This is a genomic window from Stecheria intestinalis (genome assembly GCF_009696165.1).
Lineage (GTDB): Bacteria > Bacillota_I > Bacilli_A > Erysipelotrichales > Erysipelotrichaceae > Bulleidia > Bulleidia intestinalis.
The window spans coordinates 57672-114745 of the sequence record NZ_VUMN01000001.1 but is presented as its reverse complement, the minus strand read 5'-3'; the positions used below and the strand labels follow the sequence as shown (position 1 = coordinate 114745).

At 52.5% G+C, this 57074-nt stretch carries 57 protein-coding genes and 1 other annotated feature (2 of these 58 cut by a window edge); of the genes, 7 read left to right on the top strand and 50 right to left on the bottom strand.

What is annotated here, in order from left to right:
* From pnp to fmt, 8 genes are all read right to left on the bottom strand, one after another.
* Window positions 1–18 carry the 5' end (the start) of a polyribonucleotide nucleotidyltransferase gene (gene pnp / locus FYJ51_RS00550; protein ID WP_154502339.1) on the bottom strand. The gene continues 2214 nt to the left of window position 1, outside the view, so only the first 18 of its 2232 coding nucleotides appear in the window; its start codon is at window positions 16–18; its stop codon lies off the left edge, out of view.
* Window positions 19–634: 616 nt separating this feature from the next.
* Window positions 635–1012 carry a desulfoferrodoxin family protein gene (locus FYJ51_RS00545; RefSeq protein WP_105303665.1) on the bottom strand — a complete coding sequence of 126 codons (378 nt, stop codon included), beginning with the start codon at window positions 1010–1012 and terminating at the stop codon, window positions 635–637.
* A 58-nt stretch (window positions 1013–1070) separates the two neighbouring features.
* The gene (locus FYJ51_RS00540; RefSeq protein ID WP_205946082.1) at window positions 1071–4727 is read right to left on the bottom strand and encodes an FtsX-like permease family protein; all 3657 of its coding nucleotides are present in this window, start codon (window positions 4725–4727) and stop codon (window positions 1071–1073) included.
* A 2-nt stretch (window positions 4728–4729) separates the two neighbouring features.
* The gene (locus tag FYJ51_RS00535) at window positions 4730–5431 is read right to left on the bottom strand and encodes an ABC transporter ATP-binding protein (protein WP_105303663.1); all 702 of its coding nucleotides are present in this window, start codon (window positions 5429–5431) and stop codon (window positions 4730–4732) included.
* Window positions 5432–5512: 81 nt separating this feature from the next.
* On the bottom strand, window positions 5513–5779 hold the full coding sequence (gene rpsO / locus FYJ51_RS00530; protein ID WP_105303662.1) for a 30S ribosomal protein S15: 267 nt from the start codon (window positions 5777–5779) through the stop codon (window positions 5513–5515).
* Window positions 5780–5900: 121 nt separating this feature from the next.
* The gene (gene hemW, locus FYJ51_RS00525; protein ID WP_154502094.1) at window positions 5901–7010 is read right to left on the bottom strand and encodes a radical SAM family heme chaperone HemW; all 1110 of its coding nucleotides are present in this window, start codon (window positions 7008–7010) and stop codon (window positions 5901–5903) included.
* A complete protein-coding gene (lepA, locus tag FYJ51_RS00520; RefSeq protein ID WP_328597259.1) occupies window positions 6997–8805 on the bottom strand; it encodes a translation elongation factor 4 in 1809 nt (602 codons plus the stop codon). Before lepA ends, hemW begins: the two co-directional genes overlap by 14 nt.
* 11 nt (window positions 8806–8816) lie before the next feature.
* A complete protein-coding gene (fmt, locus tag FYJ51_RS00515) occupies window positions 8817–9755 on the bottom strand; it encodes a methionyl-tRNA formyltransferase (RefSeq protein ID WP_154502088.1) in 939 nt (312 codons plus the stop codon).
* 121 nt (window positions 9756–9876) lie between these two features.
* Between fmt and rpsT the strand changes: the two genes are divergently transcribed.
* Window positions 9877–10143, top strand: a complete 267-nt coding sequence (gene rpsT, locus FYJ51_RS00510) for a 30S ribosomal protein S20 (protein ID WP_105303659.1) — start codon at window positions 9877–9879, stop codon at window positions 10141–10143.
* 52 nt (window positions 10144–10195) lie between these two features.
* Here the strand turns inward: rpsT and FYJ51_RS00505 are convergent, their stop codons facing one another.
* The 9 genes from FYJ51_RS00505 to ybeY form a co-directional block, all read right to left on the bottom strand.
* Window positions 10196–10852, bottom strand: coding sequence for a tRNA (adenine(22)-N(1))-methyltransferase (locus tag FYJ51_RS00505; RefSeq protein ID WP_154502085.1), 657 nt, complete (start codon window positions 10850–10852; stop codon window positions 10196–10198).
* Window positions 10849–12000, bottom strand: coding sequence for an RNA polymerase sigma factor RpoD (gene rpoD / locus FYJ51_RS00500; protein ID WP_154502336.1), 1152 nt, complete (start codon window positions 11998–12000; stop codon window positions 10849–10851). Before rpoD ends, FYJ51_RS00505 begins: the two co-directional genes overlap by 4 nt.
* 370 nt (window positions 12001–12370) lie before the next feature.
* Entirely contained in the window at window positions 12371–14128 is a 1758-nt protein-coding gene (dnaG, locus tag FYJ51_RS00495; RefSeq protein WP_154502082.1) for a DNA primase, read from the bottom strand.
* A gap of 11 nt (window positions 14129–14139) precedes the next feature.
* On the bottom strand, window positions 14140–15516 hold the full coding sequence (locus tag FYJ51_RS00490; protein WP_154502333.1) for a glycine--tRNA ligase: 1377 nt from the start codon (window positions 15514–15516) through the stop codon (window positions 14140–14142).
* A 54-nt stretch (window positions 15517–15570) separates the two neighbouring features.
* Complete coding sequence (gene recO, locus FYJ51_RS00485; RefSeq protein WP_154502079.1) at window positions 15571–16332, bottom strand: DNA repair protein RecO; 762 nt, start codon at window positions 16330–16332, stop codon at window positions 15571–15573.
* The gene (gene era / locus FYJ51_RS00480; protein ID WP_154502076.1) at window positions 16325–17212 is read right to left on the bottom strand and encodes a GTPase Era; all 888 of its coding nucleotides are present in this window, start codon (window positions 17210–17212) and stop codon (window positions 16325–16327) included. Before era ends, recO begins: the two co-directional genes overlap by 8 nt.
* Window positions 17209–17613, bottom strand: a complete 405-nt coding sequence (cdd, locus tag FYJ51_RS00475; protein ID WP_105303653.1) for a cytidine deaminase — start codon at window positions 17611–17613, stop codon at window positions 17209–17211. The genes era and cdd overlap by 4 nt, the downstream gene beginning before the upstream one ends.
* A gap of 11 nt (window positions 17614–17624) precedes the next feature.
* Complete coding sequence (locus FYJ51_RS00470) at window positions 17625–17963, bottom strand: diacylglycerol kinase family protein (RefSeq protein ID WP_154502073.1); 339 nt, start codon at window positions 17961–17963, stop codon at window positions 17625–17627.
* Complete coding sequence (ybeY, locus tag FYJ51_RS00465; RefSeq protein ID WP_105303651.1) at window positions 17957–18421, bottom strand: rRNA maturation RNase YbeY; 465 nt, start codon at window positions 18419–18421, stop codon at window positions 17957–17959. The genes FYJ51_RS00470 and ybeY overlap by 7 nt, the downstream gene beginning before the upstream one ends.
* A gap of 141 nt (window positions 18422–18562) precedes the next feature.
* Between ybeY and FYJ51_RS00460 the strand changes: the two genes are divergently transcribed.
* The gene (locus FYJ51_RS00460) at window positions 18563–20221 is read left to right on the top strand and encodes a Na/Pi cotransporter family protein (RefSeq protein WP_154502070.1); all 1659 of its coding nucleotides are present in this window, start codon (window positions 18563–18565) and stop codon (window positions 20219–20221) included.
* Between the two features lie 97 nt (window positions 20222–20318).
* On the opposite strand, the gene FYJ51_RS00455 is transcribed toward FYJ51_RS00460, so the two are convergent.
* The 8 genes from FYJ51_RS00455 to FYJ51_RS00420 form a co-directional block, all read right to left on the bottom strand.
* On the bottom strand, window positions 20319–21236 hold the full coding sequence (locus FYJ51_RS00455) for a PhoH family protein (RefSeq protein WP_105304892.1): 918 nt from the start codon (window positions 21234–21236) through the stop codon (window positions 20319–20321).
* 127 nt (window positions 21237–21363) lie between these two features.
* Complete coding sequence (gene rpsU / locus FYJ51_RS00450; protein ID WP_105303649.1) at window positions 21364–21546, bottom strand: 30S ribosomal protein S21; 183 nt, start codon at window positions 21544–21546, stop codon at window positions 21364–21366.
* Between the two features lie 73 nt (window positions 21547–21619).
* Entirely contained in the window at window positions 21620–22261 is a 642-nt protein-coding gene (deoC, locus tag FYJ51_RS00445) for a deoxyribose-phosphate aldolase (protein WP_154502067.1), read from the bottom strand.
* A 7-nt stretch (window positions 22262–22268) separates the two neighbouring features.
* On the bottom strand, window positions 22269–23723 hold the full coding sequence (locus FYJ51_RS00440) for a UDP-N-acetylmuramoyl-L-alanyl-D-glutamate--2,6-diaminopimelate ligase (protein WP_154502064.1): 1455 nt from the start codon (window positions 23721–23723) through the stop codon (window positions 22269–22271).
* The gene (mtaB, locus tag FYJ51_RS00435) at window positions 23720–25006 is read right to left on the bottom strand and encodes a tRNA (N(6)-L-threonylcarbamoyladenosine(37)-C(2))-methylthiotransferase MtaB (RefSeq protein ID WP_205946081.1); all 1287 of its coding nucleotides are present in this window, start codon (window positions 25004–25006) and stop codon (window positions 23720–23722) included. The genes FYJ51_RS00440 and mtaB overlap by 4 nt, the downstream gene beginning before the upstream one ends.
* A gap of 19 nt (window positions 25007–25025) precedes the next feature.
* Window positions 25026–25757, bottom strand: coding sequence for an RsmE family RNA methyltransferase (locus FYJ51_RS00430; protein ID WP_154502058.1), 732 nt, complete (start codon window positions 25755–25757; stop codon window positions 25026–25028).
* A gap of 20 nt (window positions 25758–25777) precedes the next feature.
* On the bottom strand, window positions 25778–27100 hold the full coding sequence (locus tag FYJ51_RS00425; RefSeq protein ID WP_154502055.1) for an HlyC/CorC family transporter: 1323 nt from the start codon (window positions 27098–27100) through the stop codon (window positions 25778–25780).
* A 122-nt stretch (window positions 27101–27222) separates the two neighbouring features.
* Window positions 27223–27981: an HAD hydrolase-like protein gene (locus FYJ51_RS00420; RefSeq protein WP_154502052.1), complete on the bottom strand. Its 759-nt coding sequence runs from the start codon at window positions 27979–27981 to the stop codon at window positions 27223–27225.
* A gap of 72 nt (window positions 27982–28053) precedes the next feature.
* On the opposite strand from FYJ51_RS00420, the gene FYJ51_RS00415 reads away from it, so the two are divergent.
* Window positions 28054–28923 (top strand): metallophosphoesterase, encoded by an 870-nt coding sequence (locus tag FYJ51_RS00415; protein ID WP_154502049.1) that lies wholly within the window; start codon window positions 28054–28056, stop codon window positions 28921–28923.
* Between the two features lie 236 nt (window positions 28924–29159).
* Entirely contained in the window at window positions 29160–29747 is a 588-nt protein-coding gene (locus FYJ51_RS00410; RefSeq protein ID WP_205946080.1) for a TetR/AcrR family transcriptional regulator, read from the top strand.
* A gap of 27 nt (window positions 29748–29774) precedes the next feature.
* Here FYJ51_RS00410 and FYJ51_RS00405 read toward each other — a convergent pair whose 3' ends face one another.
* Genes FYJ51_RS00405 through FYJ51_RS00390 form a run of 4 tightly spaced genes read right to left on the bottom strand, consistent with a single transcriptional unit; the run spans window position 29775 to window position 34071 of the window.
* Window positions 29775–30026: a hypothetical protein gene (locus FYJ51_RS00405; RefSeq protein ID WP_105303640.1), complete on the bottom strand. Its 252-nt coding sequence runs from the start codon at window positions 30024–30026 to the stop codon at window positions 29775–29777.
* A gap of 14 nt (window positions 30027–30040) precedes the next feature.
* Window positions 30041–31228: a tRNA uracil 4-sulfurtransferase ThiI gene (thiI, locus tag FYJ51_RS00400; RefSeq protein ID WP_105303639.1), complete on the bottom strand. Its 1188-nt coding sequence runs from the start codon at window positions 31226–31228 to the stop codon at window positions 30041–30043.
* Complete coding sequence (locus tag FYJ51_RS00395; protein ID WP_154502043.1) at window positions 31215–32360, bottom strand: cysteine desulfurase family protein; 1146 nt, start codon at window positions 32358–32360, stop codon at window positions 31215–31217. The genes thiI and FYJ51_RS00395 overlap by 14 nt, the downstream gene beginning before the upstream one ends.
* Window positions 32341–34071 (bottom strand): septation ring formation regulator EzrA, encoded by a 1731-nt coding sequence (locus FYJ51_RS00390; protein ID WP_154502040.1) that lies wholly within the window; start codon window positions 34069–34071, stop codon window positions 32341–32343. The genes FYJ51_RS00395 and FYJ51_RS00390 overlap by 20 nt, the downstream gene beginning before the upstream one ends.
* A gap of 263 nt (window positions 34072–34334) precedes the next feature.
* On the opposite strand from FYJ51_RS00390, the gene rpsD reads away from it, so the two are divergent.
* Window positions 34335–34937, top strand: a complete 603-nt coding sequence (gene rpsD, locus FYJ51_RS00385) for a 30S ribosomal protein S4 (protein ID WP_105303636.1) — start codon at window positions 34335–34337, stop codon at window positions 34935–34937.
* Window positions 34938–35472: 535 nt separating this feature from the next.
* Here the strand turns inward: rpsD and gmk are convergent.
* Window positions 35473–36048 carry a guanylate kinase gene (gene gmk, locus FYJ51_RS00380; RefSeq protein WP_105303634.1) on the bottom strand — a complete coding sequence of 192 codons (576 nt, stop codon included), beginning with the start codon at window positions 36046–36048 and terminating at the stop codon, window positions 35473–35475.
* A gap of 90 nt (window positions 36049–36138) precedes the next feature.
* Between gmk and FYJ51_RS00375 the strand changes: the two genes are divergently transcribed.
* Entirely contained in the window at window positions 36139–37788 is a 1650-nt protein-coding gene (locus FYJ51_RS00375; RefSeq protein ID WP_105303633.1) for an Rqc2 family fibronectin-binding protein, read from the top strand.
* On the opposite strand, the gene FYJ51_RS00370 is transcribed toward FYJ51_RS00375, so the two are convergent.
* From FYJ51_RS00370 to FYJ51_RS00310, 13 genes are all read right to left on the bottom strand, one after another.
* Window positions 37734–38501, bottom strand: coding sequence for a pseudouridine synthase (locus FYJ51_RS00370; protein ID WP_105303632.1), 768 nt, complete (start codon window positions 38499–38501; stop codon window positions 37734–37736). The genes FYJ51_RS00375 and FYJ51_RS00370 overlap by 55 nt on opposite strands.
* A 2-nt stretch (window positions 38502–38503) precedes the next feature.
* Entirely contained in the window at window positions 38504–38782 is a 279-nt protein-coding gene (locus FYJ51_RS00365) for a ParB/RepB/Spo0J family partition protein (RefSeq protein ID WP_105303631.1), read from the bottom strand.
* The gene (locus FYJ51_RS00360) at window positions 38779–41772 is read right to left on the bottom strand and encodes a glucosaminidase domain-containing protein (RefSeq protein WP_205946079.1); all 2994 of its coding nucleotides are present in this window, start codon (window positions 41770–41772) and stop codon (window positions 38779–38781) included. Before FYJ51_RS00360 ends, FYJ51_RS00365 begins: the two co-directional genes overlap by 4 nt.
* 42 nt (window positions 41773–41814) lie before the next feature.
* The gene (locus FYJ51_RS00355; RefSeq protein ID WP_154502034.1) at window positions 41815–42615 is read right to left on the bottom strand and encodes a hypothetical protein; all 801 of its coding nucleotides are present in this window, start codon (window positions 42613–42615) and stop codon (window positions 41815–41817) included.
* Between the two features lie 77 nt (window positions 42616–42692).
* Window positions 42693–43133 carry a bis(5'-nucleosyl)-tetraphosphatase gene (locus FYJ51_RS00350; RefSeq protein ID WP_105303628.1) on the bottom strand — a complete coding sequence of 147 codons (441 nt, stop codon included), beginning with the start codon at window positions 43131–43133 and terminating at the stop codon, window positions 42693–42695.
* Between the two features lie 56 nt (window positions 43134–43189).
* Window positions 43190–43609: a flavodoxin domain-containing protein gene (locus tag FYJ51_RS00345; RefSeq protein ID WP_167836509.1), complete on the bottom strand. Its 420-nt coding sequence runs from the start codon at window positions 43607–43609 to the stop codon at window positions 43190–43192.
* 2 nt (window positions 43610–43611) lie between these two features.
* On the bottom strand, window positions 43612–44025 hold the full coding sequence (locus FYJ51_RS00340) for a C-GCAxxG-C-C family protein (RefSeq protein WP_105303626.1): 414 nt from the start codon (window positions 44023–44025) through the stop codon (window positions 43612–43614).
* 138 nt (window positions 44026–44163) lie between these two features.
* Window positions 44164–45360 carry a M20 metallopeptidase family protein gene (locus FYJ51_RS00335; protein WP_154502031.1) on the bottom strand — a complete coding sequence of 399 codons (1197 nt, stop codon included), beginning with the start codon at window positions 45358–45360 and terminating at the stop codon, window positions 44164–44166.
* Between the two features lie 48 nt (window positions 45361–45408).
* Window positions 45409–46395 carry a MetQ/NlpA family ABC transporter substrate-binding protein gene (locus tag FYJ51_RS00330; protein ID WP_154502028.1) on the bottom strand — a complete coding sequence of 329 codons (987 nt, stop codon included), beginning with the start codon at window positions 46393–46395 and terminating at the stop codon, window positions 45409–45411.
* 19 nt (window positions 46396–46414) lie between these two features.
* Entirely contained in the window at window positions 46415–47122 is a 708-nt protein-coding gene (locus tag FYJ51_RS00325; RefSeq protein WP_105303623.1) for a methionine ABC transporter permease, read from the bottom strand.
* On the bottom strand, window positions 47106–48215 hold the full coding sequence (locus FYJ51_RS00320; protein WP_105303622.1) for a methionine ABC transporter ATP-binding protein: 1110 nt from the start codon (window positions 48213–48215) through the stop codon (window positions 47106–47108). The genes FYJ51_RS00325 and FYJ51_RS00320 overlap by 17 nt, the downstream gene beginning before the upstream one ends.
* A gap of 41 nt (window positions 48216–48256) precedes the next feature.
* Window positions 48257–48493, bottom strand: a binding site (T-box leader).
* 341 nt (window positions 48494–48834) lie between these two features.
* Window positions 48835–49938 (bottom strand): cell division protein FtsZ, encoded by a 1104-nt coding sequence (gene ftsZ / locus FYJ51_RS00315; RefSeq protein ID WP_105303620.1) that lies wholly within the window; start codon window positions 49936–49938, stop codon window positions 48835–48837.
* Between the two features lie 13 nt (window positions 49939–49951).
* Entirely contained in the window at window positions 49952–51214 is a 1263-nt protein-coding gene (locus tag FYJ51_RS00310; RefSeq protein WP_105303619.1) for a cell division protein FtsA, read from the bottom strand.
* A 187-nt stretch (window positions 51215–51401) separates the two neighbouring features.
* Here FYJ51_RS00310 and rpmB point away from each other — a divergent pair, with 187 nt between their 5' ends.
* Window positions 51402–51629, top strand: coding sequence for a 50S ribosomal protein L28 (gene rpmB, locus FYJ51_RS00305; protein ID WP_105303618.1), 228 nt, complete (start codon window positions 51402–51404; stop codon window positions 51627–51629).
* 29 nt (window positions 51630–51658) lie between these two features.
* Here rpmB and FYJ51_RS00300 read toward each other — a convergent pair whose 3' ends face one another.
* The 7 genes from FYJ51_RS00300 to rlmN form a co-directional block, all read right to left on the bottom strand.
* Window positions 51659–51961 carry a hypothetical protein gene (locus FYJ51_RS00300; RefSeq protein WP_105303617.1) on the bottom strand — a complete coding sequence of 101 codons (303 nt, stop codon included), beginning with the start codon at window positions 51959–51961 and terminating at the stop codon, window positions 51659–51661.
* Window positions 51962–51974: 13 nt separating this feature from the next.
* Window positions 51975–52586: a thiamine diphosphokinase gene (locus tag FYJ51_RS00295; protein ID WP_154502025.1), complete on the bottom strand. Its 612-nt coding sequence runs from the start codon at window positions 52584–52586 to the stop codon at window positions 51975–51977.
* The gene (gene rpe, locus FYJ51_RS00290) at window positions 52579–53232 is read right to left on the bottom strand and encodes a ribulose-phosphate 3-epimerase (protein ID WP_105303615.1); all 654 of its coding nucleotides are present in this window, start codon (window positions 53230–53232) and stop codon (window positions 52579–52581) included. The genes FYJ51_RS00295 and rpe overlap by 8 nt, the downstream gene beginning before the upstream one ends.
* On the bottom strand, window positions 53232–54092 hold the full coding sequence (gene rsgA / locus FYJ51_RS00285; protein WP_154502022.1) for a ribosome small subunit-dependent GTPase A: 861 nt from the start codon (window positions 54090–54092) through the stop codon (window positions 53232–53234). Before rsgA ends, rpe begins: the two co-directional genes overlap by 1 nt.
* A 15-nt stretch (window positions 54093–54107) precedes the next feature.
* On the bottom strand, window positions 54108–55856 hold the full coding sequence (gene pknB, locus FYJ51_RS00280) for a Stk1 family PASTA domain-containing Ser/Thr kinase (RefSeq protein WP_154502019.1): 1749 nt from the start codon (window positions 55854–55856) through the stop codon (window positions 54108–54110).
* Window positions 55843–56601, bottom strand: coding sequence for a Stp1/IreP family PP2C-type Ser/Thr phosphatase (locus FYJ51_RS00275; protein ID WP_277084479.1), 759 nt, complete (start codon window positions 56599–56601; stop codon window positions 55843–55845). Before FYJ51_RS00275 ends, pknB begins: the two co-directional genes overlap by 14 nt.
* Window positions 56598–57074: the end of a 23S rRNA (adenine(2503)-C(2))-methyltransferase RlmN gene (gene rlmN, locus FYJ51_RS00270; RefSeq protein WP_154502016.1), read on the bottom strand. The gene runs 567 nt beyond the window's last position; only the last 477 of its 1044 coding nucleotides appear in the window; the start codon falls outside the window, past its right edge — the gene reads right to left on this strand; it ends in the stop codon at window positions 56598–56600. Before rlmN ends, FYJ51_RS00275 begins: the two co-directional genes overlap by 4 nt.

Sequence of the window (57074 nt, the reverse complement as noted above, 5' to 3'; positions counted from 1 at the left end):
CTTCTTGTACTTCTCCATCTTTTCAGTTACCAATATTTCCTTTTCATCTATTTATAACGGGTTCATTGTACCACAGCAGAACAGCAACCGGAACGGCCAATCTCTGCATAAAACGGTCCCCTTCAGCGGTGCTGGTTCTGGCTTTTATTATTCGTATTTTCCTTTATGCGGTGATATCCGAAGAGATTTTGATTGGAACATGAAGAATCAACGGAAACTTATGCGACGATCTGCACTATGGCTTCTGCTGACTTCTCATGATTCGCTGTTACTACGCTTCCGCTGCGCGGCATTCTCCGACTCACGTGTGCGCTCATGAGACCTCCCGGGGCAGATCCGCATCCTTCCCTCCATACATCTGCGGTATTTGCATTCCTCAGTTTCTTCCTGCCAAGCTATTGGGTTTGTGCTGTTCAGCACACTTGCCCTGCTTCAGACTGCTTCATGCGATTCGTATGCCTCAGGCCAGAGGTTTGCCTGCACTTTCTTTCAGATTCCACCTCACGATGGACACCCTTGGCGTCCGGCTGGTGGCTGGCGTTGGCAGACTTCGCACCCACAGTGGACTTTCATCGCCAAGATACGTGCCATGCCCGGCACACGAAAAAAGCTTCCCGAAGGAAGCTTGCTGGATTCAGACGGAGGTTTTCCAGAGTCCGTGCAGGTTGCAGTATTCATAGACTGCAATCACTTTCTCGTTCTCGAAGAACTTCACTTCCGGCTTGTCGCCCGGTTTAAGCTCCGCAACGCGGAAGCCGTTTTCCGTCTCGAGCACGATCCACTGGATATAATGCTCCGGCAGCATCGGGTGTTCCACGGACCCGACCGTGACGGTGATGACATTGCCTTCTCTGGTCACGACCGGTACATGTTTCTCCTGAGCAGCATCGACGGTATTCGGCTCCAGCACCTTCATTTCCTGGCCGCAGCACATGGTCGGGCACGGGCTGTCCTGAAGCAGAACAGCAATCTTGCCGCATTTCTCGCAGCGAACGAATTTCAATGATTTCATGATGATGTCCTCCTGTGTTCAATATAGCCGGGTTCAGATTTTCTGTACAGTCATCTGCTCACTCGACGCTCTTGAGGGATTCGACCATGCTGATGTCATGGAGACGTTTCCGCATGAAGCGGTTCACGAGAATGCCGAAGCCGATCGTCAGAAGCACTGACCATAGGATGCTGTCAGGGTCCACTGTCCTGCCGAACATCATCGCATCCATCTCCACTTCCCGCATGATCGTATGATGAAGCAGAACGCCAAGCGGAATGCCGCACAATGCTCCGATCACCGTCAGCACCATATTCTCCTTGTAGATATAGCTCTCCACTTCTCTTTTCCTGAAGCCCAGCACTTTCAGCGTGGCAATTTCGCGCGTGCGCTCGCTGATATTCACGTTGGTCAGATTGCCGAGCACGACAAACGCAAGCGCCATCGAGCTGATGATCAGGACATACACCACCAGATTCAGCGAATGCACGGTATTCTTCCATGTATTCAGAGTGCTGTAGCAGAAGTCAAGGCTTGAGACTTCTGAATATGCGGAAATGGCCTGTTCGCAGGATGCCGGATCCGTTCCATCTTTCAGCTTCAGGAATACGCTGTTCTGTGCAGGAACCGTTCCGAATACGCTCTGATAACAGGCTTCGCTCATCCAGACGAAATGAGACATATACATCTCGGCAATCCCGGCTACTTTCACTTCCTTCACCAGGCCTGCCTTTCCTTCCAGCAGGAACGTATCGCCGATCGCAAGATGCATGTTCTCGCTCATCTTCTCGCTGATGATAACGCCGTCATCACTCAGTGAAATCGGGTCATGGCCGACCCGGGTGCGCAGATCATATGCCTGGCTCAGATCTTCCTCATTCCGGAAAATCATCGCATTCACCGTCTCTTCGACCGAACGGTCCTCCGTATCTGCCTTGGCATTGTAGAACGCGCCACGCACAGTACCTGACACATCCTCCCGGTCCGCGATCTGATCAGCTGCCTTTGAAAGCTCAGAAGCAGACAGATCATCTTTCAGCGTGATGACTGCATCAATCTGATAGATCTCCTCATACTGGATGCTGACCATGTTATCGATGCTGTCCTGGACTCCGAAGCCTGTGATCAGCAATGCACAGCATCCGGCTACGCCGATCACGGTCATGAAGAACCGCTTCTTGTAGCGGAACAGATTTCGAATGGTCACCTTCCACGTGAAGCTCAGCGAATTCCATACTGCAGGAATCTTCTCAAGGAACGTATTCTTTCCGAGTCTCGGTGCCTTCGGCCGCATGAGCTGAGCAGGCACTTCCTTCATATCCGCTCGCAGTACCTTCCATGACGTCAGCTCCATGACCGCAAGGAACAGAAGATCCGCAATTGCCATCACGCTCCACGAAATCTTCAGCTTCATCGGCGGGAGCACATATTCTATTTTCCAAAGGTAATAGATGATCGGCGGGAAAATAGCGAGACCGAGAACCGTCCCGGCCGCTTCACCGATCAGCGCCGCCATGCCTGCATAGATCAGATAGCTCGATGCACATTCTTTCGGAGTATAGCCCAGTGCCCGCATGATGCCGATCTGGCCGCGCTGCTCTTCGATGAGCCGGGTCATCGTCGTCATGCAAACCAGAGCTGCCACCGCTAAGAAGAAGACCGGAAAGATCCCAGCAATGGCCTTCATCTGATTCACCGACTGCCTATAGCTTTCCGAAGCATAATGACCCGAGCGCGTCAGCACGGTCCAGCTGCCCGCTTCCAGATCCTGGATTTTCTGTTCTCCGGCATCGATCTCTGCTCTGGCATCTTCCAGCTTCTGAGCGCCATCTGCTTTCTGTGTTTCCAGTTCAGCTTCACCATCCTGCAGTTTCTGCTTGCCTTCAGCAAGTTCTGCTTCGGCATCCGCAATCTTCTGCCTGTTTGCTTCAAGCTCCGCCCAGCCATCATCAATCTTCTGCTGGCCTTCATCTATTGCCGCATACAGCTCCGTCGCCGCATTGACCGTCTCCGCATACGCACGATCCAGCTGAGCCTGGGCATCATCAATCTGCTTCTGGCCGTCTGCCAGCTGATTCTGAATCGAAGTCTTCTGATCCTGAAGCGCCTGGATCTGAACCGGAATCGCAGCTTTCAGTTCGGCAGCCGTCGAGGTCTCCGTGAGTCCCATCTGATCCGTCAGCGTCTTCAGATCCGGCTGGCCTGCAAGAAGAATTGAGATCGGCAGCTGATCCGGGATCGCTTCCAGCTGCGCGGCAAGCTGATCGAGATTGTTCTTTCTCGTGCGAAGATCCCCCAGCGTCTGATCTTCATAAGGGGACAAGACAGCAGCGCTTTCTTCATCCCCTGCTGCCTGCACCTGGGCAATGATTGTGCTCACTGGAGTCTCATCCGGCAGGTCTGCCAGAGGTTCCAGGAGAGCTGAAAGTCCTGAGGAAGCAGTCTTGCATGCATTGATCAGATCCTGCACTGTATTTGTCTCTGAAAGGCCAAGCGACTCTGCCGCGGCAGAAATCGGCTGGCTCTGTTCTTCTGTAAGAGACTGATACAGCATCGCAAGCTGGATGGATTCATTGAGATGCGTCAGCTGTTCCTGCAGGGTATTGAGCTGTTCAATACCTGTATCGATCTGCTGGATGCCTGCTTCGGCCTGACTCTTCTGTTCTGCGAATTCCTGCTTGCCCTGATCAAGTTTTGTCTGGCCGGCAGAAATCTCAGCCCGGGCATCAAGGATCTTATTCTCGTTCGTATACTTCTGGCTCAGCAGTTCTTCCTGGGACTGCTTCAGTTTCGCTTCTCCGTCGGAAATCTGCGTTTTGCCATCTGCGATCTGCCGTTCTGCGTCCTGGATCTGCTTTCTGGAATCTTCCAGCTGCTGCTCGGCCTCCGCAATCGAAGTATCGTAATCGTTCTTTCCGTCTTCGTATTCCTGCTTCGCATCATCCAGTTTCTTTTCTGCTTCAGCGACGACTGCATCCCGGCGGTGTTCCGCCTGGGTAACGCCGAGGTCTTCGATCTCTTTCTGAACGCTTTCCGTATAGGCGTAATACGCATCTGAGAATTCATCATAGTTTTTCCCATGCACGGTCACGACATTGAGCTCCGTGTCATAGTCCATGGAAAAACAGGATTCCAGCACATACAGATACGTGCTGATCGCCTGGTTGCTGAGGGTGCTGCTCTCCTTGGTCTCATTGAGATACAGCGGCGTATCGATCGTACCGACGATCGTGACCTCATCGATATTCAGATAATCGGAAAGATCATCAGATGGTCTGGACAGCGTTACGGTACTGCCGATCGCAAAACCAGACGTCCCATCAGTTCCTGCTTCGGCCAGAGCTTCATGTTCATTTTCCGGAAGTCTTCCCTCTCTCAGCTGAAACTGATTGATCGTATCATCAGGGTTATAGGCATGGACGCGGGTGACCCGGATCGAAGACCCGGAAGCTGCATAAACATCCGCAAACTTCGTTCCCTCGGCATCCGCGACTTCATCGAGCACTTTCACTGCGTCAATATCATCTTCATCAAAGCCGTAATTGGAATAGACCGTGATGTCCTTCAGATTCAGTTCATCATCATAGACCTGCACCGAATACGACATCACCGTCCCCGAAGAAACAAGGCCCAGGAAAAACGCAACGCCGATTGCCACAATCGCGGTCAGCGAAAAAAAACGGCTTCGCGTCGTATGGATCATGCGCTTCAGATTTTTCTTCCTGGTCTTGTTCATCCTTACCATTCAATCTCCGAAATGTCTTCCGGATGCGGATTTACCTCATCCGAAACCACCCTGCCGGAGCGCAGTGAAATCACCCGATCGCCCATCGGGCAGATCGCAAGATTATGCGTGATGATCACCACCGTCATGCCAGTCATTCTGGCAGTATTCTGCAATAGCTTCAGAATCTGCTTGCCGGTCACATAATCGAGAGCACCGGTCGGCTCATCGCATAAGAGCAGCTTCGGATTCTTGGCAAGGGCTCTTGCGATGGCAACCCGCTGCTGTTCGCCGCCGGAAAGCTGGCTCGGAAAATTGTTCATGCGGTCTTTCAGGCCGACCTGCTCCAGCGTCCTGGCCGGGTCGAGCGGGTTGCGGCAGATTTCCGAAGCAAGCTCCACATTCTCCAGAGCGGTCAGATTCTGCACGAGATTATAGAACTGGAATACGAAGCCGATATCATAGCGGCGGTAGTCGGTCAGCTGTCGCTCATTCATCTGATCAACGCGGACACCGTCTGCTTCGACGATGCCGGAGGTTGCCGTATCCATGCCGCCTAGAATATTCAGAACCGTGGACTTTCCGGCTCCGGAAGCACCGGCAATGATCGTGATCGAGCCCTTGACGATGGAAAACGAAATGCCGTCCAGGGCATGGATTTCGACTTCGCCCTGCTGATAGATCTTCGTGACATCTTCAAACCGGATAAAACTCATGGAGGCCTCCTGATGTGTAAATCATTATAAAGAAAAACAGACATTTCTGTCTGCTTTTCCATGAAATCTCATGAGGTACGATTACTTGCGGAGACCGAGCTTGGAAACCAGATCACGGTAGCGGTTGACATCCGTGCGCTTCAGGTATTCCAGCAGGTTCTTGCGGCGTCCTACCATTGTAGCAAGTCCGCGGTTGGAAGAATAATCCTTGTGGTTATTCTGCATGTGGACCGTCAGACGGTTGATCTGCTCTGTCAGCATTGCGACCTGTACTTCGACAGAACCGGTATCGCCTTCCTTGCGGCCGTATTCGCGGATGATTTCAGCTTTCTTTTCTTTCTCTAACATGTATTTTTCCTCTTCTTTCTTCTAAGTCCTTCTAGTCCGAGCTGACGTTCAGAGGTACGTGCATCCCAGGCTGAAAGCACTAACTAATTTATCAGAACTGACTGCTTCCTGCAAGATTATTTCATTCCTCAGGCAGGAATTCCTCCAGAACCGTATTCAGAATCTCATAGCTCTTCTTCGTGCATGCCAGATACCGTTCCTCTTCTTTCAGCCAGCCCTTCTGAAGAAGGCGGCTGATGACGCTGCCGTAGACTTCATTGACATCGATGCCGAAGGTCTCCTGAAACAGCTTCCGGTCAAGACCTCTCACTAAGCGCAGCGACATCATGACCATTTCAAAGCGGGCATCTGCTTCGGAAAGCAGAATCTTCTTCACCGCCAGGGGATCTTCCAGGTATTCCTTCAGCGTGCCATGATCATAGCGCAGCAGCCCTTCCTTGCCGGACGCTCCTGCTGAAATGCCATAGAAGTCCCGGTAATTCCAGTACATCAGATTATGGCGCGATTCATAGCCGCGAAGTGCGAAATTGGAGATCTCATACTGCTGATAGCCATGTTCCGGAAGCGTCCTGCAGATCCATTCATACATGTCTGCCTCCGCATCATCATCGAGATGATTCAGCTTCCTGGCGGCAAATGCAGTTCCTTGTTCGATCGTCAGCGAATACAGCGAGAGATGCGCAGGCTTCAGATCCATGGCATGATATACCGCCTGCTGCAGCTGGGCCATGGTCTGACCAGGCAGCGAATACATGAGGTCCAGCGAGAGATTCGCGATCCCATGCCTCCTCAATAATTCCATGCAGGCAGCCGTATCTTCATAAGAATGATGGCGGTTCATCAGCGCAAGCAGCTTCGGATTATCACTCTGATAGCCGATCGATGCCCGATTGATGCGATGTCGTGCCAGGCATTCTGCCTTGGCTTCATCGAGGGTTTCCGGGTTGACTTCAATCGTGTATTCTTCTGCTTCTTCCGCATACGGATCCAGCATGGAAAGCAGCACTTCCAGCTGGGTGAGAGAAAGCGCAGTCGGCGTGCCGCCGCCCAGATAGATCGTCTTCAGAGAAGCGGACCGGACCCTTGCCGACAGCTCCTGTTTCAGGGCTTTCAGCCAGGCATCTGCCCGCTCTATGCAATATGGCTCGTGCGTGAAATCGCAGTAGGCACAGATTGAGCGGCAGAACGGGACATGCACATAGAGTGCTTCCGGATGATCAGTGCGAATCATCGTCCATGGACAGAACCGACATAAAGGCTTCCTGCGGAATCACGACGGAACCGACTGCCTTCATGCGCTTCTTGCCTTCTTTCTGCTTCTCGAGCAGCTTCTTCTTCCGGCTGATATCTCCGCCATAGCACTTGGCAAGCACGTTCTTGCGCACCGCCTTGATATTCGTGCGGGCAATCACCTTGCCGCCGATCGCAGCCTGAACCGGAATCTCAAACTGCTGCTTCGGGATCAGCTCCTTCAGCTTCACGGTGATCGCCGATCCTCTGGCATACGCTTCCGAGCGATGGATGATGACCGAAAGCGCATCGACCACCTCTCCATTGAGCAGGATATCCATGCGGACCAGGTCATCCGTGCGATAGCCAATCGGTTCATACTCAAGGCTTGCATAGCCCTTCGTGCAGCTTTTCAGCTTGTCAAAGAAGTCAAAGATGATCTCAGAAAGCGGCATCTCATACGTCAGCGTATTTCTGCCGGTATCGATGACTTCCATGCCTTTGTAGATGCCGCGCTTTTTCTGGCAGAGCTCCATGACCGGGCCGATGAAGGTATCAGGCACCATGATCTCTGCTTTGACATACGGTTCTTCGACATGGTCGACTTTGGACGCATCCGGCATCTTGGCCGGGTTGTCGATCTCCAGCATCGTGCCATCAGAAAGAAAGACATGATAGATCACCGAAGGAGCTGTCGCGATCAGATCGAGATTGTATTCCCGCTCAAGCCGTTCCTGGACGACATCCATATGCAGCAAGCCCAGGAAGCCGCAGCGGAATCCGAAGCCGAGGGCTTGCGAGGTTTCCGGTTCATACTGCAGGCTGGCATCGTTGAGCTGAAGCTTGTNGAGCGCATCATGAAGGTCCTGGAACTTGGCCGCATCGCTCGGATACAGGCCGCAGTAGACCATCGGATTCAGTTTCTTGTAGCCGGGAAGAGGCTTGTCTGCAGGATTGTCTGCGGAAGTGACGGTATCGCCGACCCGGACATCATGGATGTCCTTGATCGAAGCCGCAAACCATCCGACATCCCCGCATACCAGCGTATGGACCGGGACTTCTTTCGGGTTGCGGATGCCGGCTTCAAGCACTTCATATTCCGCACCGGTTGCCATGAAGCGGATATGATCGCCGACATGGATCTCGCCCTGCCGGATGCGGACAAGCGCAATGACACCGCGGTAGCTGTCATAGATGCTGTCGAAGACAAGCGCCTGCAGCGGTGCTTTCGGATCTCCGGACGGAGCCGGGATCTTGTGCACGATCTGCTCGAGCACCTGATCGACATTGAGACCGGTGCGGGCGCTGATCTTAGGAGCTTCTGAGCAGTCTAATCCGATGATGTTCTCGATCTCATGGCGGACCCGTTCCGGCTGGGCATTGTTCATGTCCACCTTGTTGATGACTGGCAGGATCTCGAGATTGTTATCCAGGGCAAGATACGTGTTGGCAAGCGTCTGCGCCTGGACGCCCTGAGTCGCATCGACGACGAGGATCGCTCCTTCGCAGGCCGCAAGCGACCTGGATACTTCATAGGAAAAGTCAACATGCCCTGGCGTATCGATCAGGTTGAACAGATATTCCTGTCCATCCTTTGCATGATAGGAAAGCTGCACGGCATTCAGCTTGATCGTGATGCCGCGTTCCCGTTCCAGATCCATGTCATCGAGGATCTGAGCTTTCATATCGCGTTCCTTGACGGTATCCGTCATCTCGAGGATGCGGTCTGCCAGGGTGCTCTTGCCATGGTCGATATGAGCGATGATGCAGAAATTGCGGATATGGTTCTGGTCAATCATGGATTACCTCATTCAAACTGCCTGCCGATCAGATTCCGGCCGGCGCCATTCATAAATGCGTCCGCATCCATGGCATTCTTGCCCTGCATCTGCAGGCGGATTACCTTCAGGATACCGCCCCTGCAGGCGATGCGCATCGCATGGTTCTGGATATCAAGAATTGTTCCCGGGACAGCCGGTTCTTCGGTCTGCTCCATGCGCACTTCCAGGAACTTGATGCGCTTATGGTCAATCATTCCGTAAGGACCTGGTTCTTCCAGCAATGCCCGGCAGTGGTTGTAAAGCTCCGGCATCTGTTCTTTTTCAAAGAAGATCTGCTCTTCTTCCCGGCTGATGTTGCGAGCGATCGTCTTCTGCCTTTCGTCCTGCGGTTCGCCAGCCAGTTCGCCATTCAGATACTTCGGAAGATTCTCTGACAATAGATCTGCCGCTAACGGAGCAAGTTTCCGGAACAGGTGTCCGGAGGTCTCATCCGGATCAACCGGCACAGAAGTGCGGGCAAAGATCCGGCCGGCATCCATCGCATGAACCATCTCCATCAGGCAGATATCAATCGAGGAATCCCCATTCCAGATCGTCCGCTGGATCGGAGCACCGCCCCGGTATTTCGGCAGGGCACTAGGATGGATGTTCAGACAGCCGAAGCGCGGTGCTTCGAGAATCACATCCGGAACAAACTGCCCGTAAGCACAGGTGATGATGAGATCCGGCTTCATTGCAAGGACCCCTTCCGGTTCCTCTTTCAGATTTCTCGGGGCGATGCATGACGTCCCATGTGCTTCTGCCAGCGCATGAACCGGAGTCGGTTCAATGAGATGTTTCCGGCCGATGGGACGGTCCGGCTGCGAAACGACACCGACGACCTGATGGCCATCTTCATAGAGACGATTCAGAATTGCTGCCGCAAATTCTGCGGTTCCGAAGAAAACGATACGGATGGAATCCATGAGCGGGTACCTCCTTGGAAAATTCTCCGTCATTATACCGTATTCCTGCTCGTTCCGGACGTTGCAATTTGAAAGGCCGTAGGTTATAATTCTCTCGTTTGAAACGAAGGAGGTGTGTTCCATGGCAAATATCAAGTCCCAGAAGAAGCGTGCAATCACCAATGCTAAGCGCCAGGCTGCCAATACTGCTAAGCGGACTGAAGTCAAGAATGCGATCAAGGGTGTTCTGACTGCGGTTGAAGCAAAAGATGCAGACGCTGCCAAGAAGGCATATGATCATGCAAACTCGGTTCTGGATAAGGCAGTTGCTGCTCATATCAAGAAGGGCAACTATGCTGCACGCCAGAAGTCCCGTCTTGCCAAGGCTGTTAATTCCATTAACGGCTGAGACGATCAGAAGCGTTGAAAAATATACCCTGTCGGCTGACAGGGTGTTTTTTTTATGGATTGACAGATTCGTAAATTGCAAGCCGCCGGGACAGTCTGGCAGCTGTCTCATCTTCAGGGCGCTTCGAGAGGATCATGCTCAGAAGTTCTGCCTGCTTCTGACAGTCGTCGAGAAACAGCGGACTTCTTTCGTTCAGAAGACATGGTCCGAGCAGAATCTCACGGTCTGCATAAGGCGCATGTTCCTGCATGCTGAACGAGACAGCGGTATAGACCTTGCCCCGGTCATTGACCATGCATTCCTCGTGAATGGTCTTCCTGCGATCGCTGATCCACTTTCTCAATAGATCCGTATCACCGTTTACCTGGACGATGATGCGGCGAAACGAAGGAAGCCGTTCCTCTGCCCGCTCGAGAATTGCCTGCGCGGTATACCAGCCCATGCCGGCAATCACTGCGCAATCTGCATCTTCGGGGACCTGAATGAATCCATCGGATAGAATCGCGAAGACTTTTCCTTCCAGATGCTCTGAAGCGATGTTGGTCTTTGCTGCGGATAACGGTCCTTCCGCAACGTCGCAGGCATAAGCTTTCGGGCAGATTCCCCTCTTCACAAGATCAATCGGCAGATAGCCATGGTCGGTGCCGATATCTGCCAGGATCGTTCCTGAGGGAACAAGGGCAGAGATTGCTTTCAGACGCTGGTTCATTTATCGAAGAAATCCTTGAGGCGCTTGGAGCGGGTCGGATGCTTCAGCTTGCGCAGTGCCTTCGCCTCAATCTGACGGATGCGCTCGCGGGTCACATTGAATTCCTTGCCGACTTCTTCCAGGGTTCTGGTTCTGCCGTCATATAATCCGAACCGCAGGCGGAGAACCTTCTCCTCGCGGTCGGTCAGCCCGGACAGGACGGTGTTGATCTCATCCTTGAGCAGCTGATTATTGGCATACTCATCCGGGGACATCGCATCTTTATCTTCGATGAAGTCGCCGAGATGCGAATCATCTTCCTCGCCGATCGGGGTTTCCAGAGACACCGGTTCCAGCGCGATCTTCTGGATCTCCCGGACTTTTTCCGGAGAGATGCCGTCCATGCGTGCACTGATTTCCTCCGCCGTCGGATCTCTGCCGAGTTCCTGCACGAGCTGGCGCTGAACTCTCGTCAGCTTGTTGATGGTTTCGACCATGTGGACCGGAATGCGGATGGTTCTTGCCTGGTCGGCAATGGCTCTCGTGATGGCCTGGCGGATCCACCAGGTCGCATAGGTGCTGAACTTGAAGCCTTTGCGGTAGTCGAATTTCTCGACCGCCTTGACGAGGCCCATGTTTCCTTCCTGGATCAGATCCAGAAACAGCATGCCTCTGCCGACGTATTTCTTGGCAATCGAAACGACGAGACGGAGGTTCGAGGAGATCAGGATGTTCTTGGCTTCCTCATCCCCTGCTTCGATGCGCTTGGCAATCTCCGGTTCATCTTCAGGCTTCAGCAGCGGAACCCGGCCGATCTCTTTCAGATACATCTTGACCGGATCATTCAGCGAGACGCTCGTTCCCCGGCTGGCGCTGGAATACGCACTGCTGATCGCCCGGGACATGCTGCCGACGGTTTCGACGGAGCTGTCTTTCTCATCTTCTTCCTCATCGCCGGTATCTTCGGGACGATCGTCTTCTTCCTCTTCTTCTTCGTCCTCGAGGTCCATGTCTTCTTCCGAGCTCAGCGCTTCGATGTCTTCTTCTTCCGAGACGGTCATGCCCTCTTCGCTGAACCAGTTCCAGAGAGCTTCCATATCGTCATCGGTCATATCAAGACGAGACAGAGAGGCCAGAATATCCTTCTGATAGATCTCCCCGTCTTTCATATAGACTCTGCGGAATTCTTCCTTCAGCTCATCCAGGGTCTTTAGTTCCTTGTGCTTGTCAGCCGTCCGGTAGATCTCGATCTGGGTATGAGCATCTTCTCTTACCGGCTTTTCAGAAGGAACCGGTGCCTGGTAAGTCCAGGCGGTCTCGTTGTCTGCTTCCGGCAGCGGACCAGGAATATAAGCAGGAAGCTTTCCTGCTTCAAAAGCAGCAGTATTCTCTTTCAGGATTTCCTCATCCTGAAAGATCTCTCTGCGGATTGCAGCAGCTTCCATCATGGAGGCACGCTGTTTCCGAAGTGCAGCCTGGTGGCTGCGGGCATTACCGGAGTATGCAGGCTTCTTCAATGCAGATCCTGCCGGCTTTGTTTCAGCTGTTTCTGTTTTCTTCATCTAGGTACCTCCGTAATTCTTTCAGGCATTCCTGATATTCATTCAGGATGACTTCACGTGTTTCACTGTTCATCGGGGCGGATAGCTGTTCCCGGAAGGCATCAGCCTGCAGGGAACGCACGCTGATCAGCACTTTGCGGATCGCCCCATCGAGGATGCTTTCGTCATACTCTGCCGAATACGCCCAGGAATCTGCAAGCTTGGAGATCAGGTTCTTCTGTTCCTGGCTGTCCGCTTCATCAATCAGAGAAGCGGGTTCAATCTGATCATGCGTGCGGTAGGCATCCACGATCATCATGGCAACCGCATTCCGATCCGGATCAGTCAGATATCCGAGCTTCTCTTCAAATCTTGCCGATGCACTTCTGCTTGCCAGCATCATCGCCAGGATCTGCTCTTCTGCTTCGCTCGTGCCATCCGGCGTCTTTGCGGGAATACTCTGTTTCGGCACATAGGCTGCCGTCCGGTTCTTCGGCGTGTAATCCAGCCGGAATCCGGAAAGCCTGGAAAGTTCTTCCGTAAAATGGCGGCGGTCAAATTCATCATCGAGCTGATCGATCTCGGCCTGGGCTTTGCGGACAAAGTCTTTCTTATCCTGATAGCTGTCGAAGTTCGTATGCTTCGAGAGATAGTTCAGGACAAATTCCATCCAGGTGATCTCGGACTTGGCCAGCTGCTGCAGTGCTTCCGCACCGCGCTGGCGGATGATTTCATCCGGATCAAGACCGGTCTTGTTGTCGATCACGGAGACGACGCAGCCCTGAGCTCTGGCCATGCGGGCAGCCCGCCAGGTTGCGGCCTGGCCCGGATCGTCGCCGTCATAGCAGAATACGATCTTTGCGGCAAGGTTCTTCAGGATGCCGATCTGATGCTCAGTGCAGCTCGTGCCCAGGGTGCAGACAGCATTGTCCATGCCGGCTCTGGCAAAGGCAATGACATCGGTCACGCCTTCGCAGACGTAGATCTTTCCTTCTCTGCGGGAGGCAGTTCTTGCCCGGTGGGCATTGTAGACCAGATCGCTCTTATGGAACAGTTCGGTGTCTGTGGTATTGATGTATTTGGAAGGATTCTCCGGATCGATCGTTCTCGCGGAGAAGCCGATCGGGTTTCCTTCGGCGTCATGAATCGGAAATGTGATGCGGCCGCTGAAAACGTCATGAAGACCAGAGGCAGATGTACGGACCACATTGCATGCGGTCATGTCGCTGTCTTCAAAGCCTTTGGCTTCGAGGAATGCATGCAGCGCATCGCCAGGCGGATTGTAGCCGATTGAGAATTTCTCTCGGACGGCCTCATTGAGACCGCGTTTCTCAAGATATGCTTTCTCGGCTTCTGCCTGGGCGGTATTCATCTGATACATCGTCCAGCGGATCGTCTCGTTGAGAATCCGGTGCAGGACTTCGATATGCGGGTCTTCCTGCTTCTTCGGTGCACTGACATGCACGGAAAGCGGGTAGCCGACCAGGTCTGCCACATGCTCCACCGCTTCCGGAAACGAGATGTTCTCGTAGTTCTGGACGAAGGTGAAGACATTGCCTCCGGCTCCGCATACGAAGCATTTGTAGATCTGCCGGTCCGGCGAGATCGTCATGGAAGGAGAATGATCATCATGAAACGGGCATAGTGCGACATAGCCGCTTCCCTTCCGGGTTACCTGCAGATATTTTCCGATGACCTGGACAATATCGGCCTTCTTCCGGATCGCATCGATTTCTTCTTCTGGTATTCTCGCCATTCAGGTCCTTTCTAGAAACGGATCTCCTTGCAGATGCGGCTGCGGACTTCTTCGACGCTCAGTCTCTCCTGCTGCATCGTATCGCGGCTGCGGATGGTTACGGTTCCATCTGCCAGGGTCTGATCATCGACTGTGATGCAGTATGGCGTGCCGATCTCATCCTGACGGCGGTAGCGCTTGCCGATGGAGCCGGCTTCATCGTATTCCGTCTCGAAATCATAGCTCAGTTCCTTGCGGATCTTCAGAGCGGTCTCACTGTGTGCCTTCTTCTTCAGCGGGAGCACAGCTGCTTTGACCGGTGCGAGCACCGGGCTGAAATGCATGACGATGCGGGTATCGCCGTTCTCCAGCTGCTCCTCATCATACGCATCCGTGAAAAACATGAAGAACAGACGTTCGACACCGACAGCCGGTTCGACAACATACGGAAGATACTTCTCATTGGTGACCGGATCCAGATACGTCAGATCCTTGCCGGAATGATTCTGGTGCTGGGTCAGGTCATAATCGGTACGATCTGCAATGCCCCAGAGTTCGCCCCAGCCCCACGGGAACTTGTATTCGATATCCGTGGTAGCCTTGGAATAAAAGCTCAGTTCTTCCTTGGCGTGATCACGGAAGCGGAGATTCTCCTTGTTTCCGCCGAGACTCAGGATCCAGTCCATGCAGAACTGGCGCCAGTAAGGGAACCAGTCATCATCGGTTCCCGGCTTGCAGAAGAATTCCATTTCCATCTGCTCGAATTCACGCGTGCGGAAGATGAAGTTGCCCGGCGTGATCTCATTGCGGAAGCTCTTGCCGATCTGGCCGATGCCGAACGGAAGCTTCTTGCGGTAAGCACGCTGCACATTCTTGAAATCGACGAACATGCCCTGGGCAGTCTCCGGACGGAGATAGATCGTACTCTTGGCATCTTCCAGCGTTCCCTGGAACGTCTTGAACATCAGGTTGAACTGACGGATCGGTGTAAAGTCATGGCTGCCGCAATCCGGGCACGGGATGTTGTTTTCCTTGATGTACTGCTCCATCTGCTCGTTCGTCCAGCCTTCGCAGCTGACTTTTCCGCCCGACCAGTTCTCGATCAGCTGGTCTGCGCGATGACGGGTCTTGCACTGCTTGCAGTCCATCAGCGGATCGCTGAATCCCTTCAGGTGTCCGGAAGCTTCCCAGACTTTCGGATTCATCAGAATCGCTGCCTGGATCTCCACATTATTCGGATCTTCCTGAATGAACTTCTTCTGCCATGCTTTCTTGATATGATCCTTTAAAAGGACTCCGTAAGGTCCGAAGTCCCAGGTATTGCTAAGTCCGCCGTAAATTTCAGAACCCTGGAACACGAATCCGGTGTTCTTGGCATGCTGAACAATAGTATCGAATGTCTTTTCCATAAATGGCACGCAGTCTCTCCTTACTATATAGAAAACATTAGGAGTATAGCACTTTCACATAACTGCTTCAATGCCGAAAAACCGCTGAAACAGGCCAAAAGAGCGCAGATGAATACCTGCGTGAAGTTCCAGGAAAGAAACGAGAATCCCGGTCATGGAGCTCCAGTCACGGAAATACGGAGAAACCAGGTCTATCTGCTCCGGACCTGCCTTGGCAAGCACCCGGAATGCCCGCAGCTGTTCAATCGTCCAGGGCTTCAGATTTCTCGCGGCTGCATCCTCTGCGCAGAGGAATCCGCCTTCTTTCAGAGAGAATGCAGAAGCTTCCGGTTTTCCGCAGAGTACGCATGCATCGACTTCCGGGCTGATTCCATGAGTTCTCAGCATGGAAGAAAGAAACAGCGCGGCAGTGAGATCCGCAGGTTTCTTCTCATTCAGATGCTGAAAGGAAAGATCGAGCAGCCGGTACGTTTCTGCAGCCGACTCCTCATCCGGCCCTTCCAGCGTCATCGCATCCGCACATTCGGCCATCAGGGAAGCAGCACAGCCAGCCAGCAGATCTTCGTGCAGAAAGCGGTACAGAGAAACGGTGCGGGCTGTCTTCATGCGGAACATCGTCCGATCCGGACGGTAGTCCAGCGAGAACTCTGCCTTCGTATACGGAAGCACGGAACCGGCATTCTTCGAATTCATCTTTCTGACTCCGGCAGCGACCAGGGAAAGCTTTCCATAGTCTTCTGTCAGCACCGTCAGGATCACAGCATTTTCCCGGTAGTCTGTCTGTTTCAGAATCAGTCCGGTGATCTGCTCATTCATCGATATTTCCGTAGCCGTACTGGGAGATGCGGGAATCCCGGTCGCGCCATTCTTCCTCGACCCGGACGAACAATTCCAGTTTTACTGGACATCCGACAAGTTCTGAGATATCCGGAATCGCAGCCGTGCGGATGCGCTGCAGCATCGATCCTCCCTTGCCGATCAGGATGGCTTTCTGCCCTTCCTTCTCGACTAAGATCATGGCCTGCACATAGCACGTTCCTTCCTCAAAAGTCTTCGACTCGACGACTACAGCGGAAGCGTGCGGGACTTCCTGTTCCGTGCAGAGAAGGATCTTCTCCCGGATGATTTCGGCAATCCGGAAGTTCTCCGGTTCATCGCTTACGATATCTCTCGGAAACATCGGATCTCCTTCCGGCAGATACCTGATGGTCGTATCCAGCAGTTCCCGGAAGTTTTCCTGCTTCAGTGCGGAGATCGGGAAGTATTCTGCAAAGGAGAACTGCTTCTGATAGCTCAGCAGCGTGTTCAGAATATCATCTTTCTTCATCCGGTCGATCTTGTTCAGAAGCAGGAAGACCGGAAGACCGGTATTCTTCACCATCTCCAGCACGTATTTATCACCTGGCCCGTACGGAACGCTGCCATCGATAACCAGGTAGATCAGGTCCACCCCCTGGATCACATTGGCAGCCTCTTTGTTCATTCTGGTTTCCAGGCGGTGTCTTGCTTTATGAATGCCCGGCGTATCCGTGAAGACGATCTGGGCATCTTCGGTATTGACGATGCCGCGGATTTCCGAGCGAGTGGTCTGCGGCTTAGCCGAGACGATCGCGATCTTCTCTTTCACCAGGGCATTGATCAGCGTAGATTTGCCTGCATTCGGCCGTCCGGCAATTGCAACGAATCCGGACCTCATCGAATGACGTCCTCCGTCGTAAACTGCAACGGCAGAAGTTCATCGATGTCCGTATCCTGGGATTCTCTGCCATTGGAGAGATAGATCGGGGTATGGTGATCCAGCAGCTCTGAAAGCACCTGGCGGCAGATGCCGCATGGTCCGGCGATCCGGTCGCCGTCGGAGACGATGGCAAGCGCTGCAATTGAATCTTTGCGGTAGCCTCTGCTGTATGCCGCAAAGACCGCGGAACGCTCCGCGCAGTTGGTAGCGCCGAAGCTGGCGTTCTCGATGTTGGTTCCCCAGAATACCGTTCCGTCCTTGCACAGGACAGCGGCCCCGACATGGTATTTCGAATATGGTGCGTAGCTGTTCTTCATTGCCTTGAATGCTTCGGCAATCAGTTCTTCTTTCGTAAGCATGTTTCTTCCTCCTAGTTCAGATGCTCCAGCAGGATCATGACCGCAATCACCAGCGCGGTCAGCGCAGCAATCAGCACGCCTCCTGCCGACATATCCTTGATCACTTCAATCCGGTGATCATATTCCGTGCTGTGCAGATCGCACAGCTTCTCAATGCACGTATTGAATACTTCAGCGCCGATGACAAGGCCGATCGCAAAGACCACAAAAGCCCATTCCAGGATCGTAAGCTTCAGAACGAAACCGGCGATGACGGCAAGGATGCCGAGGATGATCTGAATCCGTACGGCCGGATGCCCCCAGGCGTCTCTCAGACCATGAAAGGCAGGCAGGAATTTCTTTTTCAGCATGACGAGTTCCGCGGCAGAATCGGGTCCAGAATCTCATCCTGCAAAGCGAACATGACCTTCTCGTCTTCGGGTTTCATATGATCGTAGCCAAGACAATGCAGAAGGCCATGGCAGAACAGAAAGCCGACTTCCCGCTTCAGGGAATGTCCGTATTCCTTCGCCTGCCTGGCGGCATAGTCGATGTTCAGAAACAAGTCGCCGAGATCGGCATGTTCTTCCGGCGTCTCGCCGGGATACGAGAAATCATTGGCAGCGAAGCTGATGATATCCGTAGGCCGGTCGATATTCCGGTATTCCCGGTTGATGACATGAATCGTGCGGGAACGCACGAAGGTGACTGAAATTTCCAGATCGTCCGAAAGGCCGAGCTTTTTCTCTGCAGCACTGCTGATCTTCCTGAAAAGCGGAAGATAGGCTTCCGCAGGCTGGTTCGTGCGGTTGATGAGCGTTATTTCCATGAACAGAATCCTGCCTTCTTCTTCCGGTATTATAGCACGTGGGGATTGTTTTCATGCGGTTGACCGAAGACTCTGATCACTTTACAATAACTTCTGAATTACGAATCTAACAAACTCACAAGGAAAGTCTAGAGGGAAGATATGACATTGTCATCCATCAGCTGGGATATGATACTGGGCGGCTTCGGCCTGTTCATGTTCGGTATCAGCTTCATGGGCAGCGGCCTGAAATCCGTGGCGGGAGATCAGATGCGCGATTATATCAATAAGTACACCGCCAGTCCCTTCAGCGCCATGCTGATCGGAATTGTAATGACCATTCTGATGCAGTCATCTTCTGCCTGCACCGCCATCACGATCGGTTTCGTGCGGGCAGGTCTCATGAACCTCGAACAGGCAGCCGGCATCGTCATGGGTGCCAACATCGGCACGACGGTCACCAGCTTCCTGATCTCGATGAATATCGATGAATACGCCATGTACATCGTCTTCGCCGGCTGCATGCTGATTGTCTTCGGCAAGAAAAGAAAGACGCAGTACTACGGCGATGTGATCCTGGGATTCGGCTTGATCTTCTATGGTCTGCGCTGCATGGGCGATTCGCTTTCTGCCCTCAAGGATCTTCCGGAGTTCAGCGATTTTGCCCTGCAGATGAGCAATAACTCCTGGCTGTCGATGATCACCGGTGCCATCATGACTGCTGTCGTCCAGGCCTCTGCCGCAACGATCGGCATGGTGCAGAAACTCTATCAGGCAAATGCCCTGACCCTGCAGGCTTCCCTGCCGTTTATGTTCGGTGCCAATATCGGCACGACGATCACCGGTATCCTGGCGGCGATGGGAGGGAGTCTGGGAGCCAGGAGAACTGCATGCCTGCATACCGTATTCAATATCTTCGGAACGCTGCTGGGAATGCTGCTGTTAACGGCGTATACGAACCTGATCACGTCGTTAGCGAATCTATGGCATCTGAATCCGATGATGCAGATCGCCATTGCAAACATGATCTTCAACATCACGACGACCATCATCTTCATGCCGTTCCTCAAACAGATTGTCGGAATGATCTCAAAGATCATTCCTGGTTCCGAACCGACAAGACCTGAAGTCAGCATCGATAATCTCGATGCGAATATCGGTACGCTCCTTCCGGCAGCCGTCATTGAAGAAGCAGAGCAGGCAATCGGCAAGATGGCTGATGTCGTCCGCCAGGATATCGCGGAAACCCGCGACTTCCTGAATAAGCCCGGTACTGCGGATGACCGCGAGCTGCTGGATCAGAATGAAGCGCTGATCAACCGATGCGACAAGAAGATCACGGAGTTCCTCGTCAGTGCCAGCGTCAAAGCTTCGTTCCCGCCGCAGGATAAAGAGAATATGCGCATGGATCTGGAAGTCATCAAGAACCTGGAACGCATCGGCGACCTGGCCATGAATCTGACGGAATTCTTCCAGATGGTATTCGATGACGACGGCATGTTCACTCCGGATGCGATTGAAGACATCAATACGATGTTTGATATCCTGCTTCATATGTACAGCCGGGCAATTGAAATCTACCGCACGAAAGACAGAAGCCTGTTCGCTTCTCTGGAAGAAGATGAGAACGCGATGGATGCGATGGAATACCGTTCCCGCCAGGCTCATTTCGACCGTATGAGCCGCAATGAATGCTCGTCTGCAGTTGCTGCTTCCGTCTACTGCGACATTCTCGGAAACCTCGAGCGTATGGGCGATCACTGCTGCAATATCGCAAGGATTTCCCTGTCGGTTACAGCGGAAGCTGCCGCAGAAGCATAATCAGGGTTCTCAGGGTGATGGAGTTCATGCTCATCGCCCTTTTTCATGCATGCATAAAAAGATCAGCCTCCCATAAGGAAGCTGGTCGGAAAATGATTCAGTTCTTCTTTTCGTACTTCTCGTAGCGTTCCAGGATCTTCTGAACGAGCGGATGGCGCACGACATCGTCGCTCGTCAGATGCATGATTGCGATCTCATCCATGTCTTTCAGAACCAGCGAAGCATCAATGAGCCCGGATGTCATTCCCGGCTTCAGGTCAATCTGCGTGATATCGCCGGTGATGACCATCTTCGAATGGAAGCCGAGTCTGGTCAGGAACATCTTGAGCTGGGAAGGCGTCGTATTCTGTGCTTCATCCAGGATGACAAACGCATCATCCAGCGTTCTGCCGCGCATGTAGGCTAATGGCGCAATCTCGATGATCCCTTTCTCCATCAGCGTTTCCGTCTTCTCGTTTCCGAGCATCTCATGCAAAGCATCATAGAGCGGCGTCAGATACGGATCGACTTTCTCCTTCAGATCGCCTGGCAGAAAGCCGAGCGATTCGCCTGCTTCCACGGCCGGACGGGTCAGGATGATACGATGCACATCGCCTTTCTTCAGGGCAGTCACCGCTTCAGTCACCGCCAGGAAGGTCTTGCCAGTCCCTGCCGGTCCGATCGCAAAGACGATGTCATAGCGTTCCATCGCTTTGACGAATGCATTCTGGCCTTTCGTCTTGGGAACGATGGGCTTGCCGGAATAGGTTCTTCCGACCAGCACCCGATTCCAGTCTTCAAAATCGATCGGCTGCCCGCTGACTGCCAGCCGGCAGGCATAGATGACATCCTGCTCGCTGATGGCATGTCCTTTCTTCACGGCAGCTACCAGTGCCTGCAGCACTTCTCTGAGCTGTTCTTCTTTCTGATCGGAATCTTCATGCATAGTGAAGACGCCGTCCCGGAAGGAAAGTTCCGTCTGAAGGCATTCTGATAGGATCGTCAGATTGCGGTCGCCGGAACCTACCAGGTCCATTTCCTGGCTGGTGCTCAGATCTTCCAGTCTGATTGTTCTGGTTTTCTCCAAGGAATATCCCCCTTTGTATACGGTGTCATTTTATCGCAAACCACCGGCAAGAAAAAGAGAAGCATCTCTGCCTCTCTTACTTGCCACGTCTTCTTGCTTTGCGGGCAGCTTCGCTCTTCAGCTTCCGCTTGACACCCGGCTTCACGTAATATTCTCTCTTACGAGCCTCAGCAAGGGTTCCGTTGCGAGATACCTGACGCTTGAAACGGCGCAGTGCATCATCAAGACTTTCGTTCTCTTTCACTACAACTCTCGGCATTCTGTATCCCCCCTTCCTGGTTTAGACAGCACGGATATCATACCAGAGCATGACTCTGAAATCAATGGATTTTTCACTCTGAAACAAGTTCGCAGCCATGGCTGGTGCCGATGCGCTCTGCACCTGCATCAATCATCGCCTGGAATTCTTCCGGAGTCCTGACGCCGCCGGCAGCCTTGACCTTCAGCTTGTCTCCGACGGTTTCTTTCATGAGCTTCACATCATGAACAGTAGCTCCGCCAGCTGAGAAGCCGGTCGAAGTCTTGACGAAATCTGCTCCGGCAGCCATCGCATCACGGCATGCCCGGACTTTCTCTTCATCCGTAAGCAGGCATGCTTCAATGATGACTTTCAGCACATGCGCTCCGACAGCTTCCTTGATCTTCCTGATCTCATCTGTCACATAGGCATCATCCCCGTCTTTGAGCTTGCCGACGTTCAGAACCATGTCGACTTCATCAGCGCCTTTCTTCACAGCATCAGATGCTTCGAACACCTTGGCTTCCGTGGTCATGGCGCCAAGCGGGAAACCGATGACGACGCAGACATTGACATCAGAGCCGGCCAGTTCTTTCTTTGCGACATCAATCCAGCATGGATTGACGCACACGCTTGCGAAGTCATATTCTTTCGCTTCCCGGCAGAGTTTTTCAATGGCAGCCTTCTGTGCTTCCGGCTTGAGCAGAGTGTGATCGATATACTTGGATGGTTTCATGAAACAATTAGTCCTCCCTGTTTCCGAAATAGTATTTGCGGACCGCTTCCCGGGCGATCGCATCATCGCCTTCATACGGTTCTCTGCCGAATTCGCGGTAGATGAACTTCTCATCGCCTTTGCCCATGATGATGATCGTATCGCCTTTATCAGCGATCTCGACGGCCTGGCGTATCGCATCATAGCGGTCTTCGATGATGACATATGGCTTCTCATGAATGCCGGAAGCGATCTCCTTGCAGATATCGAGAGGCTTCTCATTGCGCGGATCATCTTCCGTCAGGATGATCATGTCGGCATACTTATCAAGCAGCTGGCCGAAGATCGGACGCTTGGCCGTATCACGCTTGCCGGCAGAGCCGGTGATCGCGATGATGCGGTTTCCTTTCGGCGTGATCGCACTGGCATACTGGCATAGCTTCTCAATGCCGTCCGGCGTATGCGCGAAATCGACGAGGATATTGAACGGCTGACCTTCATCAATCCGCTCCATGCGGCCGGCAATCTGCGGAATATGCTTGAGCAGCGGCAGCATCTGCGTGATCGAGATGCCCTTCTGGTTCATCGCCGCGATCGCAGCGACGAGGTTGTAGATATTGAAGCGGGCAACGAGATTCGTCTCAAGCTCGTATTCCATGTTATTGCAGCGAAGCGTGAAAATCGTGCGGTCTTTCAGCAGCTGATAGCGGGTGACCTGGTAATCTGCAGGGTGATCGATGCCGTACGTGACGACCGGGCATTTGCAGTCGGCCACGATTTTCATGCCATACGGATCATCCACATTCGTGATTGCCACGCAGGATTCTTTCAGATGATCAAACAGCTTCTTCTTGGCCTGAAAGTAATTCTCCATCGTGCCGTGATAGTCCAGATGATCATGCGTCAGATTCGTGAAGATTGCCGCATCAAAATCAATCGCATCGACTCTGCCTTGTTCGATGCCGATGCTGGAAGCTTCCAGTGCACAGCAGCGGATGCCGGCCGAGACCATATCGGCAAGGATGCCATGCAGGTCATCAATGTCCGGTGTCGTCAGCAGCGGCGGCAGCTTGACATTGCCGTATTCAATCGCAATCGTGCCGATATAGCCGGTCGGCATGAACTGGTTCATGACATCGCGGATGATGCAGGCGATGCTGGATTTGCCGTTGGTACCGGTGACGCCGAACATCAGGAGATTGTGGCTCGGATAGCCGTAGAAAGCATCTGCAACCTTGTTCAGCACTGCATTGACGTCTTTGACTTTGATATAGGTGATATCCGGATGCTTGTTTTCCAGAGGCTCGGAATGCACGATGACCTTGGCACCATTCTGGATTGCCTGCTCCACGAAGCGGTGGCCGTCAAACATCATGCCCTTCTCGCAGAAGAAGATGGAATCCGGCCGCTTCTTGCGGCTGTCCACCATCAGACTGCGGATTTCAATATCCGGTACGTTTTCAAATAATTCACTCAGTTTCATCTTATTTCTCTGCCTTTCAGCACTCCGCAGAGCTGATGATCCCGAAGCTCAGCAATCGTGATGGTGCAAAGTTCGCCGCGCGGATGCAGCCCTTCGACACTCACCGGCAGATATTCGCTCGTGTGGCCCTGGGTTTCTGTTTCCGTATGTTCCTCGAACAGGATTTCTGCATCCTTTCCGATCCAGGATGCTTTATACGAGTCATACAGCTGCTCGGACAGCGCAATGCATGCGGCAGCTCTCTTTCTVCGGACTTCCATCGGAACCTGGTCCTTCATCGCGGCGGCTTTCGTTCCTTCTCTTGCTGAGAACGGGAATACATGCAGGAATGAAAAGCGGCACTTCTTCAGAAACTGCATGGTTTCTTCTGCTTCTTCATCCGTTTCGCCAGGAAACCCCGTCATCAGGTCGCATGAAATCGAGATATCCGGAATCCTTCTGCGGATCTCTTCTATTTTAGCATAATAGAATGCCGTATCATACGGGCGGTTCATGCGCTTCAGCACCGTGTCTGAACCAGACTGCAGCGGGATATGGAGATGGCGGGCAATGCGCGGATTCTCTTCCAGAAGATCCAGGAACGGATCATCAAGTTCCGTCACTTCGATCGAGGAAATACGCAATCTGGACAGTTCCGGCACTTCCCTGAGAATCCTCCGGATCAGATCCGCAAGCGTCATGTGATACTCTCTGCCGTATCTGCCGGTATGGATGCCAGCCAGCACGATTTCGTGATGGCTCTTTGCGATGCGCTTTGCTTCAAGGATCACGTGATCCGGATCCATGGAGCGTTCTCTGCCTCGGGCATACGGAATCACGCAGTAGCTGCAGAACTGATTGCAGCCATCCTGGACCTTCAGATACGCTCTGGTCTGGTGTTCGAAACGGTCAATCGGCATCTCATCGAAAGATGCATGTTCCAGATTATCCACGCGCACGATGCGCATGCCATCGCGGAAATACTCATCCAGGGCATCCGGGATTTCTTTCTTATGAGCACTGCCGATCACAAGTTCTGCATCCGGCAGCTTGTCCCCAGCAATCTGCGCATAGCAGCCGGCTGCTACGATCACGCAGTCCGGGTTCAGCTTCCTTGCCCGATGGGCCATCTGCCTGCTTTTGGCAGCAGCGGTATTCGTGACCGCACACGTGAAGATCAGCGAAGCATCGGCAGGCTCTTCAAAAGGAACGCGCTCATATCCGCGTTCTTCCAGCTGTCTGGCAATGCTTTCTGCTTCATAGTCATTGACTTTGCAGCCAAGGTTCTTGACGGAAAATTTCATTCTCCTGCTGCTGTCCTCCTCATCCATAATCTTTTTCTGCCGTTTCCAGATATCCGCTGATCAGAGCACATGCCGAAATGGCCGCAGTCTCTGCCCTCAGAATTCTGGGACCGAGGCTGATGGAAGAAAAGCCCATCTGATTCAGAGCAGCGTTTTCTTCTTCGGAGAAGCCTCCTTCCGGTCCGATCACGATCGTGATCGAAGCAGGCTTCAGAACCTCCAATAGAAACGGAGAGGTCCCGTAGGCATTCTCATAAGCAGCCAGATTGAGCTCTGAAGAGTATCCGGAAAGCTGTCCGAAGGAACAGATGTTCTCCAGTTCAGGAATGCGGTTGCGCTTGCATTGTTCTGATGCTTCCTGCAGGATGCTGTTCCAGCGCTCTTTCTGGCGGTCTGCTTTCTCGCTTCTGGCATGGACGACGCAGCGGCTGGATTCAAACGGGACGATGCGGGTAACCCCGAGTTCTGCTGCCTTCTGCAGAATGAGCTCCATCTTCTCCCGGCGGATCAGAGCCTGGGCAAGCGTGACCTGGAATGGCAGTTCATTGATTCTCGGGTCGATGGAAAGAACTCTCGCAGCGAATTCCTTTCCTTTCGGATAAGCATCGGCAAAATAGCCGATGCCATCATGGACCAGCCGGATCGTCTCATGATTCATCCTCAGCACGGTACCTGCATGATGCGCCTGGGCTTTCGGAAACACATATTCCATGCCGGGTTCCAGCGGCACTTCCGTGAAATACTGCTGCATGCATGATCAGAAAGACGGCCTCAGCGGTCGTCTTCCTCTTCCTCCTTCTTGTCGCTGCGATGATCGCGGCGATTCTCCTTTTCTTCTTTCTTCGGGCGGATCTCAACGCGGATCTGGATGACCTTGCGCTGATCTGCCTTCGTGATCGTGATATGCAGATGGCCGAAATCAAACTCTTCGCCTACCTGCGGAATGTGATCCAGTTCATGGATGACCCAGCCGGAGACGGTGATGAAGTCATATTCATCTTCTTCCGGCTTCTCGCCGAATCGGTCGAGCATATCATCGATATCAGCGTCGCACTGGATAAGATATGTCTGATCATCGATCTTCTGATAATATTCCTTGACCGTATCATGCTCGTCCCAGATTTCTCCGACGAGCTCTTCGATGATGTCTTCCATCGTGATGATGCCGGCAGTTCCGCCGTATTCATCCAGCACGACTGCTAAGTGAACCTTCGCTTTCTGCAGCTGCTTGAGCAGCGTCGAGATCTTGACGTTCTCGCTTGTATAGACGACCGGCTTGATGATCTTGCGGATGATGGCTTTCTCTTTGTCCTGATACAGCAGGTTGTAGAAGTCTTTCTCATGAATCAGGCCGACGATATTATCAATCGAGCGCTCATACACCGGCAGACGCGAGAAGCTGTTCATGCGGAACGTGCGTTCGATCTCTTCCACCGGCGTGCCGATTTCCACGGCGACGACATCGACTCTCGGAGTCAGGACATCGCGGACATCAAGATCATTGAATTCAATGGCTGCAGAGATGAGATCGGATTCATGTTCTTCCAGATCTCCTTCCCGCTCTGCTTCATCTACCATCGTGATCAGCTCATCCTGGATATCGCTGTCATCATTCTCGACATGAATCATATGCTGCACGAGATTCTGCCAGCCCCGGAACACGAGGCTCAGCGGCGTCAGAATGGTCATGAAGAACTTCACGAGACCGACCAGCCGGCAGGCAAAGGCTTCCGGTGCCTGCTTGGCAATGCTTTTTGGAGCGATCTCGCCGAACATCAGCACGAGCAGCGTCATGACGATGGTCGAGATGGTGGCGCCCCCTTCCCCGTAAATGCGGGTGAACAGAATGGTCGCAAGAGTAGCAGAAAGAATATTGACGATGTTGTTTCCGATCAGCACGGTAGAAAGAAACTTATCGTAATGATCCAGAATGTCCAGAGCTCCCTTGGCACCCGGCTTGCCATCATTATCCATGCTCTTGAGCTTGATCTTGCTGGCAACGGAGTACGCCGTTTCAGTTGCAGAGAATATGCCTGAGAAGATCACGAGAATCACCAGGCTGATCACTAAGCTTTCAGTCGACTGGTTACTCATAAATGCTCCTCATCAGGGTGATGCGTTTTCGATCGGGTATAGGATCCACGGTTCCTGTATCTCATCCTTTCCTGTTTTATAAACAGCAAACATTGTATCATTCCGCATGATTCTGCGCAAATTCAGCGCAGCAGTCCTTCCAGCGTCTCAACGACATAATCCGGCTTGCTGGACAGATCAAACAGATCGGTGTTCTCATCGCCAGCCGAGGTCACGAGCACCGAGCGGATGCCGGCGGCTTCCGCAGCCGGGATTTCGCGGCGTGCATCGGCAGCCGCAAAGACTGTAATCTCAGCCGTCGCATTAAGATAGCGCATCGCATGATACAGCAGCATCGGACTCGGAAAGTCCGCATGAAGTGCTTCAGTTCCGGAAGCTGCCTCCAGCATCTTCGATACCGCCGCCGGACCGATCAGAAAACTGCCATCCTGGGAAGGCTCCCGGAACTGTTCTTCCGTCAGAATCAGCCGTGCTCCCTGCTTCAATAGCTTTGCCGCATAGCAGTAATCAGAATATGCCGCATTATGATCACTCCCGAGAAAGATCCAGTCACATGGATCATGGTCCAGAAAGAAGCCTCCCCTTTCCAATAGATCCCGCATGCCCCGGCCGCCGATCATGCTGGCCTGGCGCTTTGATCCATCGGTCCTGGCAATCTCATCGATCGCAGCCATGACCGTGGTATAGAGATCTGCTTCCTCAATCGGAAGCTTCTGTTTCTGAAATGCTTCGGCCATCTGCTGGTTGGTCCTCACGGAGCGATCTGACAGGACGCAGATGAGTGCTCCTTCTGCTTTCTTCTCCTTCAGAAAGCGGACTGCACCAGGCAGTGCATGCTTTCCATCGCTCAGACATCTTTCTGAAATCAGCCAGTTTTCCACGTTCGCTATCCTCCTGATGCAGGGTCATTATATTACATTCGGTGCTATGATATTCTTCATCCGGAGGTGTGCATGAAGGTCGGACAGAAAATCGCAGTGATTCTTTCTCTTCTGATTTGTCTTGGAGGAGCGATGTATTATGATGCATTCCATACGGCTCCTTCCCGCTTCCAGGTGCGTTATGAAACGCTGGAGTCCGTCTTCATTCCTGCGAGCATGGATGGCGTCTCGATTGTGTTCTTCTCGGATCTGGACTACAACCATTTCATGGACGAGGAACGGATGACCAAGCTCGTCAATACGATCAACAGTCTTTCTCCGGATATCATCCTGTTCGGCGGCGATCTATTTGATCAGGATCCGGACTATATCGATGATACCGTCGGTGCAAGGCTCACGGAGCTTCTGAAAGAGCTGGATGCTCCGCTGGGCAAATTCACCGTGCTCGGTGATTTCGATGAAACCGATGACAGCATGGAGTCGTATGTGAAGCAGATTCTGTATGATGCTGATTTTGAGGTGCTCCAGAATCAGAGCGTGCTCCTGCGAAGAGGAGGCAGCGACTCGATCACACTGGTCGGCATTGAGCCCCAGTCTTCCGATCATCAGGATCTCGCAGCAGCCTATTCGAGTGTCTCGCGGACGGCCTATACGATCGCCCTCTGCCATACGCCGGATACGGCTGCCCTGGTTTCTTCGGAGCTGACGGATTACTTCCTGGCCGGCCACAGCCATGGCGGTCAGGCGTACTGGGGATTCGGTGCCCTGTATATGCCAGAGTATGCCCAGGAATACTTCCGGGGCAAGCATACGGTCTCTGGTTTCACCCTCGACATCACGAACGGAGTCGGCACCACGATTCAGGATGTCAGATTCCTGGCGAATGCCGAAGTCGTGAGATATGAGCTGAAGCATAAAGCCGTAACCGATTCCGCCCAGTGAGATTCTTTTCTGAGAATGTCAGAGATTTTCTGTTTTTTCTCCTTTCAGCAGATTCGTAGGATTTCTGCTGTTTTTTTTCATATATGGTCCTATGAATCACATATATTAGGGCTTCTTAAGGTTAATAGTTTTCAGAAAAATTACATTTATCCATGATTTTTCAAAATATTTTTTACTGTTTTTTATTCAAAGTGCATGTCTTTTGCGTTATGATGGAAAAACACGAGGTTGAAGATATGGGATTGATTGAACAGAAAAAAGCTGATAAACGAAGAAGACTTCTGGAAAGTGCGTACTCTCTTTTTGCGGAAAAAGGTGCAGCAAGTACAAGCATTGCTGAGATCTGTGAGAAGAGCGGGATTGCCAAAGGAACATTCTACCTTTATTTTGAAGATAAGCAGGACCTGGAGCAGAATCTGAATTCCAGGATCTCCCACTTTCTGTATTCCGATGGACTGGAATACGCGATTGCGCATCATACCGAATCAGTGTCCGAGAATGTCGTCGGTCTGATGGATTATCTGATTGACCGGTTTGAAGCAGACAATGATCTTCTGAAAGTGCTGCGCAGAGGATTCACCTGGGATTTTTCTCTGCATCCTAAAGAAGGGACGGGAGAAAATCCTGATTTTCTGAAAGCCAAGAAATTTCTGGATGAAGATCCCGCTCTGAATGGCGTTGATCAGGATGAGTTCCTGAAGAAGCTGTGCGTGACTTTCTCAATGGTAGCAGATACCGCCTACTTTGCGATTCTCTATCAGATTCCCGGCACGATGGATGAGATGAAGCCGATCCTCGAAGAGATGATCCGGAAAGCATTCTGAAATAAAAAAACTCCATATGGAGTTTTTTTATTTCAGGACTTTCCGCAGCTTCTTTGCATAGCGGTCGCGCTGATCGGGACCGCAGTTCGAGAGCTGCGAAAGAAGTTCATAGATTTTCAGTTTCTCGTCGGTGGAATAGGTCTGATCCAGTTCCACGGCTTTGACGATCAGGTTCAGGCTGTCCAGAAACTGGCTTTCCGTCTCATGGGCGCCATGCGCATATACTTTGTCAAATGCTTCGGCAATTCCGTTTTTATGTGCTTTATGAAACAATCCCATACGGACCTCCTGGTTCAGAGATAATCTTCTGCTTCGGCAGGATGAACGGTGATCTCCGTGCGGTTCTTCACGCATTCCTCCACCATGGATGCATAGTCAAAGCGGGATTCATAGAATGATGCTTTCTTCGAAGTGGGCTTCGTCACCGGATTCTTCGGATCGAAGATCGTGCAGCAGTCTTCATACGGAAGAATCGATGTCTCATACGTTCCGATCTTCCTTGCCAGGTCGATGATGTCTACCTTATCCACGCAGATGAGCGGTCGCAGAACCGGCATCGAGATCACTTCATTGATGCAGGCAATGGATTCCAGCGTCTGCGAAGCAACCTGGCCGACGCTCTCGCCGGTTGCTAAGGCAAGGCATCCTTCTTCCCTGGCGATCTGCTCCGCGATGCGGAACATCATGCGGCGCATCAGCGTGACTGCATACGGATCACCGGCGGCTTTGTAGATTTCGAGCTGCAGGTCGGTGAATTCCACGATATGAACCCGCATGCGAAGCTGGTTGTAAACCGATACCATGCCCGCAAGATCAAGAACTTTCTGACGGGCATTCTCACTCGTATACGGCGGAGATGCAAAGTGAACGGCTTCGACATCCAGGCCCCGCTTCATGAGTTCATAGGCAGCGACTGGCGAATCGATTCCTCCCGACAGCATCAGCAGCACTTTGCCGTTGATCCCGGCCGGATATCCGCCGGCTCCCGGAATCTTCTCACTGGTCAGATACGTGAAATCAGAATGGACTTCAATCCGGATTTCCAGTTCGGGTTCATGGACATCGACTTTCAGATCGGTCGCTTTCAGGATCTCCCCTGCCACGGCTCGGTTGATGCCATCGGAATTCAGCGGAAAGGTCTTGTCATGGCGCTTCGTGATGATTTTGAACGTATGCTTGCCGGATTCGGACGCAATGCGCAGGCAGGCTTCTTCAATCGCATTGAGATCGGATGGAACCTTCTCCGTGAAAGAGAATGAGCTGATGCCTGAAACCTTGGAGAGCAGTTCCCGGATCTTCTCAGGATCTTCGCCATTCAGACGGATGTAGATGCGGTCAAAAGTCCGCTGGTAGGTCAGGGCTGGAAAGTCCTTCAGCATATGCCGGATATTCTGATCCAGCTTGCGGATGAAGTCTTTCCGGTTTTTTCCTTTCGTGCTGAGTTCTCCATAGCGGATCAGCACAGTATCATAGTTCACCATAATGTCTGATAATCTCCTTCAGGGCTGAGAGAAAACGATCAACGTCTTCTTCGGTATTGTGATAGGAAAGTACGATTCTGATCGAGCAGGAAGCTCTGCGGTCGCTGTATCCCATGGCCGTCAGCACATAGCTTGGGTTATTGGAATTGCTTTCGCAGGTAGAGCGGGCGCTGACCAGGAAGCCTTGCCGGTTGAGCGCATTCTGCATGACTTCGCTCGGAATCTTCTCATAAGAGAAATTGACGGTACATGGCAGATTGTGCTCCGGGCTGTTGAGCTCGATGCCGGGGATTTCTTTCAGTCCGCGGATCAGCCGCTGCTGCAGCGATCTGACTTCGGTTTCGTACTTCGTCTCATTTTCAAGGGCAAGTCTCAGCGTCTTGGCAAAGACGATGTCCGCTGGCGCATTGGCAGTTCCTCCGCGCAGACCGAATTCCTGCTCGCCGCCGGAAATGATCGGCTCAAGCTTCACATATTCCCGACGCATCAGAATGCCGCTGCCTTTGAGACCTTCAATCTTATGCGCGCTGATGCTGGCCAGATCGATGCCATCCATGGGACAAGGGATCTTGCCGATGGCCTGCGTCATATCGACATGGAATAAAGCATGGCTTTCTTTCTGCACGACTTCCGCAATATCAGAGATCGGATTGATTGCCCCGGTCTCGTTGTTTGCCTGCATGATGCTGACTAATACCGTATCCGGACGCAGGGCTTTCCGGACCTGGTCAGCGGTGACGGTACCCTGTTCACTGACGGGAAGATACGTGACTTCATAGCCGAACAGACGCTGGAGCTGCCTCATGGAGTTCATGACAGAACTATGCTCAATGCTCGTGGTGATCAGGTGTTTCCGGGAAGGATCGGCAAGTGCGCTGCCTTTGATGGCCAGGCTGTTGGACTCGCTGCTTCCGGAAGTAAACAGGATCTCATCTGCCTTTACGCCTAAAAGCCCGGCAGCAGCGCTGCGGGCTCTCTCCATCATGCGATGAACTTCACTGCCTTCGTCATACAGGCTTTCGCTGTTGACGAAGTACCGGTCCAGCAGATCCTTATAAGTTTTCAGAACATCCGGATGGACAGCAGTCGTGCTGCCGCTGTCCAGATAGACTCTACGCGGCACTCTTGGCATTCTCCTTGATCATATTCTCATAGTTCCCCGGATGAATCTTCTCGATCGTCGCAATGGCAATCGACAGCGCCTGCGTATATTCGCCATTCCGGAAGCAGAGTTCGGAACGGGTCAGCTCGGAATCGATATCTGCATAGGTAGAACGGTAGCGGTTGCCGAATACGATCGTATTCTCGACCATGATCACTGTGGCGACGACGTTATTCACGTTGTTGTAAAGCTTGTAGATGAAGTCGATGGCTTCCTTGAGCGTGCTGCTGAGCAGCTGCACGTTGAGCGTCGGCGCATTGATCAGACGGTCGATCGAATGAATGTACTCATTCGCCTTGGCCATATCCTCTTCATACTGCTGCGAGATGGAAGGCAGCTTGTACTTGCGGATCTTGACCTGCATCTGGTTCATGATGACCTGCAGCTTGACCAGCTGCTTGCGAGCCCGATCCTCGCCTCCGGCAGTATTGTCGATCTCTGCCCGCAGTTCCTTGAACCCGGAGTTGCAGACGGTGATTTCCTGATTCAGTTCCTTCATCGATGCCATCACGGAGCTGGCCGGAGACTGGTTCTCCTGATACATCTGAAACACTTTCGGCATCTTCGCAGAGACGGTCGCCAGACGGTCTTTCTGCCTGCCGATCCGCTCTTCCATATCAGAAAGTCCGAGCCGCGGCTTCAGACGTGCATACAGATCATCAATATACTTGGCATTGCGCTCCGTCTCATGGAACAGCGTTTCGGTTTCGCCGGCAAACTTCTTGAGTTCCATGAACGATTCGGATTCCTTCTTGACGGCCTGATCCATCTGCGTGAGACGGACTTTGTAGTCATCAAGATGTTCGCGGACCCCGTTCAGATTGCCATCCTTGATGCCGGCAAGGTCTTCCTTGAGACCGGCCGTGATGACCTTGAGGTTCTTATCGATCTGCAGATGATCCAGATAGACGCCACCATCTCTGGCGGTCGTATAGTCCTGATGCAGCACTTCTGCCATCTTCGGAACGACGCCTCTGGCATCGCTGAGCAGATCCGGCAGAGACTGGATCATGCTTTCCAGGCGGGAGATCGACTCTCTGATATTGTCCAGCTCCGCATTTGCCTTCTCGAAGTCGGATGCGTACATCCATTCTTCAAATGCCGAGAACATCTTCTCGGTATCGGAGATATTCTGCTCGATCGTCGGCCATATATAGGAAAGCTGGCTCTGGTTCTCGGCAGCCGTATTGCGCAGATCGCGGAAATGATTCTTGAGCTCCGTGACTTCCTGGCGCTGGGCAGTTTCCTTTTCCAGAATGGAGTCCAGGAACTTGTCGAGCGAACTAACCTGCTGCTCACCGAGCGAGATCGAAGCTTCGAGATCTGCCAGATCCGGCTTCACCTTCTTGAGCTTTCCGGCAAGAATCTCATCTTCCGTATCGGCAAGCTGCTGGGAAATCTGCTTCAGATTCGCTTCTGCTTTGTCGAAGTCATCCTTGGTCTGCGTGACTTTCTGCATCGTATCCGGTTCTACCCGGCTGATGGCCACTGCCTTATTGAGCTTGAACGAAAGCGGAACGGATTTGATCGTGTTGTAGCGGACTTCCAGCTCCTCCAGCTGATGACGGAACTTGTTGCTGCGGATCTTCTGGACGATGAACCATATAATAATCAGTACCACCACTGCCGCAATGGCAATGACGATACGGATATCTGATAGATATTTCAAGACAGTATCCATTCTCAAGCACCTCTAGATTACCCGTTTATTCTAACACAATCATGTGGTCGGTTTTCGTTGACTTTGCCACTGCCCGTCTCTATAATGATGGGGCGTCAAATAATGGCAGCATGCAGAGTCATGCGCAGCGCGTTGCTGAGAGAACGAGGTTCTCCAGCCGGAGTAACTTGCTGCAAAAAGCGAAACGGAATTACAGCAACACAACGCATCGGTGATCTGCACCTGTTGTTGTTTCGCCAGTTGTCATAAGGAGGAACTAACACATGGCACGTTATACAGGACCGGTATGGAAGAAGTCAAGACGTCTGAGCTTCTCCATCCTTGAAACCGGTGAAGAACTCAAGAAGAGAACTTACGCTCCTGGTCAGCATGGCCCAACCAAGCGCATCAAGCTCAGCGGCTACGGCACTCAGCTCCGTGAGAAGCAGAGAGTCCGCAACATGTACGGCATCAACGAGCGTCAGTTCTACAACACCTTCGTCAAGGCATCCAACATGGATGGCATGGCAGGTCTGAACTTCCTGCTCCTGCTCGAATCCCGTCTGGACAATCTTGTCTACCGCATGGGTTTCGCTCGTACGAGAAAGGCTGCCCGTCAGCTGGTCAACCACGGACACATCGAAGTCAACGGCAAGAAAGTTGATATCCCGTCTGCACAGATCAAGCCGGGTTCCGTCATCGCTGTACGCGAGAAGTCCCGCAGCATGAAGCCGATTGCTGAATCCCTGGATTCCAACTATACAGCTCCTGCCTTCGTCAATGTTGACAAGGAAGCTCGCAAGGGCACCTTCGTCCGCCTGCCGGAGCGTTCTGAGCTGAACCAGGAAATTAACGAGTCCCTGATCGTTGAATACTACAACAGGTAAAAAGCAAGGATCTGAGAAGTGTGATGATTATGCGGTTTTTTGCAGAAAGCTGCGTAGTTATCGCACTTTTTTAGTATTCGTCAGTGATGCCAAACGATGCCATCTGAAACGAGTTAGCACCTATTTGTGGCGGAAATGTGGCGGCAATTCTATACATGCAAGCATGAGCCAATAAAAAAAGCCCCCACGGTTTTGTCCGCGGGGAGCAACATACGGAGGCAATATATGCCTTCAGTAATTATTCCATCCCTGGGTATAAACAAAAAATTGAAGTTTTCCAGACTTGATCATATTATTTCTCTGGAACTGGTGATAGAGGCGGACAGGTCAGGAACCCCCGCTGGATTTTCGCCAGTTCTGTTTTTTTCTGTTAATTGCTTTTCTGAACATCCTGAACATGCAGAAGTCCGATAGCAGAGCGGTTCGAAAACGATACCCTGCTTGTACGGACTTCCTTTTCATTTCCGCAGATTGTTTTGTCTTTTCATGAATCTGATGATCGGTGCAGAAAAAAAAGAGAACTGCATTGCAGTCCTCAGAAGTCGCGTTCCATATGATGGCGGATGATTACCCGTATGATATCGGCAGCGAGTTTCACGTCATCGTTGCAGACGACATAGCGGTAATTGCCAGTGCTTTCCAGCTCCTTCTCGGCTTTTGCAAGCCGCTGCTGGACAATCTCTTCCGGTTCAGTCTTGCGGCCACGGATGCGCTTTTCGAGCTCTTTCATGGAAGGCGGTACAATGAAGATTGTCAGTGCATCAGGCACTTTCTCCTTGACCTGCCGGCAGCCGTTGACTTCAATCTCGAGGAGCACATTTCTGCCTTCATTGCGGAGCTTCTCTACTCCGGCAAGCGGAGTTCCGTAGTAGTTGCCGACGAATTCGGTCCACTCGAGCAGTCCTCCTTCATCTCTGACTTTCTCGAATTCTTCTTTAGTTACGAAATAGTAATTGATTCCGTCCACTTCGCCCGGGCGTTTCTCACGGGTAGTCATGGAAACGGAATATGACAGTTTCAGGTCCGGATCATTCATGAACTCTTTCAGAACAGTTCCTTTGCCAACCCCTGACGGTCCGCTGACCACGATAAGCAGCCCCTTCTTTGTCATGCTTGATCTCCTTTTCCCTTGGTAATAATTTACACAGACAGCCAGGCAGAGTCAATGATGGTATAATGCTCCGGTAACAGGAGAACAGCTATGGCACTAGACGGAATTCTGCTTTATAAAATCATGCCGGGAATCCAGGAATGTCTGCCTGCCCGCATCCAGAAGATCTATCAAATCTCCCCTTCGGAGATTCTTTTTCAGATTCACGGACCGCTCGGGAAAAAGCAGCTTCTGATCTCCTGCCATACCGAATACAACCGCCTGCTGATCACAGAACGCAGCTATCCGACACCGGATGAGCCAGGCAATTTCATCATGGTCCTGAGAAAGTACCTTGAAGGCGGCATGATCACCGAGATCGCTCAGGCCGGCTTAGACCGCTGGTGCACGCTCTCCGTGCGCAAGCGCAATGAGATGGGTGATCTTGAGACGTGGAGCCTGATCGCAGAACTGATGGGCAAGTATGCCAACGTGATCCTGGTCAATGCCGAAGGGATCATCGTCGATGCCCTGAAGCGGATTCCTCCGTTTGAGAACATGCAGCGTATCATTCAGCCAGGGGTGAAGTTCACGCCTGCCCCGGCACAGAACAAGCGCAATCCGTTTGCGGATCCTCATCCGGAAGATGGCATTTCCCTCCTGAAGCAGTTCTCAGGATTTTCGCCTCTGCTTTCTGCAGAAGCAGAATACCGCATGGCATCCGGCCAGTCATTTGCGTCCATCATGCAGGAGATTCAGGATTCCGATCAGCTTTATATTGCCAATGATGGCAATAAGCCTGCCTTTCACTGCATTGAGCTGAAGTCCATCGGAGCATGCCGGCATTACCCGCTGTATGAAGGTTTCGATATCCTGTATTACCATAAGGAAGAAAAAGACCGGATTCGGGAAATCACCGGTGATATCTATAAAGTATGCCGGAGGGAACTCAAGCATCAGAAGCAGAAGCTGCCGCGGCTATTGAAAGAGATGGATGAAGCGATGGACTGCGACCGGTGGAACCGGTATGGAGAGCTGCTGTATATGCATCAGGTCAATGATACGAAGGGACAGACTTCCATTACGCTGAATGACTATGAGACGAATGAACCGGTGAAGATCCCTCTTGATGCAAGGCTGGACGGAAAAGGAAATGCCCGCAGATGCTACGCGAAGTATTCGAAGCTGAAGAAAGGCCAGAAATATCTTCAGGAGCAGATCGGGATCACGGAGAATGAGATCAGCTACTTCACCGGCCTGCTCGAACAGCTGGATCAGGCCGATTTCGATACCGCAGAAGAGATCAAGCAGGAGCTGATCAAAGGCGGATATATTGCCGCAAAGCAGACCAGGAAACGGCAGAAGAAACATGCCCAGGAAGGTCCGCATATCTCTTCGATCACGCTGGGTAACGGAGTGAAGATTTCCTACGGGAAGAACAATCTGCAGAATGATGCGCTGACCTGGCACCATGCACGCAGGAATGAGATCTGGCTTCATGCCAAGGATTATCATGGCAGCCATGTCGTGATTCATGAGAGCGATCCGGATGAATATACGCTCAGGCTTGCGGCAGAGATCGCTGCGTACTTCTCTGCCGGAAGAAACAGCTCCAGCGTGCCGGTGAATTACTGCCCAATCTCGCAGTTAAAGAAAATACCCGGCGCAAAACCGGGTATGGTACAGCTTGGCTCCTACAAGACGATCTACATCGATCCTTCCCGTGAAGACCTGGAAGCTGCCGGAATCGAAACAGACTGAGCCATGGCTTCCTGTTTCAGCAATTCAATTTCATGTTTCTGAAGGGGACGGTACTCCCCTTCTTTCAGTTCTCCAAGCGTTAATGAACCCATTGATATCCGCTGCAGGGAAAGAACCGGGTGATGGAAGTAATTCATCATCCTGCGGATCTCCCGATTTCTGCCTTCCTGCAGCGTGATCGAGATCAGCGTCTCCTTCGGGTGTTCCGTATAGGACACAATCTCTGTCTCTGCCGGAAGCGTCATGCCGTCCTCGAGCAGAATGCCATGTTCCAGCTGACGGATCTGCTTCTTCGTGAACTGGCCTCCGACTCTGCAGAGATAAGTCTTCGGAAGATGATGGCGGGGATGAATCAGCAGATTGCTGAACGCTCCGTCATTGGTCACCAGCAGGAAGCCGGTCGTATCAAAATCAAGACGTCCGACCGGAAAGATGCGTTTCCCGTCAGGAAGATAGGAAAGGATCGTCTTTCTGCCGCGGTCATCTGATACCGTGCAGAGCACCTTTGCCGGTTTGTTCAGAAGGTAATAGACTTTCTCTTCAAAACTGATCGGTCTGCCGTTCACGGTGATCACGTCATCGTCATCGGCCTGCTCGCCAAGTTCAGCAATATGGCCATTGACGGATACCTTCCCTGCCCGGATCAGCTCTTCTGCCTTGCGGCGGCTAGCAATGCCGGCGGCAGCGATCTTCTTGGAAATCCGTTCTTTCATGATCAGTGATGATTCAGTGTATTGCCCCAGTAGGCACTGCCGGCTTTGCTGTAATCATTCATCAGCATGACTTCAATCTTCTGAAACGAAGGATCTTCAGCAGCCAGCATCTGACAGGCAGTAAGACGCTTTCTGCCATCGACGCACACATAGCCATCCTCGGTGCGGTTGACATGGACCGGAATTGCCACGCCGCGCTTGCGGATGGAGTCCAGCAGGACTTCACCGGGATCTTCCGGTTCCCAAGAGATTTCTGAAAGATCCGCTTTCGTGTTGATCATAGCCGCCTCCGGGAAGTGAACCTCTTTTTCTTCTGTTCTTCTTCCTCTTCTTTTTTCTTCTGCTCTTCTTCGGCTTTGCGGATTTCCTCGAGATTCATCATTTCGGTGTTCAGGATCTCGATGGCCTGAGTTACCTCCAGCGGCTTCTCACTCTTCTTCTCTTCTTCGCGGTGCATCTGTTCCTTCTTCAGCTTACTCTTTCTCAATGCCTTGAGAATTCTCCAGAGGATCAGCAGGAAGATCAGGGCTGCGCCGAAGGCAAGGCTTGCCCGGATCAACGTCCATTCCATGTCATAGGAACTGGTCTCATGCGTTACCGTTTCAGACGCATCCTCGCTGAGATAATTGTTGCTGGTGCGGCGGGAAGTCAGCAGGAATTCTCCGTCGGCATTCGCCATGAACGTGATCTTGTTGGCACTCTGGCGGGTATAGCATTCCTCGACATCGTCGTCTTCAGGATTGTAGTAGAGTACCGTATACACATCGCCGTCTTCCGCATCAGATGGCTTATCAATTGAGAAGATCAGCGGACCGTCGGTATCATAATCCTTCAGGTTCTTCAGCAGCGTAATCGTGAAGGAATCATTCTCATCGTTTCCCAGGGATACCGCTGCCCGGACCATCGAGGCTTCTGCTTCTTCGCTGATGCCTTTGCTGATTCTGACCCGGTACGTATCTTTCCAGAACCGTTTCTTCGTCAAGGAATCGCCGAGCGGTACCGAAATGCAGAGACCAGACACACCAAGTCCGAATTCATTGGCATCGACGACATAGCGCACATGACCCTGGAATGCTTTATACGCAATCGAATCAAAGGCCCGCAGCTCGTTCTGGGTCAGATATGGCTGCATGTTCCGGTCGATTTCTTCCTTGAGGGCGATGATCCGGTCGGCATCTTCATCGGTGATGATCTCATAGCTGGAATACGTGCTGATGGCATCGAGGATTTCCTGCTTGATCTCTGCCCGCTTCTCGTCTTTCTCCGCACTGACGGAAATCGAATAGGAGATAGAGCAGCCGGCATACGTAACAGTGACCTCCTGATCACCAGCTGCGGTCATATCAAATCCGCTGATCATCGAAGTCGTCAGCGGCGTCACTTCCTCCGTTCCATCCTGGAAGTGAACCGTGACAGTTCCCTTCTGCAGGCAGATCCGGTCATTGAGCTCATATTCGGTCTGCGGCATCGAGGAAAGCTCAATCGAAGAGACTTCCTTGTACTGGGCAGTGAAGGTCTTGTCTTCGGTAATGGAATCCGTGCTGCTGTCCCATCCGATAAACAGTGCATGATCCTTGGTCGGAGCAVCGCAGGCAGCGTTCATGCCATTGGCGATCTGATAGCGGACTTCTGTCTCATTGCCGGCAAACGTTCCGCCATCCGCATTGAAGGTCACAGTTGAATAGGAATCCTGTCCTTCCTTGGTTCCCTGCAGGATGATCTGAATCGCATCCTGGCGGATGTATCCGACATCATTGGCATAGTCATAGTTATAGGAAAGATCCACCTTGGAATCCTGATCCATGGTTGCTTCAGACTGCACGACATACCAGTCACCGCTGTCATTGGAGATTTCACCGAGAATGACAAAGGCGAAGTCCGGAGAGGTTCCGGTGCTGTACAGCACGCCGATGCCGTCCGGATACTGGTAGACTTTCGTCTCTCCTTCTTCGGTCCGGATGCCGAGGGTATACGTATTCTTGTCATTGGCACCGAGTGCTTCATCGAGTCTCCGGTAGTAGGCTGCCGTCTTCTCGCCCCAGTACGGATCCGAGGAATAGCTGACGTTCATGCCTGAAGAAAGATTGCCGAAGAAACTGCCATGGAACTGATCTTTCAGCGGGCTGCAGTAAGCCCCGGAAATATAATAGCGGGCATGCGAATACACGCTGTTTGCCAGCGTCGTGAACCGCGATGCATTGGCTTCTGCATCGTTGTCGTATGCTGCATGCGAGAACAGGTTGTTGCGCGTATAGCTCAGCGCACTGCGGCCGCTGCCGGATTCATCCTGGCTGATGGCAAGCATCATGAGCGCATTAGCCCCGTATTCATACTGATACTGCCAGAAGCTCACGATATTGCCGTAGTACTGGGAGCGGGTCAGCGTATCATTGATGCCGTCTTTCTCGTTATCCGAATAGAAATCGATCTGCCCCTGCACGTCCATCGTTCCGGTCAGATACGATTCCATGTCCTGATACGAGGCATTAGTCAGTGTCCTGTGGCTGACATACTGGTAGTAGTCATACCATGGATTGCCGGCATTGACGGCGGCTTCATGGACATTGTTCCGCAGATCATCCAGCATCGCATACAGACTGTCATCGGAATAGAAATAATGTCCGTCGAAGCTGTAATATGCCTCGCCTTCTTCCAGGAAGTCAGGCGCAGTTCCCTGATCGATGATGACCGCATAGTTGTCATCATCCATCTGGCTCTTGATCTCATGGTAGAGCTTGCCGCCCTCAACCAGATACATCGTCAGACGCGTCGTCACATTCTGCAGCGGCACGATCGTGACATTATCGATGCTTGCCCAGGCTTTTGCCCCGGAAATCATGAACTCCGCTTCTGTCCCGTCGTCGTTCGTCGTGAGATAAGCCGCATCCTTGCCAGCGCATCCGTTGATCTCCCTCGAAGCACCGTCAATGGCATTCGTATAGGTGACATTGTAATCGCAGGCTTCCGTGGTTTTCAGATAGGCCATGGCATATTCTGCTTTCAGGGTCACGGCATCCTTGACGATGCCGAGGTTGACATAATCTCCTTCCAGCTCGCTGAAGCGGGCAGCTGCTTCTTCATAAGTGTCAAATGCTTCGATGTCGGAATTGCCGGTTTCAAAGTCCACCAGATGGTAGCGGCCATCGGATGGCGTATCTCCCGGCTCTATGGCCTGCACAGGCGTCAGCGCCGCGAAAAGAAAAGATGCGCTGAACAGCAGGCTCAGAATCTTCTTCCCATGCGGGATCCGGTTCGTCTTTTTTCTGTTCATGCGTATCATTTTACTATAAATAAGGAAAGTGTTCACTGCCTTTTAGTCCTGAACGACCACCGCAATCGCGACCGGCCAGATTGACCGTTTCTTCAGAAACTCCTCAGGCTTCTCGACAATCCGCTGCCCGTATACCGCATTGTAGAACTGAAAGCGGAATGGAGATCTTCTGCGGAAAGCCGTATAATGCGCCGCGGTCTGATGCCGGTAGAGCAGGATGCCGAAATTGCTTTTCTGCATTGCAGCAGCGACTTTCTCCTGGGTTCCGATCACAAGCGAACCATGCACGCCATGTTTCTTCAGCCAGAAGACGATGCCGGCAAAATCCTGTCCGAACAGTCCGCCGGTCAGGTTATGGCGGCTGAGCCCTTTGCTGGCTTCTTCCATCGAGACATCCTGGTGAAGCATCTTCATGAGATTCCAGCAGGCAATCCATCCGCAGCCCGTTTCGGAAGTATCCCGGAAGCCGAATGGAATGTCCTTCATCCTGCCTTGGTAGATGAGATATCCTTCTTCATCGAAGCAGGAATCCGGGATCCGGTATCTCCATGAATCCGGCACATAGCGCATCAGCCTGCCCTTCGGATAATACCGGCAGACAATGCAGGCATTACGGAAAACCGGCGCTTTCGTGAAGATCAGAACCTCCTGCGGATGAAACAGCTTCAGGATCTTCTCCGTCAGGACATTGATGCCTTCGGCATATTCTTCTTTCTTCCGGTCCTTTTCCGGAATAATCATCAGAACCGCAGTTGTGCCGGAATGGATTCTGATATCAGCAATGGCAAGTTTCCTGCCATTGCGATAGATCTGCCATGCCTGAAGAGGAATCTCTCTCTGCAAACGAAAAAGCTCTTCTGGCCATTGTTCTGGCGGAAAGAGCTCTTCAGCCTGTTCACATGGAATCAGAGCCAGGTGAATCATTCCGCCTCCGTCTGCTCTGACTCGGTTTCCTTCAGAAAGCGGACTGCTTTTCTCAGAAGATTTGCATCGTTATCGTAAGTCAGAAGTGCTGCCGCATCCACCAGGCGCACCCAGTGAAGCTCCGAGATTTCTTCTTCCTGTGCACAAAGCTTTCCTCCATCCGGGTTGGCCATGAAATAGACCACATCCTTCTGAACACCAGGTCTCGGACTATAATGTGTTTCTTCCCGGAACCCGTCGATGAACCGGATCTTCACGCCAGTCTCTTCTCGGACTTCCCGTCTGGCTGTTTCCTGTTCCGTTTCCTGATCTTCCACATGTCCCTTCGGGAATCCCCAGTGGCCGTCATTCTGCCGGATGACCAGGGTGTAGATATCTCCGTCCTGGATCTTGCAGACAATTGCTCCGCATGATTTCTCTTTCGCTTCTGCTGTCATCTCGCAACCTCCCTTACGCTGACATCGTTCAGTATATCACAATCAGACTTTCCGGATTACTTCGCTTCAGCAAGCTTCCGGCCGAACTGTCTGCACGCATTCAGCCCCGCTTCATCCGGTTTCTTCTGACAGAGCATCGGTTCTGCAATCAGCACCATGCCTGCATCCTGGCAGTCCTTCTTCCATGCGTCCATGTAGGCGCCATTGCCCCAGCCCCACGAACCGAACAGAGCCACTTTCTTTCCCTTCAGCTCCGGTTTCAGCTGGCTGTAATAACCCCGGAAGATGCCATCGAGTTCCTCATTTCCCATGGCCGGGCAGCCCATGGCGATCACATCGCAGGTTTCCGGATCTTCCAGTTCATCAATCATGCAGAGTTCCGTCTCTGCTCCAGCTTCTTTCGCTCCCTGCTCGATGGCTTCTGCCATCTCCTGGGTATTGCCGGTATTCGTCCAGTAAGCAATTGCAAGTTTCATCGTCAGTCTTCCTCCTTGTACAGATATGCTTCGGCCAGATCGCATGCGATCCGCACGCAGTCCGGACACGAACAGAGCATCTTTCCGGTATCAATTCCTTTCAGATCACGGCAGCGAAGCGCTCCTGCCTGTTCCTTGAACTTCTTCGTCATCGCGGAAGCGATTGCCATCGTGGTTCCTCTGGTCAGATTGCCAGGATCGCCGCTGCTGTATTTCAGCCCGGCCAGCATCACTGCTGCATTCAGCGCTCCGCACGTACCGAGCGAACATCCGAGGCCTCCGCCCAGTCCTTCCGAGATCTGATACAGTTCTTTTTCAGACAGATCGCACTGATCCGAATAGGTGCAGAGCACTGCCTGGGCACAATTGTATCCGGACATTCTCCGTTTTACTGCCTGTTCTCTTCTTGGTTCCATCGTTCTCCCTTTCCTCTACCAATTATAAGAATTTCCGGTTCAGAACAAAGCATGAGACTTTCTGATTCATACAGATTGCGGAAAATGACAAACCAGAACAAAGACAGGCGGAAGCTCATTTCCGTCTGCCAGCATGATTCAGTCCAGGGTGCCGTTCAGGTATTCGATCGCATAAGCCGCATACATCGCAACCCCGACTCTGAGGCAGTCCTCATCGATATCGAAGTGCGTGTCGTGGTGCGCGACTCTCGTTTCCGGACGGCTGTCGTTGCCGGAGCCTACATAGGCATAGACGCCAGGAACCTTCAGAATATACTCTGCGAAGTCATCGCCGCCTAAGGCAGGTGCACGATTCGTGATAACATGCTCGCTGCCGAAGAGACCGATGGCAGTCTTCTGCGCTTCAGCAGCTGCCTTCTCATCATTGATCAGCGGCGACGTATTGTCATTCCATTCGAAGCTTACCGTTCCGCCATAGGATTCTGCGATATTCGTCGACAGGCGTTCGATGTCTGCTTTGACCTGCTTGCGGATCTCTGGCTTGAAGACCCGGATCGTGCCTTCGAGTTTGGCTTCTGCGGCGACGATGTTGTAGGCATCGCCGGAAGTGAACTTCCCGATGCCGACGAGGACATTGTCCATCGGCGAAGTGCGGCGGGTGATCAGAGCCTGGATCGCAACGACGATCTGGCTGGCGATATACAGTGCATCGATACCTCTCTGCGGAACGGAGACGTGGGCTGCTTTGCCGTGGACCGTGATGCGGAACCAGTCGACGCTGGCGTTGTTCGGGCCCGGAGTGATGGCGATATCCCCTGCCGTCACATCGCTGGCGAGATGTTCGCCGAACGTGCGATCTGCGCCATCGAGGTCTCCTTCATCGACGATGACTCTGGCGCCATAGCCGATCTCTTCGCCTGGCTGCCAGGTGAAGCGGATCGTTCCGCTGAAGAGATCCTTGTTGGCATTCAGGATTCTGGCTGCTCCGATCAGGGCAGCGTCATGGGCATCATGTCCGCATGCGTGCATGCGGTTCGGAATCTGGCTCTTGTAAGGGCAGTCATGTTCTTCCTGCTCCGGCAGAGCATCAATGTCGGCCCTGAGAACAATGGTTCTCTTTCCGGGGAGATTGCCTCTGATTTCGGCATAGACGCCGGTTCCGGCAATGCGCTTATGCGGGATGCCGAGCTTGTCGAGTTCTTCCTCGATGCGCTTCTGCGTGTTGAATTCTTCTTTTGCGATTTCCGGGTGTTCGTGGAAATAGCGGCGCAGACCGACCACATAGTCATGGTCTGCAATGGTCTGATCCATGATTTTCTGTTCCAGTTCGTTCATATGATATGCCTCCCTGAAAGGAACAGCCTCGCGGCTGTTCCTGCTTGGTTATTCTGCAGCGGTTCCGGCAGCTGCCTTCAGATCATCCAGAGAAGAATACTTCTTGGAATAGAGAGTCAGAGGAGCGATGAGCGTGTCGCCGATTGCTTCGATCTCATACCCCTGTGCTTCGACTTCGTTAGCGAGGTATGCCTTGTGCTGGAAGGAGTTCAGATCGATGTCACCTGCATTCAGAGCATCGTTCGGAAGATCATAGGAATCAAAGGAAACAAGTTCGATGTAGATGCCTGCATTCTCATCATCGAGAACTTTCTGAACTGCTTTCCACTGATCGTTGTTGGCGCCGCAGACACCGACGGTGACGACAGTCTTGCCATCTTCAGAGGATTCATAGGAATCGACTTCTTCGACTACAGAAGCCTTGTTCTGTTCTGCTTCATCAGCGTCATAATCGAAGACCGGATAGAATGCATTCTCGTATTTGCCGAGGATGTAGTCAGCGACATACTGAGTCTGGAATGCTGCGACGATGGTCTTGTAGGTTTCATTGTCCTTGTCAGCAGTGCGGGCAACGATGACATTGACATAAGGGTTGTCTCCGCCTTCGCCCTGGTCTTCAATGATCAGGCCGTCTTTTTCAGGATTCAGGCCAGCCGGAATTGCATAGGTTCCGTTGATCGTAGCAGCGCCGAGGTCATCGAGGGTCTGCGGCAGCGTATCAGCAGACTGCGGAACGATCTCGATATTGTACAGATACTTCGTGATGTCCTTGGTTTCCGGAGCATAGCCGGCAGCCGGATCGACTTCGATCAGACCTGCGGATTCAAGCAGCTTGATGGCACGGCCGCCGTTGGTCGGATCATCCGGAATCGCAATCTGAATCGGATCGCCGGATGCAGCAGCGACCGCGGTGCTGGCTGCAGATGCGGATGCGGCCGCAGAAGCTGCTGCAGCAGTGCCGGAAGAGCTGGAGCCGCAGGCGGTCAGCGTGCTTACTGCGAGAATGGAAGCAAATACTTTTCTGATGTTGTTCATATTCTTTTTCTCCTATTTTCTATTTCACATATTTCCGGAACAGTGCCCGGTTCGTAGTCTTTTTTGCAAGTGCATTTCCTAAGGTCTGAAGCAGGGATACGAGGATCAGCAGCAGAATCACGCATACGTTGACGATGTCCTGGTGGTGCAGACTCTGGCCGTAATTGATTGCGAAGCTTCCGATTCCGCCTGCACCGACGGCGCCTGCCATCGTGGTCAGACCGATCAGGCTGATGGCGGTTGTGGTGGTGACGCGGATCAGTTCCGGAACTGCTTCATGCAGGTATACCCGGAAGATGATGTCTTTCGTGGTGCAGCCCATCGAGCGGGCTGCTTCGATCTTTCCCGGATCGACGTTGGCCAATGCGGTTTCCACTTGTCTCGTATAGAATGGCACGCAGCCGAAGACGAGCGGGATGATGGCACCTTTGACGCCGATGGCCGTACCGGTAATGGCGCGGGTCAGCGGGATCAGGAAGATCAGCAGGATCACGAACGGGATCGAACGGAACACGTTCACAACCACATCCGTGATGTGATACAGGCCTTTATTCGGGCGGATGCCGGAAGGTTTCGCAGCTTCGAGAATCACGCCAAGGCATAGCCCGATCAGGAATGACAGGATTCCGGCCAGCCAGAACATCTGCCAGGTAGCAGCAACTGCCTTCTGGAACTCCTTCATGTAATCGAAGAGGTTCGGGAACAAGTTTTCAAGAAATCCGTTCATTTTCAATTGCCTCCACCTGTACCTGACAGCTCTTCATGAATTCGATTGCTTCACCGATCTTGCTGCGGTCGCCGCGGATGAGGACGATCATGCCGCCAAGCGGCTTTCCCTGCAGCATCTCAACGTTTGCGATGACGATGTTCAGGTCGACTTCGAACTTTCTGGATACCATCGAGATCATCGCATCGCCGACGCTGTTCTCATCAAACTGCAGCTTCAGCAGCCGGCTGTCCTTGTCCGTTCTGACTAATGTGCTGTCTTCGCTCAGCAGACGGTTCACATTGCCAAGTCCGCTGGATTTCGAGACGAAGCGTTTCGTGATCGGCTCAACCGGATGGGAGAAGATGTCATAGACCGGACCTTCTTCCACGACTTTGCCGTTTTCCATGACGGCAACCCGCTGGCAGATTTCCTTGATGACCGCCATCTCATGGGTGATCATTACGATCGTGACGCCGAGCTTCTGATTGAGATCCTTGAGCAGCTTCAGGATTGATTCGGTGACATCCGGATCGAGTGCGGAAGTTGCTTCATCGCTGAGCAGGATCTTCGGATCATTCGCAAGCGCTCTGGCAATTGCGACCCGCTGTTTCTGGCCGCCGGACAGTTCGCTCGGATAGGAGTTCAGCCGATCGCCGAGATCCACGAGATTCAGCAGCTCCTTGACCTTCGCATCGATCTCTGCCTTGGATTTTCCGCTGTATCGCAGCGGAAACGCGACGTTCTCATACACCGTGCTGCGGTCAAGCAGATTGAAGTGCTGGAAGATCATGCCGATGGATCGGCGCATTCGGTTCAGATCTTTTTCGCTGACCGGCTTTGCATTCTCAGGCTTGCTGGAAGCTCCTTCCGGAATGTAATACATCTTCCCTTTCCTGGCGCTGATCGTTCCGAATCCGCCGATCATGATCTCTCCGGAATCCGGAGTCTCCAGGAAATTGATACATCGCACGAGCGTGGATTTGCCGGCACCGGAATATCCGATAACACCGTAGATTTCTCCATCTGCGATTTTCAGACTGACATCATCTACCGCATGAATCTCGTTGTCCTTCATATAGAATGTCTTGGAGATATTTCTGATTTCAATCATGCGTTTCCTCCTTTAACAAAAAACCGTCCCAGGCATAAACTGCCAAGGACGGGAATCATTCCGTGTTACCACCTTGCTTCATCGGCACATCACTGTGCAGACCTCATCGAGTACAGACATACTCTATTCCGTTAACGGGGAAATCCGTCATCTCCTAATTCAGTTCGGAGATGCAGCTCCAGGACCATGTTCACCTGCCTTCCGCCTGTTCCCTTTCAGCGTACAGGAACTCTCTATGGAGGTTTCCAGCAGGTTACTCTTCCCTTCTTCGCTTGTATGCCCTTAGTTTAGTCACCACCGGACAATTGTCAATCAGGAATTTCAGAAAGTTTTCATCAGAGATTCAGAATCGTTTTCAGAAATGTAAATATTTTCAAAAAGAGGCAGGCACAGAAGCCTGGAATCAAATGCCTGCAGGGCTCTGATCCATTCTTCAGAAAATCATTCAGAAATATCCGTCTTCCGGAACCAGAACCAGGATCAGAAATCAGGAATTCATAGGATTTTAGAGATCTTATTTATGTTGTTTTTCCAACATGCAGAAAATGAGGAAGAAATCATGCATGCAGGTGTCATGAAGGCAGAAAAAAGGCAGACATTTCAATCTGCCTCAGATCACTCAGTTGCGGGAGAAGAAGTTCGGAATGGTATCGTCTTCCTCTTCTTCGACACGTGCTCCGGAAGTTCCGAAGGATAATCCGCTGCTGCTCTCCACTTCCAGCCCCTTCTGATTGCTGACGGGAGAAGTCACGGCAGCCGGAGCAGCACTCGGGATCGCTTCCGGTTTCGGAAGATCGAAGCCCGTTGCGATGACGGTGACGATGATGGATTCGCCGATCTTGTCGTTGATTGCAACACCGAAGATGATATCGATATCATTGCCGGCTGCGGAACGGATATAATCCACTGCTTCCTGCGCATCGTAAGCACTCATGCTTGCGCCGCCGGTCACATTGACGATTGCCGACTTCGCACCGGTGATGGATGCTTCAAGCAGCGGGCACTGGATTGCTTTCTGAGCAGCTTCTTCTGCCTTGTTCTCGCCAGATGCCATACCGATTCCGATCAGGGCGCTTCCCTGGCCTTCCATGACAGACTTGATATCTGCGAAGTCGAGGTTGATCATTGCCGGGACTGCAATCAGATCAGTGATGGTCTGAACACCCTGGCGGAGAATGTTGTCAGCTTCCTTGAATGCATCTTCAAACGGGATATGCCCGATGACTTCCAGAACTTTGTTGTTGGAGATGATGATCAGGGAGTCTACGTATTCTTTCAGCTGCTCCAGACCCTGTTCTGCCTGAACCATGCGCTTCTTGCCTTCAAAAGAGAACGGCTTTGTGACGATGCCGACGGTGAGGCAGCCGAGTTCCTTGGCGATCTTTGCAAAGAGAGGAGAAGCACCGGTACCAGTACCTCCGCCAAGACCTGCGGTAAGGAAGACCATGTCAGCTCCTTCCATTGCCTTGCGGATATCTTCTTCGCTTTCTACTGCTGCCTTGCGGCCATTATCAGGATTTCCGCCTGCACCGAGGCCAGCCTTTCCGAGCTGAATCTTATTCTGAACCGGCGAGACATCAAGTGCCTGCAGGTCGGTATTAGCGACATAGAACTCAACGCCCTGGACGCCTTCCTGAACCATGCGGTTCACAGCGTTGCTGCCTGCTCCCCCGATGCCGAACACCTTGATTCTGGCAACCTGGTTGTAAGTTAAGTCTGACATATTTCTTCCTCTCTTATTTCTTTGTATCGAAGAGAATCCCCTTCAGTTTCTTGGTGATCGTGTCTTCCGGATTGCCGGCCGCACGAGCCTCACGGTACGAAACCGATTTGATAAACGCATCCATGTCAAGACTGTTATCGGTATAACCGGTAATCGGGAGCTTGTCCTTGTATGCATAAAACAGTCCGAGGCAGGCAGTCAGGCCGGCATTTCTGCCGCCGAGTGTTTCCGGAATATAATTGCGTACCTCGCACTTCAGCTGGCGCTTCAGAAGGTCATTTAAACCCTGCATCTCGCCACCTTCACCGGTAATAATAACAGCAGTTTTTCCGGCTTGCAAGATTGGAGCGCATAATTTGGACATGGAGTCAGTCCATGCATCAACCTTAGGCTGAATGCATTCGACGAGCTGCTGCTCCGTGATCTTGCGGGCTTCGCCTTCTGCCTGCCAGATATAAACTGGATTGGCAGAATATACCTTCTCACCGAGACGCGCACTGTACTTCACGAGCTCTGCCGCATCGGCACTGTTCAGCCCGTACTGATCCACCAGGGCTCCGGCAATCGTTCCGACCCCTTCCGGATCGATGATGCAGGACGTCAGACGTCCTCTGGAAAGCAGTCCGAGCGTCGTGCTTTCCCGTTCCATCTTCAGAATGATCACGTTCTGATCCACAGCCTGTTCAAACAGCGCTGCTTCCTTCGCCGCACCATAGACATCCAGGAAGATGTCCATGACCTGAAGACCGGACTGTTCGACGCAGCCGACCAGATCAAATGCAAGCTTGCGGTCTGCACAGAGCAGATCGATCTCGACAGTCAGCTCGGAAGCCTTCTCGCCGATCGGAATCCGGCGGCTTGTGATGCCGTTGACGGTATACTTGACGCATACGGTCTGAATCAGCGCATAGGACTTGCCGATCTCCACCGACTGAGCTTTATCGATTGCCCGGCGGATATCATTCACGGTGATCTCGCCGTCGATGCCGTCGATCTGCACGGTGGACTTCAGAGAATAGCGGCGCATGTTGTAAGAAGGAATGCCGAGTATGACTCGTTCCACCTTTGCCCCGATCATCTTCCGGGCATCGTCGGCAGCCTTATGAATCGCATCGATGACTGCACCTGGATCAGCTACCTGATCATACGACATGCCTCCGCACGGAATGCGTTCTACTTTGATAATATTAAAACGGGTGTTGAAGAACTCCCCGACGATCAGACGAACTTCATGGTCACTGATTTCCAATGACGCAAATATCTGCTTATCGCTCACTGATGAAAACTCCTTCCGTCTATATGCGTTATTTTAACACAGCTGATGACTCATCGGTCTTATAAACGGAAAAATCGCATCAGCACTGCATTCCAGCGGGATTGCGGTGCTGGATTTCATGTTGCATTTCACTTTCATTCATGATAATCTTATCTAGCATTGTGAGAAAAGTAAGGAGGTGCTGGTCATGTCCAAGGTTTGTGCTGTAACTGGAAAAAAGGCGATGTCTGGAAACGCTCGTTCTCATTCTCTGCGCGCTACACGCCGCAAGTGGAACGTTAACCTGCAGAAGGTTCATATGGTAGTCGATGGAAAGCCGCAGACAGTTCGCATTTCTGCTCGTGCTCTGAAGACGCTCAAGGGCGGTGCCAGAAAGAAGGCATCTGCTCCGAAAGAAACTGCAGCAGCTGAGTAATTAAAAAAACTTCCGCAAGGAAGCTTTTTTTATGCGCAGCCGCAATCTCCGCCGCAGTCGCCGCAGCACCCGCAGGCATCCGGATTCTCCAGCATCAGCTGGCCATCCGTCACAAACAGGCGGAAGTTCTGAGAAAGCGCGTCGGTTTCCGGGTCCATGAACACGGTCATCCCGCTCACTTTCATCCGGTTCAGTTCTTCGTCTTCTCCTCTCAGCATCAGCGCAATCGATCTGCCATGGCAGGTTTCCGTCTGCTCAATGGACAGAAGCGTGCCCGGATGCTGGCTCAGAGCTTCTCTGAGCATCTGCTGTGCTTCTTCTGTGATTACCAATCTGTTTCTCCTTTCAGTCTTCTGAACGGATCATGAGCACAGTGCCCTCATGAACCGTGACAATTCCTTTTTCTTTTGAGATCCGGTTCGATAATCCGTAGAGATCTTCAAACCGGATGGTACGGTGATCCAGATCCCAGACAAATCCATTCAGGCTGATCACTGCCGGATAGACCGCAAAGAACGAGATGAAGCCATGGTTCTTTGCGCTCAGTTCATAAGTGCCAGGCAGCAATGCCCGGATGCGGTTTCTGCCGGATACCAGGATCACTTTGCCTGGAAACAGATATGCCAGCCTCAGATTCACTAATTCATGGTCGATGCGGCCGCCCAGTGCACCAGTGATGTAAAGATGCTCATAGCCTCTTGCCAATGCAGTGCGCACCGCATGCTCGCTGTCGCTGTCATCCTTGATCGGATTGAGACGGATCACTTCCTCAGCATATGCTTCGATTCTGCTGACATCGCTTTCCTGAACCGAATCAAAGTCGCCGACCGCAAGGCTCATGCGGATGCCGGCATCAGCCAGCGTCAGCGCACCGCGATCGACGCCGATGAAATCAGCAGGCTCTTCCGGCGTATAGGAAGTGCCGTTTTTCAGAACGAGGACTGCCGCCTTATTCAAGCGACTTCACTGCCTCTCTGATATTGCTGCGGAACACATAGGAACCAGCCACGAGCACATCCGCACCGGCCTCCTTGACGATCTTCGCGGTTTCGGCATTGATGCCGCCGTCGACTTCGATATGGGAAGAGAGTCCCGCTTCATCCAGCCAGCCGCGCAGCGTGCGGATGCGGTCAGCACTCTCAGGCTTGAACTTCTGGCCGCCGAAGCCAGGTTCCACCGACATGATCAGGAATACATCGAACAGAGACAGATACGGCTTCAGATATTCAATCGGGGTTGCCGGCTTGATTGAAATGCCGACGGACTTTCCGAGTTCATGAGCGTGTTCTGCCATCGTGACGATCTTCGCCTTGTCTTTCACTGCTTCTTCATGGAACGTATAGTTGTCTGCCCCTGCTTCATAGAAGCGGTCCATGAAGAACTCCGGATCATTGATCATGACGTGAACATCCATGAACAGATCACTTGCTTTGCGGAATCCTTTCAGGATATCCGGTCCGAAGGTCAGGTTCGGCACGAAGCTTCCGTCCATGACATCGAAGTGGAGCCATTTCGCCCCGGATTCATTGAGTTCCCTTGTCTCTTGTTCCATGCGGCTGTAGTCCATGGAAAGCACAGATGGTGCAATCAGCGTCTGTTTCATCAGTAAGTCTCCTTCCGATCCTGGATCATTTCCAGGACACCAAGATAATCTTCATATCGTACCTGCGGGATCTTCCCCGCAGCCACTGCTTCTTTCACGGCACAGCCCGGCTCATTCTGATGCACGCAGTCATTGAAGCGGCACTTCGAGAGATACGGGCGGAATTCCAGCACCGACTCAGCCAGATCCGTTTCATCCATCTTCGAGAAATCCAGGGAGCTGAAGCCCGGCGTATCTGCAACCAGTCCCCCTGCCACCGGATGAAGCTCGCTGTGGCGGGTCGTGTGCTTGCCTCTGCCGAGGGCTTTCGAGATTTCCTGGGTTGCAAGATGAAACGTCGGATCCAGCGTATTGAGCAGCGTGGATTTCCCGGCACCGCTCTGGCCGGTCAGCACGGTGACCTTGTCTTTCAGAATCGATCCGAGTTCCGGATCAAGCGAATCTTTCTGCGTTCGGATGACGCGCATCGGCCCAGCTTCATATTCGCGGATGCGGGCTTCGGTTTCTTCCGTGATACCGAGGTCGCACTTCGTTACGCACAGCAGCGGTTCAATGCCGGCATTCACGATCAGAAACGAGAGGCGGTCAATCAGCACGCACGAGAAATCAGGATCCTTCACGCTCATGACGATGAGCGCCTGATCGATGTTGGCACAGCGCGGCCGGATCAGATGGTTCTTCCGAGGTTCGATCGATTCAATGCCCCAGACGCCATCCCGGCAGACAGCGTCGACCAGATCCCCGATGACCGGCTTATCCTGCAGCCGTACTTTGCCCATAGCAACCGCGAGAATGCGGGTGCCATCTTCCATCTGCAGCGTATAGTCCTTGGAAAGGATGCGGACAATCCTTGCTCTCATTCGTTCCCCTGTTTCTCAATAATAATACAGAATGACATAGTTATCTTCTTTCTGCGTGAATTCGCTTCCGGCCTGCGGATCGGAATTGATCACAACACCAGTCTGCAGGTTGCCGATCTCTTCTTCAGTCAGGCTGGACGTGTCCAGGTTCGAAGTCAGCACCTTGACCCCGAGGGCCTCGAGCTCTGCGGTGGCTTCCTCAATGGTCTTGCCATTCAGGTCATCCGGGATCGTGATCGTCGGATAGCTTGCATAGACCAGCGTCACTTCGCTCGCTGCTTCCGGATTGAACATCGTTCCGGCGGCCATGCCGTCCTGCGAGATCACGGTTCCGGGAGTCTTCGAGTCATCCTGTGCTTCTTCCGTTTTCACCTGCATGCTCGGATAATTCTGTGCAATGTCATTCATCGCATCATTGATATTCCAGCCGGAATAGTCCTTCATCGTCACGCCGATGCCGCTGGAGACGGTCACGGTGATTTCCGTTCCTTCTTCGACGGTAGTGCCGCCATCCGGAGAACTGGAAATGATCTGTCCCTTCTCGGTATTTTCTGTCAGCGTATAAGTGACATTATCGGTATTCAGGACAAGATCCTGTTCTTCGCAGAGCGTTCTGGCATCCGCCAGCGTCAATCCGATCAGCTGCGGAACTTCCCGCTCCTTGCTGGCAGGGTTCAGAATGCCGCTGGCATTCAGTGCCAGATAGATTCCCGAAACGCCAAGCAGGCAGAGCAGCACGATCAGAATGATGAACAGCGGCTTGTTGCCCTTCGGTTTCTTCCCGACGGCAGGATGAGATACCCGGGATGGTTCTTCGGTTTCTTCCCTGACAGGACGGTTCTTTCTGGAAGGAGTACGGACTGGTTCTTTCTCTTCCTCGAGGTCTTCGAGACTCTTATGAGACACCTTCGGCAGATAGAGCTTCGGTTCATTCAGCCGCTCCGGTCTGAGACAAGTGCGGATGTCTTCCAGCATCTCATTGCAGGAACGATAGCGCTGAGCCGGATCCTTGGCAGTTGCCCGGATGATCACATTTTCCAGAGACTGCGGAATCGAAGGATTGATGGCGCGGGCAGAAGGCATTTCATTCTTCATCTGCATCAGCGCAACCTGAACGGCACTGTCTGCCTTGAATGGAACATCTCCCGTCAGCATCTCAAAGAGAACGATGCCAAGGGCATAGATATCGGACTGAGCCGTTGCGCTTTCGCCTCTTGCCAGCTCCGGGGCAAGGTAGTGGACCGAGCCCATGACATTATTTGCCTGGGTCAGCTGTATCGATCCTTTGGCCAGCGCGATGCCGAAGTCAAGGATCTTCACTGATCCGTCTGATTTCACGATGACGTTCTGCGGCTTGATATCGCGGTGGATGATCCCTCTGCGATGAGCTTCCGCAGTAGCCGAGAGCAGCTGCTTCATGATGTCGACTGCTTCTTCCTTGAGCAATGCACCCCTCTGCTGGATGACTTTCTTCAGCGTCTTTCCGGGGACGTATTCCATCACGATGTAATGGTGGCCTTTATACTCGCCGACATCATAGATCTCGACGATATTCGGATGCGAAAGCGCGGTCGCCGCCTGGGCTTCGCGTTCAAAGCGCAGCACGGAAACCGCATCCGTGCAAAGTTCCGAACGCAGGATCTTGATCGCGACCTGACGATTCAGAATCGTATCGACGGCTAGAAATACATCGGCCATGCCGCCCTGGCCGATATGCTGGAAGACTTCATAGCGGTTGGCAATCAGATTCTTAGAATTGCTCATGGGCTTCGTCTCCTTCCAGGTCAATCAGGATGGCAGTGATATTGTCATAGCCGCCGGCATCCATCGCTGCCTGATACAGCCGGCGCACCCGCAGTGCAGGATCGGTTTCACGGTCGAGCACGATCGTGCGGATCACGGATTCTTCCACATAGCCATGCAGCCCATCGCTGCAGATCAGAAATCCGCTGAGTTCTTCGTTATGCACGAAAATGTCTGCATGAACTTTCTCCCAGACTCCCAGCGCATTGGTCAGCACATTCTTGCGGGGAAACTTCTCTGCCTGCTCCGGCGTGAGCTCTCCATGTTTCAGCATATCGTTGACCAGCGTATGGTCTTCGGTCAGAAGNCGGAAATATCCGGCGGAGGTATAGCTGTACGTCCGGGAATCACCGATGTTGACAACATATCGGCCATGTTTCGTGATCAGCACGCCGCTGAGGGTCGTGCCCATGCCATGCAGTTCCGGCATATTCCTGCCGGTCTCGAAGATCCTGGCATTGGCGGAATCCACCTGTTCTCTCACCCAGGCTTCGGTTTCTTCTGCCGAGCTGAAGCCTTCGTTTTCCGAGAATGCCATCGAGAAATACGATACGGCGATCCGGCTGGCCACATCGCCGCCCTTGCCGCCGCCGATGCCATCGCAGACCATCGCAAAAACATCGCCGGTCTGGTTTGTGGCGATCACATAGCTATCCTGATTGGAACGGCGGAGCTTGCCGCGGTCAGTGATCCCGTAGTATTTCACTGTGGAAGCTTCCCTTCATGCTTCGCACGCAGCTGTCCGCAAGCCGCATCGATGTCTTCCCCATGCCGGGTGCGGAGCGTTGCCTTCACGCCATGCTTCATCAGCACGTCATAGAAATGCAGAGACGTCTTCGCGTCCGTCGTGCGGAAGCCATTCTCATCGACTTCGTTATAAGGGATCAGATTCACATAGGCATTCATGCCCCGGATCAGATCTGCCAGCTGAATGGCCATGGCATCGCTGTCATTGACGCCCTTCAGCAGAATATATTCAAACGTCAGCCGCCGGTTGTTCTGGCTGCTGTATTCCTTCAGTGCCGCCATCAGTTCAGGCAGCGGATAAGCCTGATCGATCGGCATCAGCTGCCGGCGCAGCTCATCATTCGGCGCATGCAGGGAAATCGCCAGGTTGTACTGATAATGACCAGCCGCAAATTCGCGGATCTTCGGCACGACGCCGCAGGTGCTGATCGT

What these genes read in the sequence shown, in the direction of transcription:
- rpsO (WP_105303662.1), bottom strand. Translation starts at nt 5,779, where the DNA reads ATGTTAGAGAAAGAAAAGAAAGCTGAAATCATCCGCGAATACGGCCGC.
- FYJ51_RS00460 (WP_154502070.1), top strand. Translation starts at nt 18,563, where the DNA reads ATGACATTGTCATCCATCAGCTGGGATATGATACTGGGCGGCTTCGGC.
- FYJ51_RS00490 (WP_154502333.1), bottom strand. Translation starts at nt 15,516, where the DNA reads ATGGAAAAGACATTCGATACTATTGTTCAGCATGCCAAGAACACCGGA.
- pknB (WP_154502019.1), bottom strand. Translation starts at nt 55,856, where the DNA reads ATGAGCAATTCTAAGAATCTGATTGCCAACCGCTATGAAGTCTTCCAG.
- deoC (WP_154502067.1), bottom strand. Translation starts at nt 22,261, where the DNA reads ATGAAACCATCCAAGTATATCGATCACACTCTGCTCAAGCCGGAAGCA.
- FYJ51_RS00505 (WP_154502085.1), bottom strand. Translation starts at nt 10,852, where the DNA reads ATGAACCAGCGTCTGAAAGCAATCTCTGCCCTTGTTCCCTCAGGAACG.
- rpsU (WP_105303649.1), bottom strand. Translation starts at nt 21,546, where the DNA reads ATGCCGAGAGTTGTAGTGAAAGAGAACGAAAGTCTTGATGATGCACTG.
- FYJ51_RS00320 (WP_105303622.1), bottom strand. Translation starts at nt 48,215, where the DNA reads ATGATTGAAATCAGAAATATCTCCAAGACATTCTATATGAAGGACAAC.
- FYJ51_RS00405 (WP_105303640.1), bottom strand. Translation starts at nt 30,026, where the DNA reads ATGGGATTGTTTCATAAAGCACATAAAAACGGAATTGCCGAAGCATTT.
- FYJ51_RS00330 (WP_154502028.1), bottom strand. Translation starts at nt 46,395, where the DNA reads ATGAACAACATCAGAAAAGTATTTGCTTCCATTCTCGCAGTAAGCACG.
- FYJ51_RS00455 (WP_105304892.1), bottom strand. Translation starts at nt 21,236, where the DNA reads ATGGACCTGGTAGGTTCCGGCGACCGCAATCTGACGATCCTATCAGAA.
- gmk (WP_105303634.1), bottom strand. Translation starts at nt 36,048, where the DNA reads ATGACAAAGAAGGGGCTGCTTATCGTGGTCAGCGGACCGTCAGGGGTT.
- FYJ51_RS00365 (WP_105303631.1), bottom strand. Translation starts at nt 38,782, where the DNA reads ATGATCAACACGAAAGCGGATCTTTCAGAAATCTCTTGGGAACCGGAA.
- FYJ51_RS00350 (WP_105303628.1), bottom strand. Translation starts at nt 43,133, where the DNA reads ATGACAGCAGAAGCGAAAGAGAAATCATGCGGAGCAATTGTCTGCAAG.
- cdd (WP_105303653.1), bottom strand. Translation starts at nt 17,613, where the DNA reads ATGCTTACGAAAGAAGAACTGATTGCCGAAGCATTCAAGGCAATGAAG.
- rpe (WP_105303615.1), bottom strand. Translation starts at nt 53,232, where the DNA reads ATGAAACAGACGCTGATTGCACCATCTGTGCTTTCCATGGACTACAGC.
- thiI (WP_105303639.1), bottom strand. Translation starts at nt 31,228, where the DNA reads ATGGTGAACTATGATACTGTGCTGATCCGCTATGGAGAACTCAGCACG.
- fmt (WP_154502088.1), bottom strand. Translation starts at nt 9,755, where the DNA reads ATGGATTCCATCCGTATCGTTTTCTTCGGAACCGCAGAATTTGCGGCA.
- rpsD (WP_105303636.1), top strand. Translation starts at nt 34,335, where the DNA reads ATGGCACGTTATACAGGACCGGTATGGAAGAAGTCAAGACGTCTGAGC.
- FYJ51_RS00325 (WP_105303623.1), bottom strand. Translation starts at nt 47,122, where the DNA reads ATGAACGGATTTCTTGAAAACTTGTTCCCGAACCTCTTCGATTACATG.
- FYJ51_RS00375 (WP_105303633.1), top strand. Translation starts at nt 36,139, where the DNA reads ATGGCACTAGACGGAATTCTGCTTTATAAAATCATGCCGGGAATCCAG.
- dnaG (WP_154502082.1), bottom strand. Translation starts at nt 14,128, where the DNA reads ATGGCGAGAATACCAGAAGAAGAAATCGATGCGATCCGGAAGAAGGCC.
- FYJ51_RS00410 (WP_205946080.1), top strand. Translation starts at nt 29,160, where the DNA reads ATGGGATTGATTGAACAGAAAAAAGCTGATAAACGAAGAAGACTTCTG.
- era (WP_154502076.1), bottom strand. Translation starts at nt 17,212, where the DNA reads ATGAGGTCCGGATTCGTTGCAATTGCCGGACGGCCGAATGCAGGCAAA.
- FYJ51_RS00415 (WP_154502049.1), top strand. Translation starts at nt 28,054, where the DNA reads ATGAAGGTCGGACAGAAAATCGCAGTGATTCTTTCTCTTCTGATTTGT.
- FYJ51_RS00335 (WP_154502031.1), bottom strand. Translation starts at nt 45,360, where the DNA reads ATGAACGAACTGGAACAGAAAATCATGGATCAGACCATTGCAGACCAT.
- rpoD (WP_154502336.1), bottom strand. Translation starts at nt 12,000, where the DNA reads ATGAAAGACGGGGAGATCTATCAGAAGGATATTCTGGCCTCTCTGTCT.
- FYJ51_RS00535 (WP_105303663.1), bottom strand. Translation starts at nt 5,431, where the DNA reads ATGAGTTTTATCCGGTTTGAAGATGTCACGAAGATCTATCAGCAGGGC.
- rsgA (WP_154502022.1), bottom strand. Translation starts at nt 54,092, where the DNA reads ATGAGAGCAAGGATTGTCCGCATCCTTTCCAAGGACTATACGCTGCAG.
- FYJ51_RS00425 (WP_154502055.1), bottom strand. Translation starts at nt 27,100, where the DNA reads ATGAGTAACCAGTCGACTGAAAGCTTAGTGATCAGCCTGGTGATTCTC.
- FYJ51_RS00395 (WP_154502043.1), bottom strand. Translation starts at nt 32,360, where the DNA reads ATGCCAAGAGTGCCGCGTAGAGTCTATCTGGACAGCGGCAGCACGACT.
- FYJ51_RS00470 (WP_154502073.1), bottom strand. Translation starts at nt 17,963, where the DNA reads ATGCTGAAAAAGAAATTCCTGCCTGCCTTTCATGGTCTGAGAGACGCC.
- FYJ51_RS00540 (WP_205946082.1), bottom strand. Translation starts at nt 4,727, where the DNA reads ATGAACAAGACCAGGAAGAAAAATCTGAAGCGCATGATCCATACGACG.
- FYJ51_RS00545 (WP_105303665.1), bottom strand. Translation starts at nt 1,012, where the DNA reads ATGAAATCATTGAAATTCGTTCGCTGCGAGAAATGCGGCAAGATTGCT.
- rpmB (WP_105303618.1), top strand. Translation starts at nt 51,402, where the DNA reads ATGTCCAAGGTTTGTGCTGTAACTGGAAAAAAGGCGATGTCTGGAAAC.
- recO (WP_154502079.1), bottom strand. Translation starts at nt 16,332, where the DNA reads ATGAATGAGCAGATCACCGGACTGATTCTGAAACAGACAGACTACCGG.
- FYJ51_RS00340 (WP_105303626.1), bottom strand. Translation starts at nt 44,025, where the DNA reads ATGGAACCAAGAAGAGAACAGGCAGTAAAACGGAGAATGTCCGGATAC.
- FYJ51_RS00440 (WP_154502064.1), bottom strand. Translation starts at nt 23,723, where the DNA reads ATGAAACTGAGTGAATTATTTGAAAACGTACCGGATATTGAAATCCGC.
- FYJ51_RS00370 (WP_105303632.1), bottom strand. Translation starts at nt 38,501, where the DNA reads ATGAAAGAACGGATTTCCAAGAAGATCGCTGCCGCCGGCATTGCTAGC.
- ftsZ (WP_105303620.1), bottom strand. Translation starts at nt 49,938, where the DNA reads ATGTCAGACTTAACTTACAACCAGGTTGCCAGAATCAAGGTGTTCGGC.
- ybeY (WP_105303651.1), bottom strand. Translation starts at nt 18,421, where the DNA reads ATGGAAATAACGCTCATCAACCGCACGAACCAGCCTGCGGAAGCCTAT.
- FYJ51_RS00430 (WP_154502058.1), bottom strand. Translation starts at nt 25,757, where the DNA reads ATGCAGCAGTATTTCACGGAAGTGCCGCTGGAACCCGGCATGGAATAT.
- FYJ51_RS00345 (WP_167836509.1), bottom strand. Translation starts at nt 43,609, where the DNA reads ATGAAACTTGCAATTGCTTACTGGACGAATACCGGCAATACCCAGGAG.
- rpsT (WP_105303659.1), top strand. Translation starts at nt 9,877, where the DNA reads ATGGCAAATATCAAGTCCCAGAAGAAGCGTGCAATCACCAATGCTAAG.
- FYJ51_RS00390 (WP_154502040.1), bottom strand. Translation starts at nt 34,071, where the DNA reads ATGGATACTGTCTTGAAATATCTATCAGATATCCGTATCGTCATTGCC.
- hemW (WP_154502094.1), bottom strand. Translation starts at nt 7,010, where the DNA reads ATGATTCGCACTGATCATCCGGAAGCACTCTATGTGCATGTCCCGTTC.